The following is a 54,165-nucleotide window of genomic DNA, read 5'->3' as shown; positions in this document are numbered from 1 at the left end:
CTTGCACACGAAGGTCGATACGGGGAACGTCGCCTCGCCCGGATGCTCGAACACCATGTCGACGTTGTTGCCCTTGCCGGTGATCTCCCAGATCGCCTTGCCGAACTTGCGGACCTCAGCGAACCAGGCCTTGTACTCGTCGGTGTTGACCTTGGGCAGCTGTCCCCAGCAGTCGAAATCCTTGCGGTTGATGACACCCTTGGCGCCAAGGGACATCACGAACTCGCGCTTGTCCTCTTCGCTGATGACGCCGATGGCGTTGGCCCCGGCAGTGTTGATCAGCTGGATCGCGAAGGACCCCAGCCCGCCCGAGGCACCCCAGACCAGGACGTTCTGGCCCGGCTTCAGCTCATGCGGGTGATGACCGAAGAGCATCCGGTAGGCGGTGGCGAGGGTCAGGGTGTAGCAGGCCGATTCCTCCCACGTCAGATGGCGGGGGCGCGGCATCAGCTGCTGGGCCTGAACGCGGGTGAACTGGGCAAAGCTGCCGTCCGGCGTCTCGTAGCCCCAGATCCGCTGACTGTCCGAGAACATCGGATCGCCGCCGTTGCACTCTTCGTCGTCGCCATTGTCCTGATTGCAGTGGATCACCACCTCGTCGCCGACCTTCCAGCGGGTGACCTTGTCGCCCACCGCCCAGACGATGCCCGAGGCGTCGGACCCCGCGATGTGATAGGGGGCCTTGTGCACGTCGAAGGGGCTGATCGGAACGCCCAGCCCGGCCCAGACGCCGTTGTAATTGACGCCGGCGGCCATCACGAGAACCAGCACCTCGTTGCTGTCGATGGCGGGCGTCTCGACGGTTTCCAGCTGGAACGACTCGTCGGGCTCGCCGTGACGCTCGCGGCGGATGGCCCAGGCGTGCATCTTCGCGGGTACATGGCCCAGGGGCGGCATCTCGCCCAGGCCGTAGAGATCCTTCTCGGGGGCGTCATACGCCGCGATCGGGGGGTTGGTGTCCAGAGCCATCGAGCGCCTCCTTGCGTCGCGAGAAACCTAGCATATGCCGCAGCGCAGAGCAAATGCCGCGACTGCATCCTAGCCTGAGAGATAGGACGGCACGCGCAACATAGCAACCCAAAATAGCGTTAGCTTGTAATTTTATGTCTCACCGAATTCGACCACAGGCGCGATGTGGTGCTCAATGGAGGCCGCGTAAAACCGCAAAAGTGCCATTTCTTCCTGCCGGATCCGCAGCATCTTTCCATCCACGATCAACGCCCTCCGCAGGACCAGGGCACGCACGCCCACCTCGGCGGTATAGCCGTGATCGTCGCGCGGCACGTGGACATGGACGCCCCGGGCCGCCAGCGCGACGCAGCGCGCCTCGACCAGGCGGTCAAGCTCCTCGCGGGGAAGATCGCCGGTCTCCAGCAGGACCGAGGCCACCACCGGCACCGGCAGCACCGGCACCACGTCGCGCACCCGCTGCATCAGCGTCCGGCCCAGAGCCTCGTTCAGGGGCGCGGCGGCGGATTGCATGAAATCGCTCAGCGCCAGCGGCACGCCGAAGCTGACCGAGGCATAGCCAAAGCGATAGAGATCTCCGCGGCGGCGCCGGCGCAACTGCCGCGCCAGGTATTTCAGCAGGGCGAAGGGATGGAAGCGGAACTTGCGCTCACCGCGCTCGGCGGCGGACAGCAGCACCCGGTCCTCGAGCACCCGGTCGTAGTTGATGGCGATGGGCACGAAGACAACCTCGCGGCTGAGGCCCGGCTGAAAATCGGCCAGGATATAGCTGATCAGACCCAGTTTCGGCGGCCCAACTCGGCCATCAAGGCTGAGTCCACCTTCGGGGAAGACCGCCTGGGTCACCCCGTTTTCCGTGGCCAGTTGCACGTATCGCGCAAGCACCCTGCGATAGAGGGTGGAGCGCGAGCGGCGGCGGATGAAATACGCCCCCATCGACGAGATCAGCCGCGACAGGGGCCAGACCCGGGCCCATTCCCCGACAGCGTAGCTGAGGGCCGAGCGTTCGGCCGCGAGATAGGTCACCAGCACGTAGTCCATGTTGGAGCGGTGGTTCATCACGAAGATCACCGTGGCGTCCGACCGCACCGCCTCCAGCGCGGCTTCGTCGACGTATCCCAGCCGCACCCGGTAAAGCGCCGTCGACAGCCAGCGCGCCGCCCTCGTGGCAAATCCGAAATAGGCGCTGGCGCTGAAGGAGGGCACGATCTCGCGGGCGTATTTGCGCGCCTCCTCGAAGACGACGTTTTCGGGGATCCCCTCCTCGTGGGCGCGGGCGCTGACGGCCTCGGCGACCTTGGGGTCATACATCAGCCGCTGGATCATGTCGTGGCGGCGGGCCAGCTTGAAGGGCTGGATCGGGACCTTCAGACGGCGGTTCAGGCGCGCCACCACCCGCTCCATCCGGCGCCGGAAATACCAGCGCACCGAGGGCACGAGGACCCGGTCCAACGCCGCTACCGCCGCGAAGATCGCGGTCAGCCAGACCAGCCAGATGGGAACGTCCACCGTCTCGAACATGGGGCGACATTGGCAGGGATCGGCAGGGCGGGAAAGCGCGGGGCGCGCGGGCCGCCGCCTTTGCCCCGCCCCGTGTCCCGGGAACCGCAGGCGCCCCCTTGCCGGCCCGGGTCTTTTTGCAGTGCAGCATATGGACACGCAACATTGTTACCCGTATATCTCACCAAGCGCAGCTTTGTTAAAGGTGATCCGATGACCCAGCCGACGAAAGACCGCCCCTGGCTGTTCCGCACCTATGCCGGCCACTCGACCGCCGCCGCGTCGAACGCCCTTTACCGGGCGAACCTGTCGCGCGGGCAGACCGGCCTGTCGGTGGCCTTCGACCTGCCGACCCAGACCGGATACGACAGCGACCACGAGTTGGCGCGGGGCGAGGTCGGCAAGGTCGGCGTGCCGATCAACCATCTGGGGGACATGCGTGCGCTGTTCCGGGACATCCCGCTAGACCAGATGAACACCTCGATGACGATCAACGCGACGGCACCGTGGCTGCTGGCGCTTTACATCGCCGCCGCCGAAGAACAGGGCGCCGATATCGCGGCCCTTCAGGGCACGGTGCAGAACGACATCATCAAGGAATACCTCAGCCGCGGCACCTATATCTGCCCGCCCCGTCCCAGCCTGCGGATGATCACCGACGTGGCCGCCTACACCCGCGAGCATCTGCCCAAGTGGAACCCGATGAACGTGTGTTCGTACCACCTGCAAGAGGCCGGCGCGACGCCCGAGGAAGAGCTGGCCTTCGCGCTGGCCACGGCCATCGCGGTTCTGGACGATCTGCAAGGCAAGGTGGCGCCACAGGACTTCCCGGCGATGGTCGGGCGCATCAGCTTCTTCGTGAACGCCGGCATCCGCTTTGTCACCGAGATGTGCAAGATGCGCGCCTTCGTCGAATTGTGGGACGAGATCTGTCGCGAACGCTATGGCGTCGAGGATCCCAAGTTCCGCCGCTTCCGCTACGGGGTGCAGGTCAACTCCCTGGGCCTGACCGAACAGCAGCCCGAGAACAACGTCTACCGCATCCTGCTGGAGATGCTGGCCGTCACCCTGTCGAAGAACGCCCGCGCCCGCGCCGTGCAGCTTCCCGCCTGGAACGAGGCCCTTGGCCTGCCGCGCCCCTGGGACCAGCAATGGTCCCTGCGGATGCAGCAGATCCTGGCCTATGAGACCGACCTTCTGGAATACGAGGACCTCTTCGAGGGCAACCCGGCGGTCGAACGCAAGGTCGCGGCACTGAAGGACGGCGCTCGTGCCGAACTGGCCCAACTGGACGCGATGGGCGGCGTGGTCGAGGCAATCGAACATATGAAATCCCGGCTGGTCGAATCGAACGCCGCCCGCATCGGCCGCATTGAGGCCGGAGAGACAACCGTCGTCGGCGTCAACCGCTGGTCCGAGGCCGAGCCTTCGCCCCTGACCGCAGGCGATGACGCGATCATGGTGTCGGACGCCAAGGCCGAGGCCGACCAGATCGCCCGGCTGACCGCATGGCGGGCCGAGCGTGACGAGGCGGCCGTTGCCGCAGCACTTGACCAGCTGCGCCGCGATGCGGCCAGCGGGGTCAACATCATGCCCGCCTCGATCGCCGCGGCCCGCGCCGGGGCCACCACGGGCGAATGGGGCGACATGGTGCGTCAAGCCTTCGGTCAGTATCGCGCCCCCACCGGCGTGTCGCGCAACCCGTCGAACCGCACGGAAGGGCTGGAAGAGCTGCGCGCCCGCGTCGATCAGGTCTCGGACCGGTTGGGCCGGCGGCTGAGCTTTCTCGTCGGCAAGCCCGGGCTCGACGGCCATTCCAACGGCGCCGAACAGATCGCCGCTCGCGCCCGCGACTGCGGGATGGAGATCAGCTATGACGGCATCCGCCTGACCCCGGCCGAGATCGTCGCCGCTGCGGGCGAGGGCAAGGCCCATGTCGTCGGCCTGTCGATCCTGTCGGGATCGCACCTGCCGCTGATCGCCGAGCTGATGGAGCGGATGGGCGCGGCGGGCCTGGGCCACGTACCGGTGGTCGTGGGCGGCATCATCCCCGAGGAGGACGCCGATCGGCTGCGGGCCATGGGGGTGGCGCGGGTCTACACGCCCAAGGATTTCCAGCTCAACACCATCATGGCCGACATCGTGAGCCTGGCCGATCCCGAGGCGGTGGCTGCGGAGTAGGACGGCTGGCGGCGGGATCGGATATTTTCACGACAATGAAGCCGCGATCCGCGCCCTGACCCCGCGGCCGGGATGACAGGGGCGGCGGCATTCTGTATGCCCGGACCTCGATCCAGTCTTCACGAGGGGCCAGCCCATGACCGTCCATATCGGAGCCCAGCCGGGCGACATCGCCGAAACCGTTCTGATGCCGGGCGATCCCTACCGGGCCCGCTGGGCGGCGGAAACCTTCCTGGAGGCCCCGCGCCTGGTCAACGAGGTCCGGGGGATGCTGGGATATACCGGCCAGTGGCGCGGCAACCGGGTCACGATCCACGGCTCGGGCATGGGGATGCCGTCGCTGTCGATCTACGCCAACGAGCTGATCCGCGACTACGGCGCGCGCACGCTGATCCGCATCGGTTCGGCCGGGGGGATGCAGGAAGGGGTGGCGATCCGCGACCTGGTGCTGGCGATGACCGCCTCGAGCATCACCAACCCCTCGCGCGGGATCTTCCGCGAGGTGAACTTCGCCCCCGCCGCCGACTGGTCGCTCTTGCGTGAAGCCGCGCGCATCGCCGAAGCCCGGGGCGTGCCCTTCCACGTGGGCGGCATCCATTCCTCGGACATCTTCTACGAGGAGCGCGACGACCTGGTCGCCGCCCTGACCCGCCACGGCACCCTGGCGGTGGAGATGGAGGCGGCCGAGCTTTACACCGTGGCCGCACGTTACGGGGCGCGGGCCCTGGCGATCCTGACCATCAGCGATCACCTGGTGACCGGCGAAGCCCTGCCCAGCGAGGAGCGCGAGCGCAGCTTCGGAGACATGGTCGAGATCGCGCTGGAGACGGCCTTTTCCTGACGCCGGGGCGCGGGTCAGCCCCGGGTCTGCCCGGGGGCCAGGCAGTCGCGGGGCGGTGCGGGACTGTCGGTCTGCGCCTCGGCGCCGCAAGCGACGCAGCGCCACTCGGCACGGCCATTGACCAGCGCCCGGCGCCGCCAGCGGCAGGCGCGTGTCCGGCGGTTGGCCAGCAGCAGCACCAGCACGAAGGCCACAAGCACCCCCAGGACGATGATCATGCACCGGGCCCCGTGTGCCCTTCCCACGCGGCCCGGCGGGCCTGGGGACGGGCGGGTGCCGATCCGGGGATCAGACGATCCTCTCGACCAGGGCCTTCTTGATCTCGGCGATTGCCTTGGCGGGGTTCAGGCCCTTGGGGCAGGTCTTGGTGCAGTTCATGATCGTGTGGCAGCGGTAAAGCTTGAACGGATCTTCCAGATCGTCCAGCCGCTCGCCCGTCGCCTCGTCGCGGCTGTCGACGATCCACCGCTGGGCGTGCAGCAGGGCGGCGGGGCCGAGATAGCGGTCGCCGTTCCACCAGTAGGAGGGGCAGGCCGTCGAGCAGCTGGCGCACATGATGCACTCGTAGAGACCGTCGAGCTTCTTGCGGTCCTCGATCGACTGGCGCCATTCCTTCTGCGGCTCGTTGGTCTTGGTCTCGAGCCACGGCTTGATGCTGGCGTGCTGGGCGTAGAAATGGGTCAGATCGGGGATGAGGTCGCGCACCACCGGCATGTGCGGCAGCGGGTAGACGCGGACCTCCGAGGCGACCTCATCGAGGCCCCGGGTACAGGCCAGCGTGTTCACCCCGTCGATGTTCATGGCGCAGGAGCCGCAGATCCCCTCGCGGCAGGACCGGCGGAAGGCCAGGGTGGGGTCGATCTCGTTCTTGATCTTGATCAGCGCGTCCAGGATCATCGGGCCACAGCTGTCCATGTCGACGAAATAGGTGTCGACACGAGGGTTCTCGCCGTCCTCGGGGCTCCAGCGGTAGATGCGGAACTTGCGCAGGTTGGTGGCGCCGGCGGGCTTGGGCCAGGTGCGCCCGGTCTTGATGCGCGAATTCTTGGGGAGCGTCAGCTGAACCATCTCTCGCCTCCTATCGGATCATCGTGGGCAGAACGGAAACCGCCGCGCATTGCAGAACCTCGGGCCGCCGGGCCAGGCCCAGAACCACGGCGTAGGTGTCGGTGCCCGGGCCAATGGTGGCGGCCTTGGCAATCTCGATCAGCTCGTGGGTGGCGGCGTTGTCGATGATGCAGTCGGTCAGCGCCTGGGCGGGGGCCCCGGGGAAACGCTCTTCCACGATGGGCTTGATCACGCGGCGGGCGGCGTTGCGGGTGGCCTCCTCGACCGGGTTGGTGGCGCAGGCCGACAGGACAAGTGCGGCCGCGAGCGGCAGGAAGTAACCACGCATCAGTAAACCCTCGCCTTCGGTGCAATCTTCTTGAGCTGGATGCCGCCCTCGTCCTCGGTCGTCAGGGGATCGAGGTGGACGGGACGATAATCCAGCGTGACTTTTGAGCCGTCGACGGTCGCCAGCGTGTGCTTGCGCCAGTTGACGTCGTCGCGGTCTGGATAATCCTCATGGGCGTGGGCGCCGCGGCTTTCCTTGCGGGCCTCGGCGCTGACGATGGTAGCCAGGGCGTTGGGCATCAGGTTGGCCAGTTCCAGCGTCTCCATCAGGTCGGTGTTCCAGATCAGCGAGCGGTCGGTGACCTGAAGGTCATTCATCTTGCCGGCGATGTCGGTCATCTTATCGACGCCTTCGGCCAGGGTCTTGTCGGTGCGGAAGACGGCGGCGTCCGCCTGCATCGCGCGCTGCATCTCGAGGCGCAGGGCGGCGGTGGGGGTGGCGCCGCTGGCGTGGCGGAGCCCGTCGAAGCGCGACAGCGCCCCCTCGATCGCGCGGGGGGACGGGACCGGCGTGGGGCTGGCGGGGTCAACCACCTCGGCCGCGCGGATGGCGGCGGCCCGACCGAAGACCACCAGGTCGATCAGACTGTTCGAGCCCAGGCGATTGGCGCCGTGGACCGAGGCGCAGCCGGCCTCGCCCACGGCCATCAGGCCGGGGGTGACGGCATCGGGGGCCTCGGGCGTGGGGTTCAGCACCTCGCCCCAGTAGTTCGTGGGAATGCCGCCCATGTTGTAATGGACGGTGGGGATCACCGGGATCGGTTCCTTGGTCAGATCGACGCCCGCGAAGATACGCGCCGATTCCGAGATGCCGGGCAGACGCTCGGCCAGTGTCTCGGGCGGCAAGTGGTTGAGGTGCAGGTGGATGTGGTCGCCATCGGCGCCGACGCCCCGCCCCTCGCGGATCTCGATCGTCATGCAGCGCGAAACCACGTCGCGGCTGGCCAGATCCTTGTAGGTGGGGGCATAGCGTTCCATGAACCGCTCGCCCTCGGAATTGGTCAAGTAGCCGCCTTCGCCGCGGGCGCCCTCGGTGATCAGACAGCCGGCACCGAAGATGCCGGTGGGGTGGAACTGCACGAATTCCATGTCCTGAAGCGGCAGGCCGGCGCGGGCGACCATGCCGCCGCCGTCGCCGGTGACAGTATGGGCCGAGGTGGCGCTGAAATAGGCGCGGCCATAGCCGCCGGTGGCCAGCACGACCATCTTGGCGGCGAAGACGTGGATCGTGCCGTCATCCAGCTTCCAGCAGACGACCCCTTCGCATTTGCCGTCGTCGGACATCAGCAGGTCGATGGCGAAATACTCGACGAAGAACTCGGCCTTCTGCTTCAGGCTCTGACCGTACAGCGTGTGCAGGATGGCGTGGCCGGTGCGGTCGGCGGCGGCGCAGGTACGCTGCACCGGGGGGCCTTCGCCGAATTCGGTGGTGTGACCGCCGAAGGGTCGCTGGTAGATTTTGCCTTCCTCGGTGCGCGAGAAGGGCACGCCGTAATGCTCAAGCTCGTAGACCGCCTTGGGCGCCTCGCGCGCCAGGTATTCCATCGCGTCGGTGTCGCCCAGCCAGTCCGAGCCTTTGACCGTGTCGTACATATGCCACTGCCAGCTGTCGGGGCCCATGTTGCCAAGGCTTGCGGCGATGCCACCCTGGGCCGCCACGGTGTGCGAGCGGGTGGGGAAGACCTTGGTCACGCAGGCGGTGCGCAGACCGCGCTCGGCCATGCCGAGGGTCGCGCGCAGGCCGGCACCGCCGGCGCCGATCACCACCACGTCGTAGACATGGGTCTCATATTCATATGCGGCCATTGAACAGGCTCCTTATAGCGCCAGGCGGGCGATGGCGAAGACGCCGGTGGCGGCGGCGCCATAGCTCAGCAGCGTCATCGCGATCAGCAGGACCGTGCGGGTCAGCCCGTGGGTGTAATCCTCCAGCAGGACCTGGACCCCACCGAGAAAGTGCATGAAGCCGACGACGATCGTCAGCGCGGCGACGATGGCCGGGAACGGACGCGAGAAATAGGCGACCACCTCGGCATGTTCGCGCCCCAGCATGGGGCCGAAGGTGAAGACGAACAGCGGCACCAGCACCAGCAGCGCGGCCGAGCTTTTGGTCATGGACCAGAAATGATGGGTGCCGTCGCGGGCCGACCCCTGGCCCAGGGCGCGTTTATGATCGGTCAGATAGCGCATGCAGGCCTCCTCAGACGAAGAACAGGGTGACGAGGGTCAGAACGAAGCTGCCGGCGATCACCGCCCAGCCCAGGGTCTCGGCGGTCTCGAGCTCCAGCCCGCGGCCCGTGTCCCAGTAGAGGTGCCGCAGACCCGCGAGGCTGTGATACCACAGCGCCCAGAGCGACAGCGTCATCACCAGGTCGCCGAACCAGCTTGTGATGAGCCAGTCGGCAAAGGCGAAATACTCGGGCCCGATGGACGCGGCCAGGAACCACCACACGATCATGAGCGCGACCAACAGCAGCGCGTTGCCGGTCAGACGTGTGAGAATCGACGTCATCGAGGTAAGCTGTGGCCGGTAGATCGTCAGGTGCGGAGAAAGGGGCCGGTTGCCCCGGTTCACGTCTGGCATGGTCTTGGCCCTTTCGTTGCTGTCCGTCCCGGAGCCCGTCCGATATGGCCCGTATTCCATATAGTGTTCTGCGGCGAAGTCACGTGCCGCAAGCGCGAAATCGGCCCGAATCTGCCGCTTGGGCATCAAAAAAATCCATTAGTGATCACGAAATTGAGCAGTGTGATCACGTATTTGGAGCGCGTGATAACAAATCCCACCGCCCCGCACTGTGGCCGCTCACGCCCCGCGCCGCAGGGTGTTGCGCGGCGGGCGCGGGGCCATGGGTGCCGGCAGCCTTGCCCTAGACAGGCACCAGCGCCCAGTAATCCAGGTCCAGCAAAACGTGGGGAAGGTACTTGCCGTCCTCATCGCGCAGGGCGAACGCCTCCCCCCCGGATGTCGCGACAAGGCGCAGCCGCAGCGCGCCCACCCCGGGCCGGTCTGTCGGGGCCTTGTCCAGCACCTCGGACCAGGCGCGGATGGTGGTGCCCGCAAAACAGGGGTTGGCGTGGCTGCCCCCGTTCAGCGCCACGATCATCTGGGCGTTGGCCAGCCCGTTGAAGCTGAGCGCGCGGGCCATCGAGATGACGTGCCCGCCATAGATCAGGCGCCGCCCGTCGGGGCGCGAACTGGCGTCGAAATGCACCTTCGCCGTGTTTTGCCACAGGCGGGTGGCGAGCATGTGCTCGGCCTCCTCGACGGTCACGCCATCCACGTGGTCGATCTTTTCACCGACCTCGTAGTCGTCAAAGCGGTGCGGCTCGCCGGCGGCAGTGAAATCATAGGTGCTGAAATCCAGCCCCTCGGGCAGGGGAAGGTCGCTGGCGGCCACCGCGTGCGCCAGGTCGGGCACGACGGTTTCGGGCGCCGGGGCATCCTCGTCGCGCTTGCGCACCATCACCCAGCGCACGAATTCCATCACGCAGTCGCCGTTCTGGTCCAGCCCCCGCGTGCGCACCCAGACCACGCCGGTCCGCCCGTTGGAATTCTGCTTCAGCCCGATCACCTCGGAGGTGGCGCGCAATGTGTCGCCGGGCGTCACCGGGCGCAGGAACCGCCCCTCTGCATAGCCCAGGTTCGCCACCGCGTTGATCGAGATGTCGGGCACCGACTTGCCGAAGACCAGGTGAAACCCCGCCAGGTCATCCAACGGCGAGGCTGGCAGTCCGCATCCCCGGGCAAACTCGTCCGAGGAATAAAGCGCGTGCCGCGCCGGGTAGAGCGCATGGTAAAGCGCCCGCTCCCCGCCCGAGACGGTGCGCGGCACCGCGTGTTCGATCACCTGGGCCAGGCGGTAATCCTCGAAGAACCGGCCGGCGTCGGTCTTCTGGGCGGCCATCACTGCTGGCCCAGCTTCATGTCGGGATGATAGCTGCCCTCGATCTCCTTGGTCACGGCCTGTCCGCAACGCATGATGCCGGCGGCGGCGTCAAAGGTCTGGGTCGGCGAGCCGTAAAGCTCCCACCCTTTCGACAGGGCCTCGCTGACCTTGTGGCAGAAGGCGGACGTGTCCTCTTCGGACAGGAAACGATAGATCTTCATGGCTGTTCCTCAGGCGGAAAAAGTCGGAAAAGGGTCAGGAGAACGGGCTGGGCCCGATCCACACATGCAGCGCCGCGATGACGCCGTAAACCACCAGGGTGATGACCAAGGCGCGGATCTCGACGGCGACGGGGCGCGGCGGCGGCGGGGTCCAGTCCGGCGCGCGGCGGTTGATGACCACCATCTCGGCCAGCGCCCACAACCCGATGCCCCCGAAAAGCACGATCGAGGCCGCGTCACCGTTCACGATCAGATGCGCGACCGACCAGACCAGCGCCCCCGTCAGCATCGGGTGGCGCAAATGGCGGTGCAGCCGCGACTTGGCCCCGCTGACCGCGAAAAGATAGACGGCCACCAGCATCAGCAGATTGTTGAGATGGCGCGCCCAGCCGGGGGTGTCATAGACCTGATCGACCGGCGCCGCGCGATAGCCCAGCACCATCAGAACCAGGCCCCCAACGATCAGAAGCGCCGCAACACCCTTGCCGGCCCCGCCCATCCGGGCGCGCAGGTCGGGCAGCGCGGGTTTCAGGAAGTGCCCGGCACTCCATAGCACCAGTCCGAGGATCAGCCATGTCATTGGTCTTGTCCTTCCATTGCGGCAATCGCGTCGGCCGCGGCCAGGGTCTTGCGCGCGGTTTCCACGTGCAGGTTCTCGACGATCGAGCCGTCGACCACGGCCACCCCCTGCCCTTCGGCACAAGCGGCCTCGAACGCCGCGATCTGGCGGCGGGCCAGGTCAACCTCTGCCTCCGAGGGGGCGAAGACCTGATTGGTGATGGCAACCTGGCCGGGATGAATCAGCGTCTTGCCGTCAAAGCCCAGGTCGCGCCCCTGTTCGCATTCGGCGCGCAGGCCCTCCTCATCCCGGAAGGCGTTGTAGACCCCGTCGAGGGCGACCAGCCCGTGACAGCGCGCGGCCAGCAGGCTGTGCTGCAACGCGGTCATCAGGGGCAAGCGGTCGGCCCGGTTGCGGCAGCCCAGTTCCTTGGCCAGATCGTTGGTGCCCAGAACAAAACCCGCGATCCCCTCGGCCCCGGCGATGGCGGCGGCGTTCAGCACGCCTTCGCAGGTTTCGATCATGGCCCAGACCGGGGTGTCGGGATAGCCCGCCGCCGCCATCCGCTGGCGCAGGTCGGCGACATGCTCGGGCCGGCCCACCTTGGGCAACAGGATCCCGTCGGCGCCCACGTCGGCCATACGCGCCAGGTCGGCCTCACCCCACTCGGTGTCGAAGCCGTTTATCCGCACCAGACGAACCCGCGAGCCGTACCCACCCGCGACAAGCGCCTCGGCCAAAGTCTCCCGTGCCTGTGCCTTTTCATCGGGGGCGACTGCGTCCTCCAGGTCGAAGATGATCGCGTCCACCGGCAGGCCACGGGCCTTTTCCAGCGCGCGCGGCTTCGAACCGGGGATGTAGAGGACCGAGCGGTGGGGGTGGGACCGGTGGGACATGATTCTTCCTCTTCGCAACTTATGGAATGGGAGGGACCACGTTTGCGCAAGAAGTTGCAAGACCCTCGGGTGTTTTTCCGCGAATTCGCGGCTTCTCCTAAGGCATCGTTTACCAAGGGCCCGCACGCGACACGCGATCTAGGGCCTCCGGACCCCACCCTGCGCCAAGTCACAGCAGGAGTCCCCCATGCAACGCAGTCTTTTCACCATGTCCTTCGGCTTTGCCGCACTTCTTTACCTGACCCTTGCCTCGACAAGTTGGGGCCAGACCGGCGCGCGCAAGGTCTGCGCCCCGCGCGAGGTCGTCCTGAAGAAACTGAGGACAAGCTTTGGAGAGCGGCGACAAAGCATCGGCCTGAGCCGCGACGGCACCATCGTCGAGGTCTTTGCCTCTCCCGCCACGGGCACCTGGACCATCACCGCGACCTTCGTCAGCGGCACGACCTGCATCGTGACGTCGGGGCGCTATTTCGAAATGCCCAAGGAAAAGCCTGCGCCGTCCGGGGTGCCCGCCTGACGATCAGGGCCGCCCAGACGCGCGAGCGGCGTCGCAATCGTCAAGGAAAGACCCCTGATTCCGGCGGCTTGGGGCGCTGACAGACGTGGTTTGTCGGGGGCATCCCCGGGCCTGCGACAATGGTCGCCCGTGCGCCGGGGGATTCGTGTTGAACGCCTCGCGACCCGCTTTGGTTCCATTAAATTATTATACAATTTCAGGAACATGGCCGTCACATCCGACGTTACTCCATCATACTGCGGGCTGTAGGGGCCTGCCTGAAGGAAGAGCGAAGGAGACTACCAATGAAACGCTTTATGGCATCTGCTGCGACCGCCCTGGTCCTGTCGACCTCGGCCTATGCCGCACAGCATTCCGTTGCTTTCACGGATTACAATTTCGAAGCAACCAGCGACATTTACGCATCCGAGCTGATCGGTGCACGGATCTATGCCACCGAAGCAGAGGTCGAGGGCGAAGTCGCCGACGGTGCCGAGAAAGAGTGGGAAGACCTGGGCGAGGTCAACGACGTGATCCTCAGCCGTGATGGTCAGGTTCAGGCCGTGATCCTGGGCGTCGGCGGTTTCCTGGGCATTGGTGAGCGTGACGTCGCCGTTTCCATGGACCAGATCAAGATCGTCAAGGAAGAAGGCGACAGCGATGACTGGTTCCTGGTCGTCAACGCCAACCGCGCCATGGTCGAGGAAGCCCCCGAGTATGTCCGCTCCGACAAGATGACCGAAGAGAAGGCCGAAGGCGAAGCAAAGATGCCCGCCAACAACGCCGCTGCTCCGGTCGTGACCGAGCCCAAGTCGGACGCTGACCCCGACATGGAAACCGAGACCGAGATGGAGAAGGACGCCGAGGCGGCCGCCGCCGAGGTCGAGAAGGATGCGAAGAACATCGCAGCCGAAGCCGAAGCCGAAACCAAGGAGGCAACTGCCGAAGCATCCGCCGAGATGAACAAGGCAGAAGCCGAAATGAAGGACGAGCGCCCGATGCTGACCGCCCCCGATGTGGAGCGTGAAGGCTACAGTGCAGCAACTCCCGATGATCTGACCGCTGACGACCTCGAAGGCGAGAACGTCTACGGCGCCGACGACAAATCGGTTGGCGAGATCGACGAGCTGATCCTGACCGACGACGGCAAGATCGAGCGCGTTGTCATCAACGTCGGTGGTTTCCTGGGCATTGGCGAAAAGCCGGTTGCCGTCACCTTTGACGAGCTGACCATCCTGCGCAACGAAGGCGGCGACGACGTTCGCATCTACATCGACGCCACCAAGGAATCGCTGGAAGCACAGCCGAAGTACGAAAACTGATAGCTTTCCCGCGACACGGATCGGCCGGCTCCCGCAAGGGGGCCGGCCTTTTTTGTTGCAGACGCGGCGCTGCAAAAGTGAAGGTCGGTTGAATCGGGAACGTTTCCAGAGGGTTGCGCCCGCATGAACGGCGCCGGTCCGGGCGGACGGCGGGCCTCGCTCTTGCGGAGCTACCCAAGACTGGCTAACCAAAGCCGCGAAAAGTCAATGGATCGGAGACACTTTCATGGCCAGACCAAAGATCGCACTGATCGGTTCGGGACAGATCGGCGGCACGCTTGCGCATCTCGCTGCCATCAAGGAACTGGGCGATGTCGTCCTGTTCGATATTGCCGAGGGCACCCCGCAGGGCAAGGCCCTGGACATCGCGGAGTCCGGCCCCTCCGAGAAATTCGACGCCGCCCTCACCGGCACCAATGACTACGCCGACATCGCCGGTGCCGATGTCTGCATCGTCACCGCCGGCGTCCCGCGCAAGCCGGGCATGAGCCGCGACGACCTGCTGGGCATCAACCTCAAGGTCATGAAGTCGGTCGGCGAGGGCATCGCCAAGCACGCCCCCAACGCCTTCGTCATCTGCATCACCAACCCGCTGGACGCGATGGTCTGGGCGCTGCGCGAATTCTCGGGCCTGCCCCACGAGAAGGTCGTCGGCATGGCCGGCGTTCTGGACAGCGCGCGCTTCCGCCACTTCCTCAGCCTGGAGTTCGACGTCTCCATGCGCGACGTGACGGCCTTCGTGCTGGGCGGCCACGGCGACACGATGGTGCCGCTTGCCCGCTATTCGACCGTTGGCGGCATCCCCCTTCCCGACCTGGTGAAGATGGGCTGGACCACGCAGGAAAAGCTGGACGCGATCATCCAGCGCACCCGCGACGGCGGTGCCGAGATCGTCGGCCTGCTGAAGACCGGCTCGGCCTTCTACGCCCCCGCGACCAGCGCCATCGAGATGGCTGAGGCCTACCTGAAGGACCAGAAGCGCCTTCTGCCCTGCGCTGCCTGGGTCGACGGTGCCTTCGGCCTGAAGGGGATGTACGTGGGCGTGCCCACCGTGATCGGTGCAGGCGGCGTCGAGCGCGTGGTCGACATCAAGCTCAACAAGGACGAGCAGGCGATGTTCGACAAGTCCGTCGAATCCGTCCAGGGGCTGGTCAGCGCCTGCAAAGAAATCGACGAGACCCTCGCCTGATCCATGACATTGCTCCGGGGGCCCGCGTGGCCCCCGGACTTTTCCGGAGCCGGTCCGGCCCAAGTCTTCCGGCCTTACGTCCCGTCTCGTCCTGGCGCCCTGCCGCTGTCGCGGCCTACGCCCCCGGCCCGAGACTCATTCCAACAGCCTGATTTCCCTTGTTCGCCCCGGCATGACCATGCGCGGGGCAATTATGTGATCACGCTTTCACAAGCTGTGATCACATAACGCGCTATTTTCCGCCCGACAGAGGGAAACCACGCAAAATTCGTTTATTTCGCTCCCAGACCCATGTTTACACCGAGAGGGTCCCGCCGCGCGCGGGGCCGGGATCCAAATTCGCCTGACAGGGGCATCGCATGACCGATCAGAGCAACAATGACGCGTTCCACGCCTCGAGCTTTCTCCAAGGCCACAACGCCGAGTATATCGAACAGCTTCACGCCCGCTACGCCGAGGACCCGAACGCGGTCGACGAGGCCTGGCAGCAGTTCTTCCGCCAGATGGGCGACACCGAGGTGGACGCCAAGCGTGAGGCCGCCGGCCCCTCCTGGGCGCGCCGCGACTGGCCGCCCCAACCCGATGACGAGCTGACGCACGCCCTCGACGGCCAATGGGCCGGCGAAGAGCAGAAGCACGCGGGCGAGAAGATCCGCGCCAAGGCGCAGGCCGCCGGCGTCTCGGTCAGCGACGAGGCCGTGCGCCGCGCGGTGCTCGACTCGGTCCGTGCCATCATGATCATCCGCGCCTACCGGATCCGGGGCCACCTGGTCGCCGATCTTGATCCGCTGGGCATGCGCGACCAGACCCCCCACCCCGAGCTTGATCCCCGCTCCTACGGCTTCACCGAGGCCGACATGGACCGGCCGATCTTCATCGACAACGTGCTGGGGCTGGAAGTCGCATCGATGCGCGAGATCCTTGCGATCGTGAAGCGCACCTACTGCGGCACCTTCGCGCTGCAGTTCATGCACATCTCGGACCCCGAACAGTCCTCGTGGCTGAAAGAGCGGATCGAGGGCTTCAACAAGGAGATCCGCTTCACCCGCGAGGGACGGCGCGCGATCCTCAACAAGCTGGTCGAGGCCGAGGGCTTCGAGAAGTTCCTGCACGTCAAATACATGGGCACCAAGCGTTTCGGTCTGGACGGTGGCGAGGCGCTGATCCCCGCGATGGAACAGGTCATCAAGCGCGGCGGTGCCCTGGGCGTCGAAGAGATCGTCATCGGCATGCCCCACCGGGGCCGCCTGTCGGTGCTGGCCAACGTGATGGGCAAGCCCTACCGCGCCATCTTCAACGAATTTCAGGGCGGCAGCTTCAAGCCCGACGATGTCGACGGATCGGGCGACGTGAAATATCACCTCGGCGCCAGCTCGGACCGCGAGTTCGACGGCAACACCGTGCACCTGTCGCTGACCGCCAACCCCAGCCACCTTGAGGCCGCCAACCCCGTCGTGCTGGGTAAGGCACGCGCCAAGCAGAACCAGATCAACGACGCCGACCGCCGCCGGGTGCTGCCGCTGCTGCTGCACGGCGACGCGGCCTTCGCGGGTCAAGGCGTGGTTGCCGAATGTTTCGGCCTGTCGGGCCTGAAGGGCCACCGCACGGGCGGCACCATGCATATCGTGGTCAACAACCAGATCGGTTTCACCACCGCGCCGCATTTCAGCCGCTCGTCCCCCTACCCGACCGACATCGCGCTGATGGTCGAGGCCCCCATTTTCCACGTCAACGGCGACGACCCCGAGGCCGTGGTCCACGCCGCCAAGGTCGCGACCGAGTTCCGGCAGAAGTTCTGCAAGGACGTGGTGATCGACATCATCTGCTACCGCCGCTTCGGACATAACGAGGGGGATGAACCGATGTTCACCAACCCCGTCATGTACAAGCGCATCAAGCGACACAAGACGACGCTGCAGCTTTATACCGAGACGCTGGTTCGCGACGGCCTGATCCCCGAGGGCGAGATCGAGGACATGAAGGCCGCCTTCCAGTCGACCCTCAACACCGAGTTCGAGGCCGGCAAGGATTATCGCCCCAACAAGGCTGACTGGCTGGACGGGCGCTGGTCGCATCTCGATCCCAAGGGCAAGAAGTATCAGCGCGGCAAGACCGCCATCAAACCCGAGGTCTACGATGCTCTGGCCACGGCCCTGACCACCGCCCCCGACGGGTTCGAACTGCACCGCACGGTCGAGCGTCTGCTCGAGACCAAGGCGCGCATGTTCGAAACCGGTGAGGGCTTTGACTGGGCCACCGGCGAGGCGATGGCCTTCGGCTCGCTGATGCTGGAAGGCTACCCGGTTCGCCTGTCCGGCCAGGACAGCACGCGCGGCACCTTCTCACAGCGCCACTCGGCCCTTGTCGATCAGAAGACCGAGGAGCGTTACTACCCGCTCGACAACATCCGTGCGGGTCAGGCCCGGTTCGAGGTCATCGACTCGATGCTGTCGGAATACGCGGTGCTGGGCTTCGAATACGGCTACTCGCTGGCCGAGCCCAACGCTCTGGTCGGTTGGGAAGCCCAGTTCGGCGATTTCGCCAACGGCGCACAGATCATGTTCGACCAGTTCATCAGTTCGGGCGAGCGCAAGTGGCTGCGCATGTCGGGCCTGGTGATGCTGCTGCCCCACGGCTTCGAGGGTCAGGGCCCCGAGCACAGCTCGGCCCGGCTGGAGCGTTTCCTGCAGATGTCGGCCGAAGACAACTGGATCGTCGCCAACTGCACCACGCCGGCCAACTATTTCCACATCCTGCGCCGTCAGCTGCACCGGTCGTTCCGCAAGCCTCTGGTGCTGATGACCCCCAAGTCGCTGCTGCGCCACAAGCTGGCTGTGTCGCGCAAGGAGGATTTCGTCACCGGCTCCTCCTTCCACCGGGTGCTGTGGGACGATGCCCAGCAGGGCAATTCCGAAACCAAGCTGGTCGGCGACGACAAGATCCGCCGCGTGGTGATGTGTTCGGGCAAGGTCTACTACGACCTGCTGGAAGAGCGCGACGCACGCGGTATCGACGACGTCTACCTGCTGCGGATCGAACAGTTCTACCCCTTCCCGGCCCTGTCGCTGGTCAAGGAGTTGGAGCGGTTCAAGGATGCCGAGATGGTCTGGTGCCAGGAAGAGCCCAAGAACCAGGGCGCATGGACCTTCATCGAACCGAACATCGAATGGGTGCTGACCCGCATCAAGGCCCGCCTGCAACGGCCGGTCTATGTCGGGCGCAACGCCTCGGCCTCGCCCGCAACCGGCCTGGCCAGTCAGCACAAGGCACAACAGGAAGCGCTCGTCGACGAAGCGCTGACCATCGAAGGGTAAGTACACATGTCCACAGAAGTCCGCGTCCCCACCCTGGGCGAAAGCGTCACCGAGGCCACCGTGGCCACCTGGTTCAAGAAGAAGGGTGACAGCGTCGCCGTCGACGAGATGCTGTGCGAGCTCGAGACCGACAAGGTGACGGTCGAGGTTCCCTCGCCCGCAGCCGGCGTACTGACCGAAATCGTCGCCGCCGAAGGCGACACCGTCGGGGTGGACGCCCTGCTGGCCGCCATCGCCGAGAGCGGCGAGAAGGGTGCGTCCCCGGCCCCGGCCGCGGCGGAAAAGCCCGCCGACAGCGCCCCCAAGGCCAAGGCCGATGCAGCGCCCGCCCCATCGGGCGGCGCGGGCGGCTCGATCGACGTGATGGTGCCCACCCTGGGGGAAAGCGTGACCGAGGCGACCGTGTCGTCCTGGTTCAAGAAGCCCGGCGACCAGGTCGCCCAGGACGAGATGCTGTGCGAGCTTGAGACCGACAAGGTCTCGGTCGAGGTGCCGGCGCCCGCCGCTGGCATCCTGTCCGAGATCCTGGCCGCCGAGGGCAGCACCGTCGAAGCCGGCGGCAAGCTGGCGATCCTGACCGGCGCCGATGGCGCGGCCGCGGCGGCATCGACCGCCGGCCAGACCGCCCCTGCCCCCGCCGCCCAGCCCACGGGTACGGCCAGCAACGACGCCACCGCCCGCGGCGACGTCGAGGATGCGCCCAGCGCCCGCAAGCTGATGGCCGAGCACGGGCTGAGTCCCGAGCAGGTCCAGGGCAGCGGCCGCGACGGCCGCATCATGAAGGAAGACGTGCAGCGCGCCGTCTCGGAAGGGGCGCGGAAGCCCGCGCCCGCCGCCTCTGCCCCGGCGCCGGCGCCCCAGGCGCCCCGTGCCCCCGTCGCGGCCGAGGACAGCGCCCGCGAGGAGCGGGTCAAGATGACCCGCCTGCGCCAGACCATTGCCCGGCGCCTCAAGGACAGCCAGAACACCGCCGCCATGCTCACCACCTACAACGAGGTGGACATGACCTCGGTCATGGAGCTGCGCAACGAGTACAAGGACCTGTTCCTGAAAAAGCACGGCGTGAAGCTGGGCTTCATGTCCTTCTTCGTGAAGGCCTGCGTGCACGCCCTGGCCGAGGTGCCCGACGTCAACGCCGAGATCGACGGCAACGAGGTCATCTACAAGAACTACGTCCACATGGGCGTGGCCGTGGGCACGCCCAATGGCCTTGTGGTGCCGGTGGTGCGCAATGCCGACCAGATGTCCTTTGCCGCGATCGAGAAGAAGATCGCCGAGCTGGGCGTGCGCGCCCGCGACGGCAAGCTCAGCATGGCCGAGATGCAGGGCGGCAGCTTCACCATCTCGAACGGCGGCGTCTACGGCTCGCTCATGTCCTCGCCGATCCTGAACCCGCCGCAATCGGGCATCCTGGGCATGCACAAGATCCAGGACCGCCCTGTTGCCCTGGGCGGCCAGGTGGTGATCCGGCCGATGATGTATCTTGCCCTCAGCTACGATCACCGGATCGTGGACGGCAAGGGCGCGGTCACCTTCCTGGTCCGCGTCAAGGAGGCGCTGGAGGATCCGCGCCGCCTGCTGATGGACCTCTGATAACGCGGATCCGGGACGGGGCCCCTAGCGGCGCGTCGTCCCGGGCTTGCGATGGCAATGGTAGGTGCCGCGCTTGCGGTCGTTGTGACAGCCTTCGCGGTTCAGCCCTCCGCCGTGATACACCGGGCCGGCCGAGACAAAGGACCCAATCGGTGCCACGGCAGCCAGTGCCGGCGCACCATAGGAACCGATCAAAAGTGTCAAACCCGTCATCAGAATACGCATCTCAATCTCCATTAATGAAAGTTAATGGCGGAATGGAGCGCCTCTTTTGGATTTCTGTCGATACGCCAGGCGCGCAATTGCGCCTTTGCCAAGGGCGTTACCCAGCGGACACGGGTTCCACGTCCCCGTCGGCGCCCAAGGGGCGCAATTTGCGAAAATGTGCTAGGGTTCGGATATCAGTGAGGTTTCTCAAGGAATATTCCGATGACGAGCGAACTGTCGATCCTCATGCTTTACGGGCTGCTGGTGATCGCCACCATCCTGATACAGGTGCTTCTGGCCCTGCCGCAGGTGGGGCTGCCCTATCTTGCCTCTCCGCGCGACGAACAGCGCGAGCTTCCGGGCACCGCCGGCCGGGCCGAACGGGCGCTTGGCAACTCGGTCGTGGCGATGGCGCTGTTCGCGCCGGCCATCCTGGTCCTGCACATCAACGGGGCGACCGGCCCCGCCAGCCTGCTGGCGGCTCAGGTCTTCCTGATCGCGCGGCTGATCTACCTGCCGGTCTACTTGGCCGGGATCCCGTGGTTGCGCACCGCCGTCTGGATGGTGGGACTGCTGGCGACCGCCTGGCTGTATCTGCTGGCGATCTGAGCCTCTCTGTCCACGCCGGGGGCCGGGCATGAGCGCCGAGCTTCTTGTCTTGGCGCTGGCGCTGCTGTTGCAGGTCGCGCAGTTCGCCGCGATGGCCGTCTTTGCCAATCGCGACCTTGGCCCCGGCTACACCATGTCGGCCCGGGACCGCCCCCCCTCGCGCGAGATGTCGCCGCTGGCCGGGCGGCTCCACCGGGCCCTGACCAACCATTTCGAGGCGCTGGTGCTGCACACCGGCGCCACGGTGGTTGTCCTGTTCTCGGATCAGTCGACCGCGTTCACCGCCCTCTGCGCCTGGTTCTACCTCGGGGCGCGGGTGCTTTACGTGCCCGCCTATGCCTTCGGTTGGCGCCCGGGGCGCAGCCTGATCTGGTTCGCGGGTTTCCTGGCCACCATGGCCATGCTGCTGGCCGCCCTTCTCGGGGCGCTGGTGCCATGACCGCCCGTGCCCCCCATCCCATGCAGCCGGCCCCGACGCCCCGCGTCGCCGCCCGGCAACACCCTTTCTGAAGGAGGATATTCATGTCCAGCTATGACGTCATCGTAATCGGCAGCGGCCCCGGCGGCTATGTCTGCGCCATCCGCTGCGCCCAGCTGGGCCTGAAGACCGCCTGCGTCGAGGGGCGCGAGACCTTGGGCGGCACCTGCCTGAACGTGGGCTGCATCCCCTCGAAGGCCCTGCTGCACGCCAGCCACCAGCTGCACGAGGCCGAGCACAACTTCGCCAAGATGGGCCTGAAGGGCAAAACACCCTCGGTCGATTGGAAGCAGATGCTCGCCTACAAGCAGGAGACCATCGACACCAACACCAAGGGCATCGAGTTCCTGTTCAAGAAGAACAAGGTCGACTGGATCAAGGGCTGGGCAAGCATTCCCGGCGCCGGCAAGGTCCAGGTGGGCGACGAGGTGCACGAGGCAAAGCACATCGTCATCGCCTCGGGTTCGCAGGTATCGACCATCCCCGGCGTGACGGTGGACGAAAAGACGGTCGTCACCTCGACCGGCGCGCTGGAATTGCCGAAGGTGCCGAAGACCATGGCCGTGATCGGTGCGGGCGTGATCGGGCTTGAGCTCGGTTCGGTCTACGCGCGGCTCGGGGCCGAGGTGACGGTCCTGGAATACCTGGACGGCATCACCCCCGGCATGGACCTCGAGCTGGCCCGCGCCTTCCAGAAGACGCTGACCAAGCAGGGGCTGAAATTCGTGCTGGGCGCCGCCGTCCAGAAGGTCGCGCCGGGCAAGTCCAACGCGACCGTCACCTGGCGCGCCAAGGGCAGCGACAAGGACGAAACGCTGAAGACCGATGTCGTGCTGGTCGCCACGGGGCGCAAGCCCTTCACCGACGGGCTGGGGCTTGAGGCCCTGGGCGTCGAGATGACCGAGCGCGGCCAGATCCGTACCGGCGCCGAGTGGCAAACCAACGTCAAGGGCATCCACGCCATCGGCGACGCGATCGAAGGCCCCATGCTGGCCCACAAGGCCGAGGACGAGGGCATGGCCGTCGCCGAGGTGCTGGCCGGCAAGCACGGGCACGTCAACTACGGCGTCATCCCCGCCGTGGTCTACACCCACCCCGAGCTGTCCAGCGTCGGCGAGACCGAGGAACAGCTTAAGGCCGCGGGCCGTGACTACAAGGTCGGCAAGTTCTCCTTCATGGGCAACGGTCGTGCCAAGGCCAACTTTGCCGGCGACGGGTTCGTCAAGATCCTCGCCGACAAAGAAAGCGACCGGATCCTGGGCGCCCATATCATCGGCCCCATGGCGGGCGATCTGATCCACGAGATCTGCGTGGCGATGGAATTCGGCGCCTCGGCCCAGGATCTGGCGATGACCTGCCATGCCCACCCCACCTATTCCGAGGCGGTGCGCGAGGCGGCACTTGCCTGCGGCGACGGCGCGATCCACGCTTAACGCGACCGGTTCCGTCAAAGCAAAGCCCCCCGTGCGCCGTCTGGTGTTCGGGGGATCGGAGTGTGCGGGGGGTCGGTGTATGGGGAGGTAATGTAAACTGTGATAGGCTAGGCCGAACGCAGCGCCGCCCAAGAAAGACCATCCGATGACCACGCCGGAAACGCGAACCGCAAGATGCCTGTGCGGAGCCGTCACGATACGCGGCACCCTGACCCGGCCCGAGGTCTCTGCCTGTCATTGCAAGATGTGCCGCCGCTGGGCCTCGGGGCCGTTTTTCAGCGTCCCGTTCGACAACGCGGTGTTCGAGGGTCAGGACCGCATCGTTCGGTTCCGATCTTCAGACTGGGCGGAACGCGGGTTTTGCGGGACATGCGGCTCGAACGTGTTTTACCACATCCTTGGCAGCGACGAATACAAGATCGCGGCCGGGCTGCTGGACGATACCTCGGATCTTGCTCTGACCGTGCAGTTCTTCATCGACAGTAAACCGGACCACTACGCCCTGTCCGAGAAGACCAGAACACTGACCGGCGCCGAGGTCTTTGCGGCCTACGCCCCGCCCCCCGGCTGAGCGCCCCGCCCCCGGCTGAGCGCGCCGAGGCTGGCGACGAAATCGGTCATCGGATGCGTCAGGCTCCGTGGTTCAGTCGCGAGGGGTCCAGCGATCCAGCGCGGCCTCGTCCTCGTCCTTAGCAGCGACCCATTCGGCATCGTCACCGGTCACTTCCTTCTTCCAGAAGGGGGCGCGAGATTTGAGGTAGTCCATCAGGAATTCGGCCGCGGCAAACGCATCGGCCCGGTGGCGCGAGGCGGTGGCGACCATCATGATCGTGTCGCCGGGCCGCAGCCGGCCATAGCGGTGGATCACCAGTACGTCGGCCAGCGACCAGCGCTGCTGTGCCTCTTCGGCGATGGTGGTGATCGCGCGTTCGGTCATGCCGGGGTAATGCTCGATCTCCATGTGCTTCATGGGATCGGGGGCCAGGTCGCGCACGAGGCCCGTGAAGCTGACGACCGCGCCCACGTCGGGCCGGCCCTTGGCAAAGGCGTCAAGCTCCTCCCCCTGGGCGAAGGGACCCTCCTGGACGCGGATGTCCATGGCTCAGCCCCCTGTCATCGGCGGGAAGAAAGCGACCTCCCGGGCACGGGCCAGCGGGGCGTCGAAATCGGTCAGCTCCTGGTCGACGGCGACGCGCAGGGCCGAGATGTCGGAAAACGCCATTGCGTAGCGCTCTTCGCGGGCCTTCAGCTCCTCGACCAGTTCGGCGACGGTGGTGGCGGTGGTCTCGACCGTTTCGCGGGGCAGGCCGATCCGCTCGCGCACCCAGGCGAAATACATCACATCGATCATCTCATCTCTCCTCGCGCAGGAAGGGCAGCGCCTTGCGGAAATAATCCCAGCCGGTCAGCGCGGTCAGCACGGCGGCAAGCCAGATCAGGGCGATCCCCGCCAGGCCCGCGTACCATCCCCCCTCCATCGTCAGCCAAAGCGGGTTCCAGTCGCGCGGCCCCTGCTCGATGGCTGTGCGGTACTCCTCGGGGCTGGCCTCATAATACCCCTCGAGGTGCAGCTGCTCCAGCCCGGTGCCAAGGAATAGAACGGCAATGGCGATCATCTGCGCGGTGGTCTTCCACTTGGCCAGGTTCGTCACCTTAAGAAGGCCCGCCTGGGCGCCCAGAAACTCGCGCAGACCGCTGACGAAAACCTCGCGGAACAGGATCACCGTGACCGGCAGGATCAGCCAGGGGTTCATGCCGGAATTGCCCACGATCACCACCAGCGCCGTCACCACCATCACCTTGTCGGCGATCGGGTCCAGCATGGCACCGAACCGCGATTCCTGTTTCCAGGCGCGGGCAAGGTAGCCGTCGAACCAGTCGGTGACAGCCGCCCCCAGAAAAAGCGCCAGCGCGAACCAGTCGGCAAGCGGCCGGTCGAAATACAGGAACATCAGCGCGACGCCGGGGGCCGCAAGCAGCCGAAGCACGGTCAGGATGTTGGGCAGGTTCCAGTTCATTCGGTCTTCCTATCGCCTTAGCCGCGCTCATGGAAGAAGTCATAAACGGTTTCGGCCAGCGCACCAGAGATGCCGTCGACCGCCTTGAGGTCGGCAAGCCCGGCACGGCTGACCGCCTTGGCGCTGCCGAAATGGGCCAGCAGGGCGCGTTTGCGCGTGGCGCCGACGCCGGGGATCTCGTCCAGCGGGTTCTTCATGCTGGACTTGGCCCGCTTGGCGCGATGCGTGCCAATGGCAAAGCGGTGCGCCTCGTCGCGCATACGCTGCACGAAATAGAGCACGGGATCGTTGTGGCGCAGCGCGAAGGGCCGCTGGCCGAGGCGGTGGAACTCTTCCTTGCCGGCGTCGCGATCGACGCCCTTGGCGACCCCCACCATCGGGATGTCAGACACCCCAAGATCCGCCATGATGCCCGCCACGGCGCTGACCTGCCCCGCGCCGCCGTCGATGATCAGAAGGTCGGGCCAGTTGCCGCCCCGGCGGTCCGGATCCTCTTTCAGCAGGCGCTTGAAGCGGCGGGTCAGCACCTCTTTCATCATCCCGAAATCGTCGCCCGGGGTCAGGCTCTCGTCGCGGATGTTGAACTTGCGGTACTGGTTTTTCATGAAGCCCTCGGGCCCCGCCACGATCATGGCACCGACCGCATCCGTTCCCTGGATGTGCGAGTTGTCGTAGACCTCGATCCGCTCCAGCTTGCCCTCGATGCCCAGCGCCTCGGACAGGCCGGTCAGAAGGCGGCCCTGGGTCGCGGTCTCGGCCATGCGGCGGGCCAGGCTTTCGCGGGCGTTGCGGGCGGCGTTCTCGATCAGCTCGGCCTTCTCGCCCCGCTGCGGCACCGCCAGCTCGACCTTGCGCTCGGCCTTCTGCGAGAGGGCATCGGCCATCAGGTCGCCATCCTCGATCGGGTGGCTCAGTAGGATCAGCCGGGGCGGTGTCTTGGTGTCGTAGAACTGACCGACGAAGGCCTGGAGCACCTCGGCGCTGTCCATGTCGGCACCCACCTTGGGGAAATAGTCGTGGTTGCCCCAGTTCTGGTTGGCCCGGATGAAGAAGACCTGCACACAGGCCTGCCCCCCTTCCATGTGCAGGGCGATGACATCGGCCTCGGCCACGCCACGGGGGTTGATCCCTTGGGCCTGCTGCACCTGGGTCAGGGCCCGGATACGGTCGCGCAGGGCGGCCGCGCGCTCGAACTCCATGGCGGCCGAAGCCTCTTCCATCTCGCGCGCCAGGGTCGTCTGGATCGTGGTCGAGCGACCCGAAAGGAAATTCTCCGCGTCCTGGACCAGAGCGGAATATTCGTCCTCGGTCACGTAGTCGACGCAGGGCGCGCAGCACCGCTTGATCTGGTAAAGCAGGCAGGGCCGCGTGCGGCTGTTGAAGACGCTGTCGGTGCAGTTGCGCAGCAGGAAGACCCGCTGAAGCTGGTTCAGCGTGCGGTTGACCGCGCCGGCGCTGGCGAAGGGGCCGTAATAGGCGCCCTTGTCCTTGCGCGCACCCCGATGCTTGCGGATCTGCGGATAGGGGTGATCCTTGGCGACGAGGATATTCGGGAAGGACTTGTCGTCGCGCAGCAGGACGTTGTAGCGCGGCTTGAGCTGCTTGATGAGGTTCTGCTCCAGCAGCAGGGCCTCGGTCTCGGTCCGGGTGGTCAGGAACATCATGCTGGCGGTTTCGCGGATCATCCGCGAGATGCGGGCGCTGTGGCCGCTGGGCCGGGCATAGTTCGAGACACGCGCCTTGAGGTTTCGCGCCTTGCCGACGTAGAGGACCCGGCTTTCGGAATCGAGCATCCGGTAGACGCCCGGGGAGGAGTCCAGCGACCGCAGATAGGACTGGACGCAGCGATGACCGCGCGGCCGCTGCTCCCGTTCCTGTCCGTCGTCGTCGATCATCCTCGGCCCTCCTGATTCCCCGTCCGGCTGCAATCTAATGACGGCCGGAGCAATGACAAACTAGTCCACGGAATTTGTGGACAACCTTGGAGATAACTTTGGGTGAGAGATAAATTTCTATTAATTACTGGGCGCTTCCCTGATTTGCCTATTTTTTAGGCATCGAAATAAGGTGTTGTTATTATTGATATTTTCTTTTGCCTAGCATCAACCACCTGTAAACCCTAACAGAATCGTTACAGACCCTTCAGCCCGGCGTGACGAGTGGACAAGTCAAGGTCGCAAAGGAGAATTCAGCCTTCCCAGAGCGGGATTTCCACACCCAGCACGTCCGGTGTTTCCCAGCCCAGGTGTTGACCACCGTCGGTGCACAGAAGCTGCCCGGTTACCCCGGGCGCATGCAGCAGGTAGGTCATGGCGGCGGTCACGTCCTGCGGGTTGGAGCCCCGCCGCAGGATGGTCGCCGCCCGCTGGCGGTCGAAATGGTCCTGCGATTGGCGCTCCCCGCGCAGGGTGGGTCCGGGGCCGATCGCGTTGACACGGATGTGGGGGGCGAGTGCCTGCGCCGCCGTCCGCGTCAGGGTCCAGAGGGCGGATTTGGCCAGGGTGTAGGTCATGAACTCGGGGCCGAGGTTGCGCACCCGCTGGTCCAGCATGTTGATGACGCAGGCCTGCGCGCGCGCCTCGCCATTCTCGTCGGTGGCGGCCTGAGGCGCCTGTTCCGCGAAGCGCTGCATCAGCACGAAGGGCGCCCGCAGGTTCGAGCCGAGGTGCCGGTCCCAGCTTTCGCGCGTGGCGCTGGCCAGCGTGTCGTATTCAAAGATCGAGGCGTTGTTGACCAGCACGTCGAGGGGCGCGTCCAGCGCCTCGGCCGCCCGCCCGACCAGGGCCTGCGCGGCTTCCTCCTCCAACAGGTCGGCCTGAAGCGTCACCGCGCGGCGTCCCATGGCGCGGATGGCGGCGACCGTCTCCTCGGCCCCGTCCTTCGAGCCCGCGTAATGCACCGCGACGTTGAGGCCCTGTTCGGCCAGGCTCAGCGCCATGGCGCGGCCCAGCCGCTTCCCCGCCCCGGTGACAAGTGCGTTTTTCATGTAGGCTCCCGGATGTTCGCCGGGGCGCGCGCCCCGGTCAGTTCAGCAGCACGAGAACATAGGCAATATAAAGGCCCGTCAAGCCAATGCCCCAGCTGCGCCCGATGTCGCGTCCCCAGAAGACGAAGGGGATCAGCACCAGCGACGAGGCCAGCATCACCCAGATGTCGAAATTCAGGATCTCATCGTCGACGGGGATCGGCCCCACCAGCGTGGCGATACCCAGGATGGCCAGCAGGTTGAAGATGTTCGATCCGATCACGTTGCCCAGGGCCACGTCCGCCTGCCGGCGCAGGGCCGCCATCACCGTTGTCGCCAGTTCGGGCATCGAGGTGCCGAAGGCCACCAGTGTCAGGCCGATCACCGACTCGGACATGCCGAAGCTGCGGGCGATGTTGCTGGCCGCGTCGATCAGGATATCGGCGCCCAGCGGCAGACCGATCAGGCCCGCGACAAGGAACATTCCGATGCGCCAGCCGGGCATCTCGGGGTCCAGCCCGTCGAGGTCCAGCTCCTCGTCGTCGGCGCCGGCGCAATCCCCCTCGGCCCGGTGCGCCCGCGCCTTGGCGAAAGCCCGGTAGAGGAAGACGCCCAGCATCGCCAGCAGGATCAACCCGTGCGGCCAGGCCAGCGGCGCGAAGTAGGCCAGCACCATGAAAAGCGCGGTGGCGGCCAGCATGAAGACGAAGTCCTTCTTCGTCTCGCAGCCGCTGGTGTGCAGCCGCGACAGTATCGCAGGGATGCCCAGGACAAGCAGCACGTTGGCGATATTGGAGCCGACGACATTGCCCAGCGCAATGCCGGGCGCATGGTCCAGCACCGCCTGAATCGAGATCAGAAGCTCGGGCGCCGAGGTGCCGAAGGCCACGATGGTCAAAGAGACGACCAGCGCCGGCACACCAATGCGCAGCGACAGGTTGACCGCCCCGCGCACCAGCGCGTCGCCGGCCAGAAGAAGAATGGCAAGCCCCAGCAGGGCCAACAGGAAATCCATCAGACGTCCTTTGTCTTGCGGCAGTCACAGGGACCCTTGCCGATCTGGTAGCGCCCGCAGTGGTCGCAGGCCTTGGGGGTCTTGCCGCCCAGCCGGTTGCCCAGCCCGCCGCCGATCCGGCGCAGCGTGTCGGCGCCCGGCACCCGCCATTTGCCGAACATTGCCAGCACAGCCATGAAGATCAGGAAAAGCGATACGATCTTGAAAATCATGTCAGAGCCCGTAGCGGGACCACAGGTCCCGCGCCTCGGCGCTTTCCAGCGCGCTGCCGACAGCGCCCCGGGCCAGCGAGGCCCCAAGGAAAGCCAACGGGTTGCGGCGGATGCCATAGCGGCGGAACCGGACCTTGTCGCCGAACAGCTTGCGCATGGTCGGGACCAGGTGGCCCACCTCGTCGGCAAGCCCGGCCTCGACCGCGTTGCGGCCGACGAAGATCTCGCCGCCGAACATCTTGACCTCGGGGTTCAGCCGGTCGCCGCGGCGGGCGCGGACCTGTGCCACGAAATTCTCGTGGATGGCTTCCTGGAGCTGCTTGAGGCGCTCCACATCCTCGGTCTTCTCGGGCTGGAAGGGGTCCATGAAGCTCTTGGCGCCGCCCACCGTGTGGACCCGCCGCTCCACCCCGAAACGGTCCAGCAGCTTGTCAAAGCCGAATGAGGCCGAGATCACGCCGATGGAGCCGGTGATCGAGTTGGGATCGACGACGATGTTGCCCGCCGAGCACGCCAGCCAGTAGCCGCCCGATGCGGCGACATCCTCGACAAAGGCGTGGACGGGCACGTCATGCTCTTCCGACAGGCGCCGGATGCGGGCGGCAATGAGGGAGGATTGCGCCGGCGAGCCGCCGGGCGAATTGATGACCAGCGCCACCGCCGCGGGCTTGCCGCGCCGGAACGCCTTTTCCAGGACCGGCGCGATGACCGCGTCGTTCAGCCCCGCGCGCCCGGTAGAGATGACCCCCGACAAGCGCACGACGGCGACCACGGGGTCCGCCTTCAAAAAGGGCACGAAACGTTTCATATTGCCCATGTAAAGCGCCGCCCGGCCCGGAACAAGGGCGCCCGGCGCGATGAGTCGGACAAACGCAGCGCAACTCGCGCCGCAGGCGGAAATCCCGCAAGGCCGGCGCGGCTCAGCGGCCAGCCCCGGCCCCTGCCCCGGCACCTGCTCCGGAACCGGCGCCCACCCCGCCCTCGGACCCGTCCGAGGCGCCTTCCTCGACCGGATTGATCGAGTTCAGAACCAGCTCGACCACCAGCCCGCTTTCCGAGCGGACGTCGATGGTGCCGCCGTATTTCTGGGTGGTGGAGCGGATCATCCGCCAGCCCAGCGAGGCCGAGCGTTCGGGCTTTTCCATGCCGTCGGGCAGGCCGTGGCCATCGTCGGCCACGATCAGCTTGAGGCCCGTGTCGCGGGCTGAAACCTCGATGGTGATGCGCCCGGACTCGCGGCCGCTGAAGGCATGTTTCAGGGCGTTGGTGATCAGTTCGCCCACCACCAGCGCCACGTCGATCGCGGCCGAGCTGCTGAGCACGGCGGCGTCGCCGTCCACGCTGACCCGCACCGTGCGGCCGGGCATGCTGAAGGCCGCCGTCGCGTGGTCCGACACGTCGCGCAGAAGCGGCAGCACCTCCAGCGTGTCGCCGGCGTCGCGCCGTTGCAGCTGTTCGTGAACCTTCATGATCGCGTGGATGCGGTTCTCCAGGTCGGCCAGCGCCTCGCGCGTTTCCGAGGACTGGGCCGAGGCGCGGCTGAGGCGGATCAGCCCGTTGACCAGCGCCAGGTTGTTGCGGGTGCGGTGATGGATCTCGGCCATCATCAGGTCCCGCTCGGCCAGGGCCTGCATCAGCTCGCGGTTCTGCTGGGCCAGCATGGCGGCCGGATCCGCGCGTTCCAGGCTGACGACGTCGTCGGTAACCCGGCGGGCGGCCTCGCTCAGCTTGGCGGCGGCGAGCGCGGTCAGGAAGCCGACCTCGATCCGGGTGCCGGCGGGGCCGGTCTCGGCGTCGAAGACATCGGCGATGCGGTGCACGCCGCGCAGGCCAAGCCCCAGGCCGGGCCCGGCGCTGGCAATCGCCCCTTCTCCGTGCAGCAAGGTCTTGAGGTCCTTGATCCCCGGGCCCTGGTCCACGGCCTGCACCATCAGCGTGACGAGGCCGTTGCGCCCTGCGAGAGACAGGATCATCTGACCCCCGCCCCCGTGCTGCAACGTGTTGCGCGCAAGTTCCATCAGCGCGGTGACGATCCGGGTTTGTGCGAATGTCTCGAAGCCCAGGGCCTTGGCAACGGACTGTCCCACCTGCCGCAGGCGGACGATGTCCTTGTCGTCGGTTATCCGAAGCGTCGCGATCCGCATGGTTACACCTCCGGCCGCGCGATCCGGGCGACAACGACACAGGCGTCGTCGCGGCCCCGGTTATGGTCGCGCATGAGGGACGCCGCGATCAACCCCGGCGAATGTCGCAGCAACCCGGTCATCCGGTCAATCCCGCGCAGGGTCGCTATACCATCGGAGTGCAGGATCAGCGTATCGCCCGGGCGCAGGTCCAGTTCCTCGGTCTGAAGACTTCGGGCCGGACCGCCCAGCCGCCCGTCGCGCGAGATAAGCCGTCGTGTCGCGCTGCCCGGCGCCGCCACCATCGCGGTGATGTTGCCGATCCCGCCGTAATAGGCCCGGTTGTTCGCGGCCTCGATCTGCAGCAGCCCGGCCACGCTGCCGCGGGTGGCGCGCACGTCTTCCGACAGGTTCTCCATCAGTGTGACAAGGTCCTTGTCGCGACGCAGGGCAAACGCCTTCAGCGTCTCCTCGGCGGCGGCGGCCGCGCGGGGGCCGTGGCCCAGCCCGTCGATGACCAGGATCTCGACCACCCCGTCGCGGACCCGCGCCGTCCAGTTGTCGCCACACTCGATCTCGCCGGGGTAGTTCATGCGGAACCCCGCAAGGTCCACGCCCGCAAGCTGTGGGTTGGCGGCCCCGAAGGAACAGCAGACGACCGTGCCCCCGCCCGGTTCGGAATGAATGTCGAACGTGTCGGCCAGCCGCTGCATGGCCCCAAGACCGACGCCGCCCGACCCGCCGATGCCGGGTGCAAGGGTGGAATAGCCGTCCTGAAGCGCGCGGCCGATGTCGGGAATGCCGGGGCCCGTGTCGACCGCCGCAACCATCAACCGGCGCGCGCCCTCAGCCGCGGCGCCCGCGCGCTGAACGGGGATTTCCTGAAGCAGGATCCGGCCGCCGGCGGCATGGCGCAGCAGGTTGGTCGCCATTTCGGTCACGACGATGGCCAGACGATCCTCGCGCTCGGCGCCGAGGGAAAGGTCCGAGGCATATCTCTGTGCCATGCGGCGTGCTTCCGCGACGCCGCTTCTTTCTGAGATCTCTACGGACTGCTTCATAGGGCGGCTGATATCTCCACGGTGGTTCCGCCGCCGACGCGGCTTGTGATTTCGAACGAGTCCACCAGCCGCTTCGCGCCGCCCAGCCCCTTGCCCATACTCCGGGCGGTCGAGAACCCGTCCTGCAATGCCTCGTCGATATCCGCGATCCCCGGCCCGGTATCGGTGCAGCGGACCCAGATCTCGAGCGGGCGCTCCTTGACGAAGACGGACATCTCGCCACCGCCGCCGTGATCGACCGCATTGCGGACGATCTCGCTGACGGCGGTGACGAAACGCACCTTGCGCAGGGCGCGGGCGCCCCGCTTGTCCAGTTCGCGTGACACGGCCGACCGGGCGGCCGCGATGTCACGCTCGTCCCTCAGGGGAACGGTCAGGACAGGACACGCATCCGCCCCGATCATGCCAGCCTGCTGGCCCTCAAGCTGCGCAGGGCGTGGGACAGGCTGAGCGCCGTGCGGCTGCCCGACAGGTCCATGCCAAGCTCGACCAGGGTCATTGCCACGGCCGGGCGCATGCCGACGATGTAGGTCTCGGCCGCCAGCAGCCGCGCGATCGACGACAGCTGGGCAAGGATGCGACCGACGAAAGTGTCGACGATCTCGAGAGCCGAGATGTCGATCACCACCCCGCGCGCGCCGTCCGAGACGATCCTGTGGGACAGCTCTTCCTGCAGGGTGATGATGTCGGTATCCGTGATGTTATCGCGGATCGCCACCAACAACACGTTCTCGACGTGATAGATGGAGGCGGCGTCAGTCACGGGCGCTTTCCTTGTTGGCCCGGATCTCGAAGCCAACGCGGTTCATCGCCAGCGCCAGGGCGGCGCGGATGGTGGGACGGGTGGTGATCTCGCCCACGTCGACGCCCAGCTCGACCATGGTCTGGGCGATCTTGGGGCTGATGCCGCTGATGATCGACTCGGCGCCCATCAGGCGGACGGCGGCGGCAGTGCGCAGCAGGTGTTGCGCGACCTGCGTGTCGACCACGCGAACGCCGGTGATGTCCACGATCACGACCTCGGCGCGGTGCTCGACGATCGAGTTCAGCAGGTTTTCCATCACCTCCTGGGCGCGGACCGAATCCAGCGTGCCGATCAGCGGGATCGTCAGGATACGCTCCCACAGCTGCACGACGGGGGTCGAAAGCTCCATCATCTCGTCGCGCTGGCGCTGGATGATCTGCTCGCGCTCCTCGATGAACACCTCGTTGGTGCGCATGGCAAAGGCGTCGATCATGCGCGACAGACGGCTGATCTCGCTGACCAGCGCATCGGGGCTGTCCTTGAGATTGTTGCGCAGGCGCATGAAAAGCGGCGTCTTGAGCGCCAGCACGAAGGTCGCCATCTCGCCGGCGGAAACGCCGCGCTCGACACGCTCATGGGTGATCTCTTCCAGCACGGCGCGCAGGTCCGCCCAGCTGGGATCGTCCAGATTGGGACGCCCTTCCTGGGAAGCTGAGGTCATGCCAGAGGCGAAGGCGGTCAGGAGGTTCTTGGCCTGCCGGTAGCTTTCGCTGTCCGAGAAAAGATCGGGTCGACGAATTCCTTCTTCGCGCTGGGTTTCCAGCCACTGTTGCAGGATGTCGTCAAAGTCCTCGCGGAGGATCTTCAAAACCTCTTCCAAGCTTGTGATAGACATTTCAGAGCTAGCGCCTTTCCGTGACAAGGGTGGGTGTGCGGAGTGTCTTTTTTTTTGTCTTCATACATTCAAACCGTCGGAACACCACTGCCGCACCTCAAATTTACAGCGGAAAATCGCCCAGTCACACTGGTAAAACTCGATCGACCCCATGAATTTCTGCCTCGCCGCTTTTCCTCGGGCATGTCATCCGATGTATCTCTCACCCGTTCTTCGGCGAGATAGGGCGCCAGCCTGCGCTGTCGCGGTTTTACGTCACGAGAAGTGAAAAAAATTTCGCCGGCTGCCCCATTCTGGGCAAGCCGCCCCGCGAGGCCTAGAGTCCGACCACTGCCCGCGAGGGGCGACAAGCCGGCACAGACCGGCGCGACACGGGCGTCAAAGGCATGCAGGATCCTGAATTCGACAGCTACGCGGCCGATTACCATCGGCAGCACCTGGACAATATTCGCCTGACTGGCGAGGACCCCGCCTATTTCGCCGACTACAAGATCGCGCAGCTTCGCCGCTTGGCGGACGGGGCCGGGCTCGACTGCCCTGCGATGCTGGATTTCGGCAGCGGCATCGGAAATTCCCTGCCCGGCTTCCGCCGCCACTTCCCAGACAATGCCCCGGTCTGCGCCGATGTCTCCCCCGCCAGCCTCGCGCTGGCGCAGGAGCGGTCTCCGGGCCCTGAGCGCCATGTGGCGATCACCGAAAACCGCCTGCCCTTCGAGGACGGCAGCTTCGATCTGGTTTTCAGTGCCTGCGTCTTCCACCACATCCCCTGGGAAGAGCATGACCATTGGCTGCACGAGTTGCGCCGCGTCACGCGCCCCGGCGGCCGGCTGGCCATATTCGAGCATAACCCCCTTAACCCGCTGACCGTGCGTGCCGTGCGCACCTGCCCCTTCGATGCCAACGCGCGGCTCCTGTCGGGCCGGCGCCTGCGCCGCCACGTGGCCGCGGCGGGCTGGGTCGCGGTGGGCACCGAGTATCACGTCTTCTTCCCGGCCGCCCTGGCCACACTGCGGCGGCTGGACCCGGCGCTGCGCCGCTGCCCGCTGGGGGCACAGCACATGTGCGTCGCCACCGCCCCGGGCGAGGGGGCACCATGAGACAGATCGCGCGACAGGCCCTGCGTTTCGCCACGGTTGGCGTATTGGCCACCCTGCTGGGCGGCGCCGTCATCTTCTGGGCGCGGCTTGGGATGGGGGCCGGCCTGCTGGCAGCGAATGTCCTGGGCTACGGCGCCGGATTGGTCCTGACGTTCCTGGGCAGCCGCCTTTGGGTCTTTCGCGAACCGGGGGCCGAACCCGCCCCCTGGGCCGGTTCGGCGGTGGGGTTCGCAGCACTTTTTGCAGCGGCCTTCGCCAGCAACCTGGCGGTGACCGCCGGCCTGTTGCAGACGGGCCTGGCCTATGTGCCGGCACAGCTTGCGGGCATGGCGATCTACAGCGTGACCATGTTCGCAGGGGGCAGGCTGCTGGTCTTTGCGCGTCCCCTGCGGGAAGGACCAAGCGATGAGCGACCCTGACACCCCCCGCCTGCCCCTCGGCAGGTTGAGTTTCGTCATCCCCTGCTACAACGAGGCCGAGGGCCTGCCCGAGCTGTTGCGCCGCCTGGGGGATCTATCGGACGAGCTTCTGTCCAAGGGCCTGATCGCCGCCCCGCCGCTGCTGGTGCTGGTCGACGACGGCTCGACCGACGCGACATGGGAGATCATCGAGAAGGCCGCCCAAGCCCCGGCATCCGAGGCGGGGGCCGGGACCCCGAGGGTGCGCGGCGTGCGCCTGTCGCGCAACCACGGGCACCAGGCGGCACTTCTGGCCGGCCTCCTCTCGGCCCCGGGGGACGTGCTGATCAGCATGGATGCCGACCTGCAGGACGATCCGGCCGCCATCCCCCGCATGATCGAGGCCCATGGACGTGGCGCCGAGATCGTCTTCGGCGTGCGCTCCTCCCGGCAGGCGGATACGGCGTTCAAGCGCCGCTCGGCCCGGATGTATTACGAGACCCTGCGCTCCATGGGCGTCGATATCGTGGCCGATCACGCCGACTACCGGCTGATGAGCCGCCGGGCGATCGAGACGCTGCGCCGCTATGACGAGGTGAACCTGTTCCTGCGCGGCATCGTGCGCCAGATCGGCTTTGACACCGAGATTGTCGAATACGAGCGCCCTGAGCGTTTCGCGGGCGAAAGCAAGTATCCCCTGGGCAAGATGCTGGCGCTGGCGCTCGACGGGGTGACCTCCTTCTCGATCCGGCCGCTGCGATACGCCACCTGGATCGGCCTCGCGGCGGCGGGCATGTCCTTCTTGATGGTGCTCTACTCGGTCGTGGGATGGGCCATGGGACGCACTGTGGAAGGCTGGGCCTCGATCGTGGTGGCGGTCTTCATGCTGGGGGGCTTCCAGCTGATCGCGCTGGGGATCATCGGCGAATACGTCGGCAAGATCTACATGGAGACCAAGCGCCGCCCGCGTTTCATCGTCGACGAAATCGTAGGCCCGGATCCGGAGGACGGGCCGTGACCGCCTCGGCCCAGGTCCCGACGGCGGCCCGCGCCGAGGTGCCGGCTGACACGCGCCTGCGCGATGCGGGCGCCCAATCGCGCCTTGGCGCCGCCCTGCGGATCCTGGTGATCGCCCTCGCGGCCCTTGCCGCGGCCTGGCCGATCCTGGCCCATCCCTACCTGCCGCTGGTCGACCTGCCCAATCACATCGCCCGGCTTTACGTGGCAGCCAACCCGGGGACCGAACTTGCGCGCTATTACGACTACGTCTTCCGCGCCGTGCCGAACGCGGCGGCCGACATCCTGTGGGCCGCCCTTGGGCACCCGGCCAGCGCGATCTTCTTCTCCCGCATGACGATGGTGCTTTACGCGCTGAACGCCGTGGCGGCGACGGCGGTGCTGTCGCGGGTGATCTGGGGACGCTGGAGCTACTGGTCCGCGGCTTCCGGGCTGCTGGTCTACTCGGCCCCGTTCTTCTGGGGGTTCCAGAACTACCTGATCGGTTTTCCCTTCGCGCTTCATGCCTTTTCGCTTTGGCTGGTGACGGAGGGGCGGCGCCCCTGGGCGCGGGCGTTGATCTTCACGCCGCTGGCCTTCGCGCTTCTCTATCTGCACCTCTTTGCCTTCGCGGTGCTGGCGGTGGGCGCAGCGGGGCGCGAGATCCAGCGCCTGGCCGAGGCACCGGCGGGCCCGAAAGCCCGGCATCTGACATCCCATCTGTGGCTGGTGCTTCCCTTCATGCTGCCGCTGGCGGCGCTGGTGGCCGAGATGACGCGCGCCGGGCCCAACCCCGCCGGCAGCCTGACCACCTTCGGCAGCCTGGCGGACCGGTTCCGCGCGCTTCTGACACCCTTCTGGGACGCGGGGCTTGCCCGTTCGGCCCCCGACCTGAACCAGGCGGGGCTTCTGGTGCTGGCCTTCTTCGTCACAATCGTTCCCTTCGCCCTGCGCAAGTCGGGCGCAAGGCTGACCGTCGCCGAGCCGATGCGGGGGCCGCTGCTGGCGATGGCGGCCTTGTCGCTGCTGGCGCCCAGCTGGGTGAACGGGGTCGCGGCGGTGGACATGCGCTTTCCGGTGGTGTTTTGCCTGATGTTCGTCGCGGCCACTCGCTGGCAGGACGTGAGGCTACTTGCCGGGGTCGCCATCGGCACGGTCGCGGCCCTTATCCTGGGGCTGCGCGTGGCGCTGATGGACGGGTTTACGGCCGAGTACAACCAGCGCCTGATCCCCGTTTTCCAGATGCTGGGGCACGTGCCGCCGGGCGCGCGCGTGCTGCCCCTGCGCGCCCCGGGACAGGAAGGCGAGCCCGTGTTCTGGCATGTCCAGGCCTACGCGGTGCCGCTGTCGCATGCTTTCGTGCCGACCCTGTTCCAGGGGGTCCACGCCCTGCGCCTGCGCCCGGAATGGCGTGACCGTGCCCATCCCGCCGCCCATGCCATCAGCAGCCAGCGCCTGTTCGAGGCCGAGCGCTATGCCCGCACCCAGCAGGCCGCCGCCGCGCGCGGCGAAGGACCTTTCTGGCTGGGCTGGGAGCGCAAGTTCACCCATCTGCTGATGCTGGACGCGGGTCCCGACCTGTCCGAGGATCCGCGCCTGCGCCTCGTCGCCCGAAGCGGTGGCGCCGCCCTTTACAAGGTCGTGGCCGGCAGCCGGTGATCCCTGCCCTCGCCCCTCAGCGGGGCACCACCCCCGGCCCGCGCGCGACCGGCAGCTTCTGCGGCGGAAGCGAGGCGAAATAGGCCGACAGCGCCGAGATGTCGGCATCGGTCAGATCGCGCGCGGCCTGCCACATCAGCTCGGCCGCCTTGCCGCCACCGCGCAGCGACTTGCGCCAGAGGATCAGCTGGCTTTCCAGGAATGTCCGGTGCTGACCGGCCAGCGCGGGAAAGTCTGCCTCAAGCTCGGCGGGCGGTTCCTGGCCCGTTTCCACGGGGCCATGACAGGCGGTACATGCCGGCACCCGCGTATCCCCCGCACGGCCCTCGGCCAGGGCGCGACCGCGCGCGATCAGCTCCTCGCCCTTCCGCTTTTCCTTCGGCTCGGGCCCGGCCATGAGCGAGGGTTCGACATCCTTCTTGGCAAAGCCCGGATCGCGACGCTCGGGCTCCCCGCCCTTTCCATCGCCATGGCCGCCCTCGGGGGCGACGGCACCGTAATGGGCGGCCAATTCGGCCAGCGCAGCGGGAGAAACCATCGAGACGGCCTGGAGCATGAAGCCGCTGCCCCGGCTCTCATCGGCGTAGGTTTCCAGAGCGTGCAGCAGGTATTCCGGCGTCTGGATGTCGAGGCGCGGGATGAAAGGATTGTCAGACCGCCCATCGCGCCCGTGGCAGGTTGCGCAATATGCCAGCCCCTCGGGCCCGCCGGCGGCCACGGGCAGCGCCTGGGCGGGGGGCGCCCCGGGTGCCGCCGCCTGCAACGCCGCGGCCTCGGACGGGCGGGCTGCGGCCTCCGGTGCCTTTTCTGCAACCTGCGCCTCCTGCCCCGGCGCTTCATCCGCCTCCGGCGCATCGCGGCCCAGCAGGGCCTCGTATTCCTCGCCGCTCATCTCCGGCAAAGCTTCAAGGAAGGCCACCAGCGCCCAGACCTCGTCATCGCGGGCGGCGGGCCAGGCGGGCATGCCCGTCATCTTGGCGCCCTCGCGCACGATCCAGTGCAACTCTTCGGGCGACCATTTTTTGGCAACGGTCGAGATATGCGGCGGGCGCGGCACCATGCTGCGGATCGTGGCGCTGCGCTTTTCATCGGGTCGGGCGTGGCAGATGCGGCAGGCGGTGTCGAAATGGCGCGCGCCCAGGGCCACCCGCTCGGGGCCGAGGTCGGCCGGCACCCAGGCGGGCGGGCCCGAACGCAGCTCGACCGAGTTGCGGAAGGTGGTGTGCAGGACCCAGCTGACCCCGGGCCAATGCCCGGCCTTGGCCGAGACGTTGTAAAGCCCCAGAAAGACCACCAGCGCGGCGGCCGATGCCCCCAGCAGGGCAAGGGTGACGAGTGTCAGAATTACCTGTCGCATCCTTAACCTTTCATTGCCTGCCATCGGTGCCGGCCAGATCGCCACTTGCCAGTTCGCCACTCGCCAGTTCGCTACCGGCCGCGCCATGGCCCAGCGCGCGCGCCGACAGGATCAACCCGCCCACCAGGTAGACCGGCGTGCCTATCCCCAGCATCAGCATGCCTCCCAGTTGCAGCCCCTCGAGGCTGCTGCCGTAGAGGGGCGCGCGGGCCAGGATGAAAAGCGCGCCCAGCAGGGTCATGTGCATCGAGGTCAGCAACAGCCCCCCCGCCCCCGCCAGCGCGGCACCGCCCCGGCCCGTGGGCGCCTTGTCCTCAAGCCCGGCCAGGGCGCCAGCCCAGACCAGCACCCCGGCCCCGAGGAACATTGCCTGTTCCAGCAGCATCCAGCCGTGGGAGTCCCGCGCCAGCGCGTGCAGCCCCGGCAGGTGCCAGCCCCAGACGACCACGAACTCGATCACTGCCCCGGCCAGGACCGGCGGCGCATGGTGCGCCAGCGCCCTGGGCATCGCCAGCACCAGCAGGGGTGCTGCCAGCGCCACCAGCGTCATGTGCCGCAGCATGTGGGCCGCGAAGGGTTCGGCGACCAACCGGTCCACCGGCCCCGCCCAGACGGCCGCCAGCAGCAGTGCCGCCGCGACGCCCGCTGCCATGTTCAAGGGGGCGGTCACAGGCAGCTCCCGATCAACAGCACCGGAAGGACCGTGTAGATCACGCCGATGAATGAGACGATGGACAACAGGAAGGCGGCGTGGCCCAGGAACCGGTGCCGGTCGCGGCTGGTGGGCTGGTCATCCAGCCGCCGCCCCTCGTCAGAGGCGTCCCATTGCTGCCAGGATCGCCAGCCCAGCCAGACGATCAGGCCCAACGCCACCAGGGTACCCGCGCCGATCACCAGGCGCATCAGGACCACGTCGGGCCCGTCGTCGGCAAGCCGGGCACAGGTCAGGCCCGCCACCGCGTAGCTGGCCGCGAAATGCAGCGCCCAGATCGTCGGCGCTACCGTGATCCGAAAGAGCGAGCGGCGCTCTTCGCGGAACTCGGCGCGGTCGGCTTCGCCGGATGTCCATTGCCGCCGGGCCATCACAGCACCCTCGGAAGCAGAGCGGTCATCGCCACCGCGACCAGCACCTGCAACGCCAGGAAATGCCAATAGAGGCAGGTGTTCCACAGCGGCGCGTCATAGCGGGCCGTGATCCGACCGAAGGCGAACCCCGCCAGGCAGTATCCCTGCATGATGACGCCCAGGCTGACATGCGCCACGATCCAGACGATCAGGGCCCACATGATCGCGGGGTAGACATGGGCCGTCGGGTCCAGCCCCGGCAGCGCCGCCGAGGCGATCAGCGCCGCGGCCCCGCCGATGGCCAGCAGCATGGCAAGCGCCAGCGCCTGCATCGCGCTTTGGCGCCTGGCGGTGCCGCGCACCCAAAGGTTCACCGCCCAGGAGGCCGACAGCAGGACCGCCCCGCCCAGCGCCAGCCCCATGTCGACGAAGGGATAGCCCTCGGGCGGGAAGCTGCGGTCGGCGGTCCAGTAGAAGAACACGCCGAAGACCAGACTGGCGAAGGCCGTGGAATCGCCCAGCATGGTGATCCAGACACCCCACCAGCCCGGCGCCTCGGGCCCCGAGACATAGATCGGCAGCTTCAGGCCCAGGCCCACATCCTTGTGCTCGGCCTCGGGTATCTGTGCGGTCGAAGTCCAGAGCCACCAGATGATGCAGGCCACCGCCAGGATCGCCGACAGGATGGCGGGCCAGTAGATGTGGAAGGTCGGCACGATGAAGGCCCCGCCGGTGAAGGCGGCGGCCCAGAGCGTGATCCAGCTTGGCCCCGTCACCCGCAGCACCTGCAAGGGGCGGGCGTCGATGACGGAGGTGATCATCGTCTCGCGCAGGCCCTCGGCGGCGTCGGGCAGGTAATAGCGCCCGGCGTCCAGCCGTTCCTGAAGCTTCGGCTGATCCCACAGCGGATATCGGGAAGTGACATAGGGGATCGAACGCGTCCCCCAGTTCTCGGCGGGAACGTCATGGGTCCATTCCAGTGTGCCGGCATCCCAAGGGTTGCGCGGCGGCGTCGGCTGGTGCCCCTTGGGCCGGATCAGATCCCAGGCAAAGACCAGGATACCGGCGGCCACGATGAACGAGCCGATGGTCGAGATCATGTTCAGCCAGTCCCAGCCGATGTCGCCGGGATAGGTGAAGACCCGGCGCGGCATCCCCTTCAGGCCGGTCAGATGCATCGGCAGGAAGGTCACGTTGAAGCCGACGAAGGTCAGCCAGAACGACCAGCGGCCCAGACGCTCGGACATGGTCTGCTTGCGGATGAACGGGTAGAAATAATAGACCCCCGCCATCACCGGAAAGACCATGCCGCCGAACAGCGTGTAGTGCAGATGCGCCACGATGAAATAGGTGTCGTGCACCTGCCAGTCGAAGGGCGCGATGGCGACCATGATGCCGGTCAGACCGCCCGCCGTGAAGATGGCAAGCGCGCCCGCGATCCACAGCATCGGCAGCGACATCCGCACCCGGCCCACCATCAGCGTGGCCACGAAGGCGAAGATCTGGATGCCGGTGGGGATCACCACGGCCTCGGACGCCGCCGAGAAGAAGCCAAGACTGATGTTGGGCAAGCCGGTGGTGAACATGTGGTGCACCCACAGCCCGAAGCTCAGGAACCCGGTCCCCACCGCCGACAACACGATCCACGAATAGCCCACCATCGGTCGGCGCGCAGCCGTGGGCACGATCATGGCGGCAATGGCGATCGAGGGCAGGAAGATGATGTAGACCTCCGGGTGCCCGAAGATCCAGAAGAGGTGCTGCCACAGCATCGGGTCGCCGCCGCGTTCCGGGTCGAAGAAGGGCCAGTCGAACGACCGCTCCATCTCGAACAGGAAATCGCCCGCGATCAGGGGCGGGAAGGCGAACAGGATCATTCCGCCGACCACAAGCACATACCACGCGTAAAGCGGCATCACGTTGATGCGCATGCCGGGGGGGCGGCATTTCAGGACGCCGACGATCAGCTCGACCGCGGCGGCGATCGAGGCCACCTCGATGAACGACAGACCCAGCAGCCAGATGTCCGATCCCAGCCCCTCGGCCTTGGTCGCCAAGGGCGGATACATGAACCAGCCCGAGTTGGGGGCGACCCCGAACAGGACCGAGCCCATGACGAAGACGCCGCCGATCACGAAGCACCAGAACCCGAAGGCCGAGAGCCGGGGGAAAGGCATGTCCCGCGCCGCCAGGAAGGCCGGCAGGATCAGGATCGCCACCGCCTCGAACATCGGCACGGCGAAAAGGAACATCATCGCCGAGCCGTGCATCGTGAAGAACTGGTTGAAGGTCTCGGCCGACAGGAAATCATTGTCCGGCACGGCCAGTTGCACCCGCATCAGCAGCGCCAGAACCCCGGCCAGCAGCATGAAGCCGAACGCGGTCAGCGAATACCAGACCCCCACTTCCGAGTTGTTGACGGCCGTCCAGTAACGCCAGCCCTTCGGTGTCTCCCAGGTCTTGCGCAGACGCTCTTCCTGGGCGCGGGCCAGTTCCTCGGGGACGGGTTCGGACAGCATCTCCTCGGTCGGGGGGAAGGTGCCGATGGGCTCGGGATTGCCCCGGCCCGCGCGGGAGGGATGGGTGGCGTCGGACGTCATTTCAATCCCTCCAGATAGGTGGCCAGGGCGCTCAGGTCCTCGCGCTCCAGGTGGTCATAGCCGGGCATACGCGCCCCGGGTTTCAGCGATGCGGGCGACAGGATCCATTTCATCAGTGCCTCGCGGTCCATGGGCAGGATCCCCGCCGCCAGCGAGGTGCGCCCGCCCAGATGGGTCAGGTCCGGCCCGACGCCGCCGCGTGCCGGGGTGCCGCGTACCGCGTGGCAGGCGCCGCACCCCTGCTGCGCGAAGATCTCGGCACCGCGCGTGGCGGCATACCCCTTGGGGGGCGCCGCATCCTGCGCCTCGGCCTTGAGCCACGCGTCGAAATCGCCGGGCTCCATCACCACGGCGTTCAGCGCCATCAGCGCGTGGGACTGGCCGCAGAACTCGGCGCATTGGCCGCGATAGACGCCGACCGAAAGGGGCTTGAGGGACATCCGCGTGACGCGGCCGGGGAACATGTCCAGCTTGCCGCCCAGCGCGGGGATCCAGAAGGAATGGATGACCTTGGCGGCCGTCAGCTCGATCTCGGCACGGCTGCCGGCGGGAAGGCGGATCTCGTTGGCCGAAACAGCCACCGGCGGGTTGGCCGGGTCGGCCCCTTCGGGCCAGTATTCCACCCGCCACCACCATTGCTCGCCGGTGATGCGAAGCTTGACGCCGTCGCCCATCGCCCGCTGCTCCGGCATCGCCGACAGGCCGTAGACCAGCAGCGACGTCACCACCACGAGGGGAAAGATGATGCCGCCACCCACGATCAGCCCGTGGGCCAGCCGGGGCGAAAGGCTGCCGGTGTAGACACGGGTGACATAGTAGATGAGGCCGTTGATGAGGATCCAGATCAGGGTGGCGCCGATCAGCATCACCCAGAAAAGCCCCTCCATCGCGATGGCGTCGGCCCCGGTGGCTGACAGGGCGGACTGGGGCCCGTCGCAGGCCGAGAGCAACACGCCCGGTCCCAGGATCATGGCAAAGGTGCGCAGCCCTCGTGATTTCCCCATCAGTCCCCCGCAACGCCGCCCGTTTGGGGCGGATCTTTTCGCTGGCGCTGCCCGGTTAAAATCGCCGCGCGCCGCGTATTCGCGGCCGCGCGGCCCCGGGCGGCCACACATTGTTCTTAGAGGCGCAACGCGAGGGTTCCCGTTCGGTTTCCCGTTTCGCGAAAATTGTTCAGGGCGCGGCCAGGTCCCCGCGCGGCCGCCACTGGCCCTACCGCTCTTTAACAGCTCTCTGAAGACGGCTTGGGTGCCTGGTTTGGGCGTCCTTTGTGCGGGTGCGGCATCACGCGGCGCAATCACTCACAGGCCCAAGACGCGACCCGGACGCAACCCAAGGGAGAGTTGCGCAACTATTTGGCGAACAATCGTTTTCCCGCCGCGCGGAATTCCGCCCAGAACCCGGCCCGGCGCCTCGATTGCGGGTTTCGGGACGGAACAATCCGACCTGGCTGCGGTTGTCACCCCATCAAGCCGGTGCGGTCTGCCCGCCCGGCGAAAAAATGGAAGACGAAGGAGAGCACAATGTTCAAGAAATCCGTATTCGGCGCTTCGGTTGCTGCCCTGCTGGCCGCAACTTCGGCACATGCAGCAACCACCGCGATGGCCACCACGGATCTCAACGTGCGCAGCGGCCCCGGCCCCCAGTTCGAGATTGTCGGCGTGATCGACGGCAATGCCGACGTGACGGTCGAAGGCTGCCTGGAAACCGCCAACTGGTGCAAGGTGAGCTACGAAGGCACCGACGGCTGGTCCTACGGTCAGTATCTGACCGCCATGGTCGAATCCGAGCCGGTCATCGTGGTCGAGAACCGCGACCGCGTTAAGGTCCAGACGATGACCTACGACACCACCGGTGCCACCGCTGCCGCTTCGGGCACCGCTGCTGCCGTCATCGGCGGCCTGATTGCCGGTCCCGCCGGCGCCGTTGCCGGTGCCGCCATCGGTGCAGGCCTTGGTGTTGCTGCGGACCCCGGTCCCCAGACCATCACCTACGTGACCGAGAACCCCGTCGATCCGATCTACCTCGACGGCGAAGTCGTGGTCGGCGCCCAGTTCCCCGAGGACATCGACGTGGCGTTCTACGACATCCCCGACGCCGAGCTTCAGTATGCCTACGTGAACGGCGTGCCGGTGCTGATCGACCCCGAAGAGCGTCGCATCGTCTACATCGTGCGCTAATCGGCCCTCAATTCGGTGGTGCCTGCCCCTCGGGGCAGGTCCCATCGGACAAGGAAAGGCGATCGGGTCCCCGGTCGCCTTTCTCGTTTTCCTGTAGTATTCCAAATGCTATCGCCATTATCGGGACCGGCGGGGACGAAGTTCGCCCCGGGCCGCATCCCGCGTTGACTTACCCGGATCGACCCCCTAAAGACCGGGCTTCAAGATTCCCGACCCGCCCGGACCGACGGTCCTGCCGGGCAACTGATACGGAGCCGGAGCGATGAAACGCACCTTTCAACCGAGCAACCTGGTTCGCAAGCGCCGCCACGGTTTTCGCGCACGCATGGCCACCAAGGCCGGCCGCAAGATCCTCAACGCACGCCGCGCCCGCGGCCGGAAGTCGCTGAGCGCCTGATAGCCAACGGGGCGACCCGAGGGCTGTTTGCCGCAGGCAGACGCGTATGACACCGCCGGTGACACCAGAGGCAGGCCGTTGGCCGGATGCCGATCGGGTCGCGCCGGCGGTTTTTGCGTGGGCGGATGTCACCTCGACTGGTGACGCGGTCTGCGCGACCGCGCCTTCCGCGGGCGGGTCGGACGCAACCACGCCCGCCGCAGGCCCTGGCGGCGATTCTCCGGATCCGGTATCTGGCGATGGGCCCGACGCCCCCCCTCCCGAACGACCGCGACTGGAGACCCTGCGCAAGCGGGCCGATTTCCTGCGCGCCGCGCGTGCGGGTCGCGCCCGCGTCGATGCCTTCACCCTTCAGGCCCGTCGCCGCGACCCTGAGGAACTGTCGAAATCGGCCCCCGCTGAACAAGCCGCCGAGGAAGCGCCGGGCGGATTGATCCGCGTCGGCTATACCTGTTCCAAGAAGGTCGGCAACGCCGTGGCCCGCAACCGCGCCAAACGCCGCCTGCGCGAAGCCGCCCGCAAGGTGCTGCCCGTTCTGGGACGCCCTGGATGGGACTATGTGCTGATCGGCCGACGCGACGAGACCGCCGCCCTGCCCTTCGAGCGACTGGTCGAAGAGCTGGAGCGCGCGCTGCACCGCGCCCATCGCGCCGGCCCGCCCGCCCCCGGTGCGCGTGGCCCCCGTCGCGGCGCAGGGGGTCGCAAATGACACCCCTGGCCCGGATCCTGGCGCTGCCGGTGCGCGGGTATCGCGCCGTCTTCTCCCCTTGGGTCGGCTTCAACTGCCGCTACCAGCCAACCTGCTCGGCCTATGCGCTGGAGGCGCTGGAGCGTCACGGCGCCCTGCGCGGCGGCTGGCTTACCTTGCGCCGGATCGGGCGTTGCCACCCGCTGGGCGGCTCGGGCATAGACAACGTCCCCGACTGATCCCGGGCCCGGGCGTCCCGGCCCCTGCCCCTTTTCCAACCCGCCCGCCGATGGCATAAGCGCCCTGCGCCCAAGGAGATGGTTCATGCTGGATGATGCCGAGAATATTCACCCGCTGTTCGACGGCGCCCCCTCGAGCACCGAGTTCCGCAAGCTGCGCAAGCGCGTGGTCCGCCAGACCCGCGAGGCGATCGAGCAATACGGCATGATCGAGCGCGGCGCCCGCTGGCTGGTGTGCCTGTCGGGCGGCAAGGACAGCTATACCCTGCTGGCGGTGCTGCATGAGCTGCAGTGGCGCGGCCTGCTGCCGGTGGAAATTCTCGCCTGCAACCTGGACCAGGGCCAGCCCGGTTTTCCGGCAACCGTCCTGCCCGAGTTCCTGGAGCGCATGAAGGTGCCCCACCGGATCGAGTACCAGGACACCTATTCGGTGGTGAAGGAGAAGGTGCCGGCTGGGCGGACCTATTGCGCGCTCTGCTCGCGGCTGCGGCGCGGCAACCTCTACCGCATCGCCCGCGAGGAGGGCTGCTCGGCCGTGGTTCTGGGCCACCACCGCGATGACATCCTCGAGACGTTCTTCATGAACCTCTTCCACGGCGGGCGGCTGGCGACCATGCCGCCCAAACTGGTCAACGAGGAGGGGGATCTTTTCGTCTATCGCCCGCTGGCCCATGTCGCCGAGGTCGATTGCGAGAAATTCGCCCGCGCCATGAACTACCCCATCATCCCCTGCGACCTGTGCGGCAGCCAGGACGGGCTGCAGCGCCAGCAGGTCAAACAGATCCTCGACGGCTGGGAGCGCAACAGCCCCGGCCGGCGCCAGGTGATGTTCCGCGCCCTGATGAACGCCCGCCCCTCGCACCTGCTGGACCCGGGACTGTTCGATTTCGCGGGGCTTCAGCGGGGCAAGGCGCGCGACGCAAACGACGCGGCCCTGGCGGACGGGTCGCCCGTGAGCGTGCCGGATCTGAGGGGCGGCTCCGACTGATCGCTTGCCCCCCGGGCGCGGCGTGGGGTGAGGGGCGGGATGCCTCCGGCGGGGATATTTTTGCGACAATGAAGCGGGGCCGCACCGGACAGGTGGGGGCGCGATCGGTTGCGAGGTGGTCTGGGCTGCGCGCGGTTGACGCGCGAAGCGCCGTGCAAGGGCTGTGCGGGGGGCGTGCGGGGGAGGCAAAGGGCTGCACAGGCGGGCGTTCGCGGCAAAATGGCTTGACCTTTCCAGCCTCAGCCGTTTGAACCGGGGCAACTCCCCCTTCGGACAGGTTTCATTTCCGCATGGACGATCAGAACAAGAACCTTCTTCTTGCCACGGTACTCAGCTTCCTGGTGATCCTTGGCTGGTTTCTGCTGTTTCCACCGGAGGAGCAGGCCGTCGCCCCCTCCAATCCCCCGGTGGTGACATCGGAGGCGCCCAAGGCCGGTGCCGACACCGCGCCGCCGCCGCCCGCCGTGGCGGCAGACGGCGAGACCGTCGCGGCCACCCCGCCCGAGGGCGAGGCCCCCACCTCGATCGACGCGACCGCAGCGCGGATCCGCATCGACACGCCGCGGCTGTCGGGTTCGATCGCACTGACCGGCGGCCGGATCGACGATCTGTTCCTGCGTGACTACCGCGTAAGCCTGGACAAGGGGGCCGAGAACATCCGGCTGCTGTCGCCCGTGGGCGGGCCCAACGCCTATTACGCGCTTTACGGCTGGGCCCCCGGGGGCGACCTGGGGTTCGAGGACGTGCCGGGCGCCAACACGCCCTGGACCGTCGAGAGCGGCGACGTGCTGTCGCCCGATCAGCCCGTCACCCTGGTGTGGGAGAACGGCAAGGGTCAGACTTTCCGCCGTCTGGTCCAGATCGACGACGATTACCTCTTCACCGTCACCCAGACGGTCGAGAACAACGCCGAGCAGCCGGTGCGCATGGCCCCCTATGGCCTGGTCGCGCGCCATGGCGAGCCCGATGTCGCGGGCTTTTTCATCCTGCATGAAGGCGTCGTGCGCCTGACCGACGGCGAGCTGCAGGAAATCGACTATGGCGACATGCCCGAGATGGACTACCAGGATCGCGAGGCCGCCCGCGCCGACGTGACCGAGGCGGGCCAGAGCGGCTGGATCGGCTTTACCGACAAATACTGGATGACGACGCTGATCCCGACGCCGGGCCAGCCATTCAAGTCGGTCGCCAAATACGTCGACAACGCCGACATCTACCAGACCGAGACCCGCCTGCCGACGGTCACCGTGGCCGCCGGCGAGAGCGCCACCAGCCAGACCATGCTGTTTGCCGGTGCCAAGGAATGGGAAACGATCCGCGACTATGAAAAGAGCCGCGGCATCGCCAATTTCATCGATTCGATCGACTGGGGCTGGTTCTTCTTCCTGACCAAGCCGATCTTTGCCGTGCTGCACTGGCTGAACAGCATCATCGGCAACATGGGCTGGTCGATCATCGCCCTGACCCTGCTGATCAAGGCCGTGCTGTTCCCGCTGGCCTACAAGTCCTACGTCTCGATGGCCAAGATGAAAGAGCTTCAGCCCGAGATGGAGAAGCTGAAGGAGAAGGCCGGCGACGACCGCCAGAAGCTTCAGCAGGGCATGATGGAGCTTTACAAGAAGAACAAGGTGAACCCCGCCTCGGGCTGTCTGCCGATCCTGTTGCAGATCCCGATCTTCTTCTCGCTCTACAAGGTGATCTTCGTCACGATCGAACTGTATCACGCCCCCTGGCTGGGCTGGATCCAGGACCTTTCGGCGCCTGATCCCAGCTCGATCCTGAACCTCTTCGGCCTGCTGCCCTACGCGCCGCCCGATCCCGGTTCGCTGTTCGCGATCGCCTCGCTGGGCATCCTGCCGATCCTGCTGGGCATCTCAATGTGGCTGCAGCAAAAGCTGAACCCGGCGCCCACCGATGCGACCCAGGCAATGATCTTTGCCTGGATGCCTTGGGTCTTCATGTTCATGCTGGGTCAGTTTGCCAGCGGCCTGGTGCTGTACTGGATCGCGAACAACACGATCACCTTCACCCAGCAGTACCTGATCATGCGCAGCCAGGGCTACAAGCCGGACCTGCTGGGCAACATCCGCAACGGCTTTGGCCGCCGCAAGAAGGCCGAGGCCGAGGCCGCCGCCAATACGTCGAAGGCGCCCAAGGGGAAATGAGCTTTCGCCTGGCAGAGATACGGCGCCACCCGGTCAAGTCCCACGGGTCCGAGGGGCTGACACGAGTGGCGCTGGAGGCCGGGCGCACCCTTCCCTGGGACCGCACCTGGGCCGTAGCCCACGAGGCGGCACGCACCGACGGGCGCGACTGGGCGCCTTGCGTCAATTTCAGCCGGGGCGCCAAGGCGCCGGGGTTGATGGCCGTCACCTCTACGCTTGATGAGGCGACCGAGACGGTCCGCTTTTCCCACCCCGATCTGCCCGACGTGACGCTGCACCCCGAACGGGACGCGGCTACACTTCTGGACTGGGCCCGGCCGCTGATGCCCGAGGCGCGCGCGGCCTCGGCCCGGGTGGTGCGGGTCGCCGGGCGCGGCATGACGGATACTGAATTTCCCTCGGTCAGCCTGATCAACCTGGCCTCGCACCGGCAGGTCGAGGAGCGGATGGGCCAGGATCTGGACCCGCGCCGCTGGCGCTGCAACCTGTGGCTTGATGGGCCTGCCCCCTGGGAGGAGCTCGACTGGATCGGTCGGACGATCCGCATCGGCGCCGCCCGGCTTCGGGTGCGCGAGCGGATCGAACGCTGCCTGGCCACCGCCGCCAACCCCGCCACCGGGATCCGCGATGCCGACACGCTGGGCACGTTGCAGGCCGGCTGGAACCACCGCGACTTCGGCATCTATGCCGAGGTCGTCACCCCCGGCGAGATTGCCGTTAACGATGTGGTCGAGGTGACCGGATGAAACTGCCCTTCCCCCAGGCCCCCGCCCCCACCCCCGAAGAGGAAGAGGCCGGGCGGATGCTGTTCGCCCAGGGCGCCGAGTTCCTCAAGGGCGTCGTCGCGATGGACGGGCTGCCCCCCGCCGACCGGATCGAGACCTGCTTTGCCGGCCGGTCGAACGTGGGGAAATCCTCGCTCATCAACGCGCTGACGGGGCGCAAGGGGCTGGCGCGGGCGTCGAACACGCCGGGTCGCACCCAGGAGATCAACTATTTCACCCTGACCGACGATCATTACCTGGTCGACCTTCCGGGGTATGGCTTTGCCAATGCGCCGGTTGCCGTGGTCGAGAAATGGCAAAAGCTTCTGAAAAGCTATCTTTCCGGCCGGCCGACCCTGCGACGGGCCTTCGTGCTGGTGGATCACCGTCACGGGGTGAAGCCGGTGGACGACCAGATCATGACCCTGCTGGACCGCTCTGCGGTGCCGTTTCAGGTGGTGATGACCAAGGCTGACAAGGTCAAGGCGGCCGAGCGCGAGAAGATCCTGGACCAGGTGCGCGCGGCGTTGCAGACCCACCCCGCCGCCTTCCCCGAGCTGGTTGTGACCTCCTCGGAAAAGGGCGACGGGATCGCCACGCTGCGGGCGATCATCAACTCGCTGGTCTGAAGGGTCGCGGGGCGCCCCCCCGTGACGTCTCAGACGTGCTGGCCGCCGTTCACCTCGATCTCGGTCCCCGAGACATAGGCGCTTTGGTTCGAGCAGAGGAAATGGATGACGCTTGCCACCTCCTCGGGCTGACCGAGGCGGCGCAGGGGCAGCTGTTCGACGATCTTCTCGGTTCCCGGCGACAGGATGGCGGTATCGACCTCCCCCGGGGCGATGGCGTTCACCCGCACGCCGAGGGGGCCGAAATCATGAGCCATCTCGCGGGTCAGGGCCTTCAGCGCGGCCTTCGAGGTCGCATAGGCCGCCCCCGCAAACGGATGCACCCGCCCGCCGGCGATCGAGGTCACATTGACGACCGATCCCTTTGCCGCCGCCAATTCGTCCTTCAGCCCGCGCGCCAGCACCACCGAGGCGAAGAAGTTGACGTGGAACACGTGGCCCCAGGTCCGCAGGTCGGTGTCCAGCGTGTTCAGGCGCCCGCCCCCTTCGGCCTTGGGCGAGATGCCAGCATTGTTGACCAGCGCGTCCAGCTTGCCGTCTTCCAGCTTCTCGCGGATGCGCTCGATCCCGGCGATGGTGTCGTTGGGGTCGGCCAGGTTGATCTGGACATGGTTGTCCTCGCCGCCCGGCCAGGGACAGCGCGCATCGAAGGCGTGGCGCGAACAGGTCAGCACCCGCCAGCCCTCGGCCGAGAACCGCTTGACCGTGGCATGACCGATGCCCCGGCTGGCCCCCGTCAGCACGAGGGTTTTCTGACGCGGGATCTCATTCATCACTGTTCCTCCGGGGCTACCTCGTCCTAGATAACCCCATGCCCGATGCGGGCAATGGAAATCGCACCGCCAGACGCGGACTTGGCAGGGACCGGCCAAGGCTCTAACACGGGAGGCCCGTAGCAGCCTGATGAAGACACAGACCATGATGAACCGCGACTGGATCGCCACCGCCCGCACCCTGTCCCAGGCCCTGCCCTACCTGCAACGCTATGACGGGGCCCGCGTGGTCATCAAGCTGGGCGGCCACGCCATGGGCTCGCAGGAGGCGATGGAAAGCTTCGCCCGCGACGTGGTGCTGATGCAGCAGGTCGGCGTGAACCCCGTGATCGTCCACGGCGGCGGCCCGATGATCAACGAGATGCTGGCCAAGCTGGACATCACGTCCGAGTTCGTCAACGGCAAGCGCGTCACCGATGAGGCCACCATCGAGGTGGTCGAGATGGTGCTGTCGGGCCGGGTCAACAAGCGCATCGCCCAGGCGATCAACGACCAGGGTGGCCGCGCCGTGGGCCTGTCGGGCAAGGACGCCAACCTGATGGTCTGCGACTATGCCTCGCCCGAGCTGGGCTTTGTCGGCGACCCGAACTCGGTCAACCCGGACGTTCTGCACCGGATGCACGACGCCGAGATCATTCCCGTCGTCGCCCCCATCGGGGCCGGTCGCAATGGCGAGACATTCAACATCAACGGCGACACTGCCGCCGGGGCCATTGCGGCGGCGCTGAAGGCCGACCGCCTGCTGCTTCTGACGGATGTGGCCGGGGTGAAGGGCAGCGACGGCGAGGTCCTGACCGAGATGACGCCCCAGCAGATCCGCGACCTGACCCGCGACGGTGTCATCGCGGGCGGCATGATCCCCAAGACCGAGACGGCCCTTGCCGCGATCGAGGGCGGCGTCCGCGCCGTCGTCATCCTGGACGGCCGCGCCCCCAATGCCTGCCTGCTCGAGCTTTTTACCGATCACGGCGCGGGCTCGCTGATCCGCGCGGGCTAGGCCATGCGCGGGGTCGCCTCTGGGGATCGTCCGGGCCGCCGGCCCGCCGGCGATCCGGCCCCGGAGCTGGCGACCGAGGCCGAGGTCGCCCACCTTGCCGCCGGGTTCCATCTGGACCTGCTGGGCGGCTTTGCCACCGAACCCGCGGACGGCCTGCCCGAAGAGGTCGCGACCGTTCTGCTTTTCGGGGCCCTGGAGCCGGGGTTCTGGGACTACCTTGCCACCTGCCCCGAGGGGCGCGACCGACAGCCCGATCCCGTCGATCGCTGGTCGCGCCGCGCCCTGGACGGGTTGGCCCGGGCCATCCATCCCGGCGCCCGGCCCCGCTTTCCCTTCGGCGGCCCGCCCCACGACCCCTTTCCCGCCTGGGCCCTGCGCAGTGGCCGCTGCCGCATCTCGCCCGTGGGCCTTCTGGTGCACGAGAGCTGCGGCCTCATGGTCTCGTTCAGGGGGGCGCTGTGGCTTCCGGGGGCAGTGGCCCTGTCACCCCCCTTCCCGCCCCCCTGCGAGGGCTGTGCGGCGCCCTGCAAGGACGCCTGCCCCATTGGTGCACTGACGCCCGCGGGCTATGATGTGCCGGCCTGCCGATCCTGGTTGGCCGGGGCCGAGGGGCATGCGTGCATGTCCGAAGGCTGTGCGGTGCGCCGGGCCTGTCCGGTGGGGCGCGACCGGTCTCCATCCGCCGCACGGGCGCGGCATCATATGCGGAGCTTCCTGTGACCCAGACACTGATCCTGACCCGTCACGCCAAGTCCGACTGGACCGATGGCCTGGCCGACCACGAACGCCCGCTAAGCGCGCGCGGTCGCACCGAGGCCCAGGCCCTCGGGCGCCACCTGGCGGCACAGGGCTGGATGCCCGATCTGACCCTCTCATCGTCGGCCCGCCGCGCGCAGGAGACCGCGGCCCTGGCACATGAGGCGCTGCCCGAGCATCCGCAGCAGGACCTTTTCGACCTCTACCAGGCCGGGCCGCTGGCGATGCTTCTGGCGCTGCGGCGCGCGGGGCCTTCCCGGGTGGTGATGATGGTGGGCCACAACCCCGGCATC

58 protein-coding genes (2 of these 58 only partly in view) are annotated in these 54,165 nt (G+C 66.9%); 26 read left to right on the top strand and 32 right to left on the bottom strand.

The genetic code is table 11. The features are described from left to right. Together ccrA and CLV77_RS14335 are read right to left on the bottom strand one after the other, a co-directional pair. On the bottom strand, positions 1–969 hold the 5' portion of the coding sequence (gene ccrA, locus CLV77_RS14340) for a crotonyl-CoA carboxylase/reductase (RefSeq protein ID WP_076980241.1). 327 nt of this gene lie to the left of the window's left edge; the window shows 969 of its 1,296 coding nt (coding positions 1–969); the start codon lies at positions 967–969; its stop codon lies beyond the left edge, outside the window. 132 nt (positions 970–1,101) lie between these two features. Beyond that, positions 1,102–2,490: a 1-acyl-sn-glycerol-3-phosphate acyltransferase gene (locus tag CLV77_RS14335; RefSeq protein WP_076980240.1), complete on the bottom strand. Its 1,389-nt coding sequence runs from the start codon at positions 2,488–2,490 to the stop codon at positions 1,102–1,104. Between the two features lie 72 nt (positions 2,491–2,562). On the opposite strand from CLV77_RS14335, the gene CLV77_RS14330 reads away from it, so the two are divergent. Together CLV77_RS14330 and deoD are read left to right on the top strand one after the other, a co-directional pair. Then, entirely contained in the window at positions 2,563–4,650 is a 2,088-nt protein-coding gene (locus tag CLV77_RS14330) for a protein meaA (protein WP_269843290.1), read from the top strand. Between the two features lie 136 nt (positions 4,651–4,786). Continuing rightward, positions 4,787–5,491, top strand: coding sequence for a purine-nucleoside phosphorylase (deoD, locus tag CLV77_RS14325; protein ID WP_076980238.1), 705 nt, complete (start codon positions 4,787–4,789; stop codon positions 5,489–5,491). Positions 5,492–5,505: 14 nt separating this feature from the next. Here the strand turns inward: deoD and CLV77_RS14320 are convergent, their stop codons facing one another. From CLV77_RS14320 to CLV77_RS14275, 10 genes are all read right to left on the bottom strand, one after another. Continuing rightward, the gene (locus CLV77_RS14320; protein WP_076980237.1) at positions 5,506–5,709 is read right to left on the bottom strand and encodes a hypothetical protein; all 204 of its coding nucleotides are present in this window, start codon (positions 5,707–5,709) and stop codon (positions 5,506–5,508) included. 70 nt (positions 5,710–5,779) lie between these two features. Continuing rightward, a complete protein-coding gene (locus CLV77_RS14315) occupies positions 5,780–6,559 on the bottom strand; it encodes a succinate dehydrogenase iron-sulfur subunit (RefSeq protein WP_076980236.1) in 780 nt (259 codons plus the stop codon). 10 nt (positions 6,560–6,569) lie between these two features. Beyond that, complete coding sequence (locus tag CLV77_RS14310) at positions 6,570–6,887, bottom strand: putative periplasmic lipoprotein (protein WP_076980235.1); 318 nt, start codon at positions 6,885–6,887, stop codon at positions 6,570–6,572. Beyond that, positions 6,887–8,692 (bottom strand): succinate dehydrogenase flavoprotein subunit, encoded by a 1,806-nt coding sequence (sdhA, locus tag CLV77_RS14305; RefSeq protein WP_076980234.1) that lies wholly within the window; start codon positions 8,690–8,692, stop codon positions 6,887–6,889. Before sdhA ends, CLV77_RS14310 begins: the two co-directional genes overlap by 1 nt. Before the next feature lie 12 nt (positions 8,693–8,704). Continuing rightward, positions 8,705–9,076, bottom strand: coding sequence for a succinate dehydrogenase, hydrophobic membrane anchor protein (gene sdhD, locus CLV77_RS14300; protein ID WP_076980233.1), 372 nt, complete (start codon positions 9,074–9,076; stop codon positions 8,705–8,707). Between the two features lie 10 nt (positions 9,077–9,086). Then, complete coding sequence (sdhC, locus tag CLV77_RS14295) at positions 9,087–9,470, bottom strand: succinate dehydrogenase, cytochrome b556 subunit (protein WP_076981130.1); 384 nt, start codon at positions 9,468–9,470, stop codon at positions 9,087–9,089. 283 nt (positions 9,471–9,753) lie between these two features. Next, positions 9,754–10,791 (bottom strand): MaoC family dehydratase, encoded by a 1,038-nt coding sequence (locus tag CLV77_RS14290; RefSeq protein WP_076980232.1) that lies wholly within the window; start codon positions 10,789–10,791, stop codon positions 9,754–9,756. After that, positions 10,791–10,994, bottom strand: a complete 204-nt coding sequence (locus CLV77_RS14285; protein ID WP_076980231.1) for a DUF1737 domain-containing protein — start codon at positions 10,992–10,994, stop codon at positions 10,791–10,793. The genes CLV77_RS14290 and CLV77_RS14285 overlap by 1 nt, the downstream gene beginning before the upstream one ends. 34 nt (positions 10,995–11,028) lie before the next feature. Further along, the gene (locus tag CLV77_RS14280; RefSeq protein WP_076980230.1) at positions 11,029–11,574 is read right to left on the bottom strand and encodes an NnrU family protein; all 546 of its coding nucleotides are present in this window, start codon (positions 11,572–11,574) and stop codon (positions 11,029–11,031) included. After that, entirely contained in the window at positions 11,571–12,449 is an 879-nt protein-coding gene (locus CLV77_RS14275) for an HpcH/HpaI aldolase/citrate lyase family protein (RefSeq protein WP_076980229.1), read from the bottom strand. The genes CLV77_RS14280 and CLV77_RS14275 overlap by 4 nt, the downstream gene beginning before the upstream one ends. A 187-nt stretch (positions 12,450–12,636) precedes the next feature. Here CLV77_RS14275 and CLV77_RS14270 point away from each other — a divergent pair, with 187 nt between their 5' ends. The 5 genes from CLV77_RS14270 to odhB all read left to right on the top strand — a co-directional run bounded on the left by CLV77_RS14270 (position 12,637) and on the right by odhB (position 20,363). Beyond that, on the top strand, positions 12,637–12,966 hold the full coding sequence (locus tag CLV77_RS14270; RefSeq protein ID WP_076980228.1) for a hypothetical protein: 330 nt from the start codon (positions 12,637–12,639) through the stop codon (positions 12,964–12,966). A 284-nt stretch (positions 12,967–13,250) separates the two neighbouring features. Then, a complete protein-coding gene (locus CLV77_RS14265; RefSeq protein WP_076980227.1) occupies positions 13,251–14,267 on the top strand; it encodes a PRC-barrel domain-containing protein in 1,017 nt (338 codons plus the stop codon). A gap of 226 nt (positions 14,268–14,493) precedes the next feature. Continuing rightward, a complete protein-coding gene (mdh, locus tag CLV77_RS14260; RefSeq protein WP_076980226.1) occupies positions 14,494–15,456 on the top strand; it encodes a malate dehydrogenase in 963 nt (320 codons plus the stop codon). A 359-nt stretch (positions 15,457–15,815) separates the two neighbouring features. Then, on the top strand, positions 15,816–18,770 hold the full coding sequence (locus tag CLV77_RS14255) for a 2-oxoglutarate dehydrogenase E1 component (RefSeq protein ID WP_076980225.1): 2,955 nt from the start codon (positions 15,816–15,818) through the stop codon (positions 18,768–18,770). Positions 18,771–18,776: 6 nt separating this feature from the next. After that, positions 18,777–20,363, top strand: coding sequence for a 2-oxoglutarate dehydrogenase complex dihydrolipoyllysine-residue succinyltransferase (gene odhB / locus CLV77_RS14250; RefSeq protein ID WP_076980224.1), 1,587 nt, complete (start codon positions 18,777–18,779; stop codon positions 20,361–20,363). 24 nt (positions 20,364–20,387) lie between these two features. On the opposite strand, the gene CLV77_RS16430 is transcribed toward odhB, so the two are convergent. Then, a complete protein-coding gene (locus CLV77_RS16430; RefSeq protein WP_197685741.1) occupies positions 20,388–20,588 on the bottom strand; it encodes a YHYH domain-containing protein in 201 nt (66 codons plus the stop codon). Between the two features lie 204 nt (positions 20,589–20,792). Between CLV77_RS16430 and CLV77_RS14240 the strand changes: the two genes are divergently transcribed. From CLV77_RS14240 to CLV77_RS14225, 4 genes are all read left to right on the top strand, one after another. Beyond that, positions 20,793–21,179 (top strand): MAPEG family protein, encoded by a 387-nt coding sequence (locus CLV77_RS14240; RefSeq protein WP_076980222.1) that lies wholly within the window; start codon positions 20,793–20,795, stop codon positions 21,177–21,179. Between the two features lie 28 nt (positions 21,180–21,207). Beyond that, the gene (locus CLV77_RS14235) at positions 21,208–21,618 is read left to right on the top strand and encodes an MAPEG family protein (protein WP_076980221.1); all 411 of its coding nucleotides are present in this window, start codon (positions 21,208–21,210) and stop codon (positions 21,616–21,618) included. A gap of 83 nt (positions 21,619–21,701) precedes the next feature. Further along, positions 21,702–23,090 (top strand): dihydrolipoyl dehydrogenase, encoded by a 1,389-nt coding sequence (lpdA, locus tag CLV77_RS14230; protein ID WP_076980220.1) that lies wholly within the window; start codon positions 21,702–21,704, stop codon positions 23,088–23,090. 145 nt (positions 23,091–23,235) lie between these two features. After that, the gene (locus CLV77_RS14225; RefSeq protein ID WP_076980219.1) at positions 23,236–23,661 is read left to right on the top strand and encodes a GFA family protein; all 426 of its coding nucleotides are present in this window, start codon (positions 23,236–23,238) and stop codon (positions 23,659–23,661) included. A 72-nt stretch (positions 23,662–23,733) separates the two neighbouring features. Here the strand turns inward: CLV77_RS14225 and CLV77_RS14220 are convergent, their stop codons facing one another. The 13 genes from CLV77_RS14220 to CLV77_RS14160 form a co-directional block, all read right to left on the bottom strand. After that, entirely contained in the window at positions 23,734–24,189 is a 456-nt protein-coding gene (locus CLV77_RS14220; protein WP_076980218.1) for a molybdenum cofactor biosynthesis protein MoaE, read from the bottom strand. Between the two features lie 3 nt (positions 24,190–24,192). Further along, positions 24,193–24,441: a molybdopterin converting factor subunit 1 gene (gene moaD, locus CLV77_RS14215; protein ID WP_083707799.1), complete on the bottom strand. Its 249-nt coding sequence runs from the start codon at positions 24,439–24,441 to the stop codon at positions 24,193–24,195. A 1-nt stretch (position 24,442) separates the two neighbouring features. After that, positions 24,443–25,108 (bottom strand): CDP-diacylglycerol--glycerol-3-phosphate 3-phosphatidyltransferase, encoded by a 666-nt coding sequence (gene pgsA / locus CLV77_RS14210; RefSeq protein ID WP_076980217.1) that lies wholly within the window; start codon positions 25,106–25,108, stop codon positions 24,443–24,445. Positions 25,109–25,125: 17 nt separating this feature from the next. Further along, positions 25,126–27,003 (bottom strand): excinuclease ABC subunit UvrC, encoded by a 1,878-nt coding sequence (uvrC, locus tag CLV77_RS14205; protein ID WP_076980216.1) that lies wholly within the window; start codon positions 27,001–27,003, stop codon positions 25,126–25,128. A gap of 293 nt (positions 27,004–27,296) precedes the next feature. Continuing rightward, positions 27,297–28,094: an SDR family oxidoreductase gene (locus CLV77_RS14200; protein WP_076980215.1), complete on the bottom strand. Its 798-nt coding sequence runs from the start codon at positions 28,092–28,094 to the stop codon at positions 27,297–27,299. Positions 28,095–28,131: 37 nt separating this feature from the next. Then, complete coding sequence (locus CLV77_RS14195) at positions 28,132–29,088, bottom strand: calcium/sodium antiporter (RefSeq protein ID WP_076980214.1); 957 nt, start codon at positions 29,086–29,088, stop codon at positions 28,132–28,134. Then, positions 29,088–29,300: a hypothetical protein gene (locus CLV77_RS14190; RefSeq protein ID WP_076980213.1), complete on the bottom strand. Its 213-nt coding sequence runs from the start codon at positions 29,298–29,300 to the stop codon at positions 29,088–29,090. The genes CLV77_RS14195 and CLV77_RS14190 overlap by 1 nt, the downstream gene beginning before the upstream one ends. 1 nt (position 29,301) lies before the next feature. Beyond that, on the bottom strand, positions 29,302–30,108 hold the full coding sequence (locus tag CLV77_RS14185; RefSeq protein ID WP_076981128.1) for a S49 family peptidase: 807 nt from the start codon (positions 30,106–30,108) through the stop codon (positions 29,302–29,304). A 112-nt stretch (positions 30,109–30,220) separates the two neighbouring features. Further along, complete coding sequence (locus CLV77_RS14180) at positions 30,221–31,444, bottom strand: sensor histidine kinase (RefSeq protein WP_076980212.1); 1,224 nt, start codon at positions 31,442–31,444, stop codon at positions 30,221–30,223. Between the two features lie 2 nt (positions 31,445–31,446). Continuing rightward, complete coding sequence (locus CLV77_RS14175) at positions 31,447–32,484, bottom strand: ATP-binding protein (RefSeq protein WP_076980211.1); 1,038 nt, start codon at positions 32,482–32,484, stop codon at positions 31,447–31,449. After that, positions 32,481–32,888 carry an ATP-binding protein gene (locus tag CLV77_RS14170; protein WP_076980210.1) on the bottom strand — a complete coding sequence of 136 codons (408 nt, stop codon included), beginning with the start codon at positions 32,886–32,888 and terminating at the stop codon, positions 32,481–32,483. The genes CLV77_RS14175 and CLV77_RS14170 overlap by 4 nt, the downstream gene beginning before the upstream one ends. Beyond that, on the bottom strand, positions 32,885–33,247 hold the full coding sequence (locus tag CLV77_RS14165) for an STAS domain-containing protein (protein ID WP_076980209.1): 363 nt from the start codon (positions 33,245–33,247) through the stop codon (positions 32,885–32,887). Before CLV77_RS14165 ends, CLV77_RS14170 begins: the two co-directional genes overlap by 4 nt. Beyond that, positions 33,240–34,124: an STAS domain-containing protein gene (locus CLV77_RS14160; protein WP_076980208.1), complete on the bottom strand. Its 885-nt coding sequence runs from the start codon at positions 34,122–34,124 to the stop codon at positions 33,240–33,242. The genes CLV77_RS14165 and CLV77_RS14160 overlap by 8 nt, the downstream gene beginning before the upstream one ends. 386 nt (positions 34,125–34,510) lie before the next feature. Here CLV77_RS14160 and CLV77_RS14155 point away from each other — a divergent pair, with 386 nt between their 5' ends. Genes CLV77_RS14155 through CLV77_RS14140 form a run of 4 tightly spaced genes read left to right on the top strand, consistent with a single transcriptional unit; the run spans position 34,511 to position 38,274 of the window. After that, entirely contained in the window at positions 34,511–35,221 is a 711-nt protein-coding gene (locus CLV77_RS14155; protein WP_076980207.1) for a class I SAM-dependent methyltransferase, read from the top strand. Beyond that, positions 35,218–35,640, top strand: coding sequence for a GtrA family protein (locus CLV77_RS14150; RefSeq protein ID WP_076980206.1), 423 nt, complete (start codon positions 35,218–35,220; stop codon positions 35,638–35,640). Before CLV77_RS14155 ends, CLV77_RS14150 begins: the two co-directional genes overlap by 4 nt. Continuing rightward, positions 35,627–36,637: a glycosyltransferase family 2 protein gene (locus CLV77_RS14145; protein ID WP_076980205.1), complete on the top strand. Its 1,011-nt coding sequence runs from the start codon at positions 35,627–35,629 to the stop codon at positions 36,635–36,637. The genes CLV77_RS14150 and CLV77_RS14145 overlap by 14 nt, the downstream gene beginning before the upstream one ends. Beyond that, positions 36,634–38,274, top strand: coding sequence for a hypothetical protein (locus tag CLV77_RS14140; RefSeq protein ID WP_076980204.1), 1,641 nt, complete (start codon positions 36,634–36,636; stop codon positions 38,272–38,274). The genes CLV77_RS14145 and CLV77_RS14140 overlap by 4 nt, the downstream gene beginning before the upstream one ends. Before the next feature lie 16 nt (positions 38,275–38,290). Here the strand turns inward: CLV77_RS14140 and CLV77_RS14135 are convergent, their stop codons facing one another. The 5 genes from CLV77_RS14135 to CLV77_RS14115 are packed head-to-tail and all read right to left on the bottom strand — an operon-like array spanning position 38,291 to position 44,300. After that, positions 38,291–39,631 (bottom strand): c-type cytochrome, encoded by a 1,341-nt coding sequence (locus CLV77_RS14135; RefSeq protein WP_076980203.1) that lies wholly within the window; start codon positions 39,629–39,631, stop codon positions 38,291–38,293. 10 nt (positions 39,632–39,641) lie between these two features. Then, on the bottom strand, positions 39,642–40,301 hold the full coding sequence (locus CLV77_RS14130) for a cytochrome c oxidase assembly protein (RefSeq protein ID WP_076980202.1): 660 nt from the start codon (positions 40,299–40,301) through the stop codon (positions 39,642–39,644). Further along, the gene (locus tag CLV77_RS14125; RefSeq protein ID WP_076980201.1) at positions 40,298–40,714 is read right to left on the bottom strand and encodes a hypothetical protein; all 417 of its coding nucleotides are present in this window, start codon (positions 40,712–40,714) and stop codon (positions 40,298–40,300) included. Before CLV77_RS14125 ends, CLV77_RS14130 begins: the two co-directional genes overlap by 4 nt. After that, entirely contained in the window at positions 40,714–43,296 is a 2,583-nt protein-coding gene (gene ctaD / locus CLV77_RS14120; RefSeq protein ID WP_076980200.1) for a cytochrome c oxidase subunit I, read from the bottom strand. Before ctaD ends, CLV77_RS14125 begins: the two co-directional genes overlap by 1 nt. Then, complete coding sequence (locus tag CLV77_RS14115; protein ID WP_083707798.1) at positions 43,293–44,300, bottom strand: cytochrome c oxidase subunit II; 1,008 nt, start codon at positions 44,298–44,300, stop codon at positions 43,293–43,295. Before CLV77_RS14115 ends, ctaD begins: the two co-directional genes overlap by 4 nt. Before the next feature lie 519 nt (positions 44,301–44,819). On the opposite strand from CLV77_RS14115, the gene CLV77_RS14110 reads away from it, so the two are divergent. From CLV77_RS14110 to yihA, 8 genes are all read left to right on the top strand, one after another. Continuing rightward, entirely contained in the window at positions 44,820–45,476 is a 657-nt protein-coding gene (locus CLV77_RS14110; protein WP_076980199.1) for a DUF1236 domain-containing protein, read from the top strand. Positions 45,477–45,738: 262 nt separating this feature from the next. Next, positions 45,739–45,873: a 50S ribosomal protein L34 gene (rpmH, locus tag CLV77_RS14105; protein WP_012177012.1), complete on the top strand. Its 135-nt coding sequence runs from the start codon at positions 45,739–45,741 to the stop codon at positions 45,871–45,873. Between the two features lie 274 nt (positions 45,874–46,147). Next, entirely contained in the window at positions 46,148–46,582 is a 435-nt protein-coding gene (rnpA, locus tag CLV77_RS14100) for a ribonuclease P protein component (protein WP_076981126.1), read from the top strand. Continuing rightward, on the top strand, positions 46,579–46,800 hold the full coding sequence (yidD, locus tag CLV77_RS14095) for a membrane protein insertion efficiency factor YidD (RefSeq protein ID WP_076980198.1): 222 nt from the start codon (positions 46,579–46,581) through the stop codon (positions 46,798–46,800). The genes rnpA and yidD overlap by 4 nt, the downstream gene beginning before the upstream one ends. Before the next feature lie 85 nt (positions 46,801–46,885). Continuing rightward, a complete protein-coding gene (gene ttcA, locus CLV77_RS14090) occupies positions 46,886–47,788 on the top strand; it encodes a tRNA 2-thiocytidine(32) synthetase TtcA (protein WP_076980197.1) in 903 nt (300 codons plus the stop codon). Between the two features lie 290 nt (positions 47,789–48,078). Further along, complete coding sequence (gene yidC, locus CLV77_RS14085) at positions 48,079–49,953, top strand: membrane protein insertase YidC (RefSeq protein ID WP_076980196.1); 1,875 nt, start codon at positions 48,079–48,081, stop codon at positions 49,951–49,953. After that, positions 49,950–50,699 carry an MOSC domain-containing protein gene (locus CLV77_RS14080; RefSeq protein WP_076980195.1) on the top strand — a complete coding sequence of 250 codons (750 nt, stop codon included), beginning with the start codon at positions 49,950–49,952 and terminating at the stop codon, positions 50,697–50,699. Before yidC ends, CLV77_RS14080 begins: the two co-directional genes overlap by 4 nt. Continuing rightward, positions 50,696–51,346, top strand: coding sequence for a ribosome biogenesis GTP-binding protein YihA/YsxC (gene yihA / locus CLV77_RS14075; RefSeq protein ID WP_076980194.1), 651 nt, complete (start codon positions 50,696–50,698; stop codon positions 51,344–51,346). The genes CLV77_RS14080 and yihA overlap by 4 nt, the downstream gene beginning before the upstream one ends. Positions 51,347–51,375: 29 nt before the next feature. On the opposite strand, the gene CLV77_RS14070 is transcribed toward yihA, so the two are convergent. Beyond that, a complete protein-coding gene (locus CLV77_RS14070) occupies positions 51,376–52,119 on the bottom strand; it encodes an SDR family NAD(P)-dependent oxidoreductase (RefSeq protein WP_076980193.1) in 744 nt (247 codons plus the stop codon). 130 nt (positions 52,120–52,249) lie between these two features. Between CLV77_RS14070 and argB the strand changes: the two genes are divergently transcribed. The 3 genes in view from argB to CLV77_RS14055 are tightly spaced (at most 3 nt apart) and all read left to right on the top strand, a layout consistent with a single transcriptional unit that may run on beyond the window. Continuing rightward, positions 52,250–53,116: an acetylglutamate kinase gene (gene argB / locus CLV77_RS14065; protein ID WP_076980192.1), complete on the top strand. Its 867-nt coding sequence runs from the start codon at positions 52,250–52,252 to the stop codon at positions 53,114–53,116. A 3-nt stretch (positions 53,117–53,119) separates the two neighbouring features. Further along, the gene (locus tag CLV77_RS14060) at positions 53,120–53,836 is read left to right on the top strand and encodes a ferredoxin (RefSeq protein WP_233128125.1); all 717 of its coding nucleotides are present in this window, start codon (positions 53,120–53,122) and stop codon (positions 53,834–53,836) included. Next, on the top strand, positions 53,833–54,165 hold the 5' portion of the coding sequence (locus CLV77_RS14055; RefSeq protein WP_076980191.1) for a SixA phosphatase family protein. Its footprint extends 168 nt past the window's final position; the window shows 333 of its 501 coding nt (coding positions 1–333); its start codon is at positions 53,833–53,835; its stop codon lies off the right edge, out of view. The genes CLV77_RS14060 and CLV77_RS14055 overlap by 4 nt, the downstream gene beginning before the upstream one ends.

Origin of the sequence: Brevirhabdus pacifica (genome assembly GCF_002797755.1) — a bacterium.
Lineage (GTDB): Bacteria > Pseudomonadota > Alphaproteobacteria > Rhodobacterales > Rhodobacteraceae > Brevirhabdus > Brevirhabdus pacifica.
The sequence above is the reverse complement of the archived record's forward strand: the minus strand, read 5'-3'. Positions and strand labels throughout refer to the sequence as shown.

What these genes read in the sequence shown, in the direction of transcription:
- odhB (WP_076980224.1), top strand. Translation starts at nt 18,777, where the DNA reads ATGTCCACAGAAGTCCGCGTCCCCACCCTGGGCGAAAGCGTCACCGAG.
- CLV77_RS14150 (WP_076980206.1), top strand. Translation starts at nt 35,218, where the DNA reads ATGAGACAGATCGCGCGACAGGCCCTGCGTTTCGCCACGGTTGGCGTA.
- CLV77_RS14110 (WP_076980199.1), top strand. Translation starts at nt 44,820, where the DNA reads ATGTTCAAGAAATCCGTATTCGGCGCTTCGGTTGCTGCCCTGCTGGCC.
- CLV77_RS14240 (WP_076980222.1), top strand. Translation starts at nt 20,793, where the DNA reads ATGACGAGCGAACTGTCGATCCTCATGCTTTACGGGCTGCTGGTGATC.
- rpmH (WP_012177012.1), top strand. Translation starts at nt 45,739, where the DNA reads ATGAAACGCACCTTTCAACCGAGCAACCTGGTTCGCAAGCGCCGCCAC.
- CLV77_RS14270 (WP_076980228.1), top strand. Translation starts at nt 12,637, where the DNA reads ATGCAACGCAGTCTTTTCACCATGTCCTTCGGCTTTGCCGCACTTCTT.
- mdh (WP_076980226.1), top strand. Translation starts at nt 14,494, where the DNA reads ATGGCCAGACCAAAGATCGCACTGATCGGTTCGGGACAGATCGGCGGC.
- CLV77_RS14290 (WP_076980232.1), bottom strand. Translation starts at nt 10,791, where the DNA reads ATGGCCGCCCAGAAGACCGACGCCGGCCGGTTCTTCGAGGATTACCGC.
- sdhD (WP_076980233.1), bottom strand. Translation starts at nt 9,076, where the DNA reads ATGCGCTATCTGACCGATCATAAACGCGCCCTGGGCCAGGGGTCGGCC.
- uvrC (WP_076980216.1), bottom strand. Translation starts at nt 27,003, where the DNA reads ATGATCGACGACGACGGACAGGAACGGGAGCAGCGGCCGCGCGGTCAT.
- pgsA (WP_076980217.1), bottom strand. Translation starts at nt 25,108, where the DNA reads ATGAACTGGAACCTGCCCAACATCCTGACCGTGCTTCGGCTGCTTGCG.
- CLV77_RS14125 (WP_076980201.1), bottom strand. Translation starts at nt 40,714, where the DNA reads ATGGCCCGGCGGCAATGGACATCCGGCGAAGCCGACCGCGCCGAGTTC.
- CLV77_RS14200 (WP_076980215.1), bottom strand. Translation starts at nt 28,094, where the DNA reads ATGAAAAACGCACTTGTCACCGGGGCGGGGAAGCGGCTGGGCCGCGCC.
- CLV77_RS14170 (WP_076980210.1), bottom strand. Translation starts at nt 32,888, where the DNA reads ATGATCGGGGCGGATGCGTGTCCTGTCCTGACCGTTCCCCTGAGGGAC.
- CLV77_RS14195 (WP_076980214.1), bottom strand. Translation starts at nt 29,088, where the DNA reads ATGGATTTCCTGTTGGCCCTGCTGGGGCTTGCCATTCTTCTTCTGGCC.
- sdhA (WP_076980234.1), bottom strand. Translation starts at nt 8,692, where the DNA reads ATGGCCGCATATGAATATGAGACCCATGTCTACGACGTGGTGGTGATC.
- CLV77_RS14275 (WP_076980229.1), bottom strand. Translation starts at nt 12,449, where the DNA reads ATGTCCCACCGGTCCCACCCCCACCGCTCGGTCCTCTACATCCCCGGT.
- CLV77_RS14185 (WP_076981128.1), bottom strand. Translation starts at nt 30,108, where the DNA reads ATGAAACGTTTCGTGCCCTTTTTGAAGGCGGACCCCGTGGTCGCCGTC.
- CLV77_RS14155 (WP_076980207.1), top strand. Translation starts at nt 34,511, where the DNA reads ATGCAGGATCCTGAATTCGACAGCTACGCGGCCGATTACCATCGGCAG.
- CLV77_RS14280 (WP_076980230.1), bottom strand. Translation starts at nt 11,574, where the DNA reads ATGACATGGCTGATCCTCGGACTGGTGCTATGGAGTGCCGGGCACTTC.
- sdhC (WP_076981130.1), bottom strand. Translation starts at nt 9,470, where the DNA reads ATGCCAGACGTGAACCGGGGCAACCGGCCCCTTTCTCCGCACCTGACG.
- CLV77_RS16430 (WP_197685741.1), bottom strand. Translation starts at nt 20,588, where the DNA reads ATGCGTATTCTGATGACGGGTTTGACACTTTTGATCGGTTCCTATGGT.
- CLV77_RS14320 (WP_076980237.1), bottom strand. Translation starts at nt 5,709, where the DNA reads ATGATCATCGTCCTGGGGGTGCTTGTGGCCTTCGTGCTGGTGCTGCTG.
- CLV77_RS14070 (WP_076980193.1), bottom strand. Translation starts at nt 52,119, where the DNA reads ATGAATGAGATCCCGCGTCAGAAAACCCTCGTGCTGACGGGGGCCAGC.
- ctaD (WP_076980200.1), bottom strand. Translation starts at nt 43,296, where the DNA reads ATGACGTCCGACGCCACCCATCCCTCCCGCGCGGGCCGGGGCAATCCC.
- CLV77_RS14225 (WP_076980219.1), top strand. Translation starts at nt 23,236, where the DNA reads ATGACCACGCCGGAAACGCGAACCGCAAGATGCCTGTGCGGAGCCGTC.
- deoD (WP_076980238.1), top strand. Translation starts at nt 4,787, where the DNA reads ATGACCGTCCATATCGGAGCCCAGCCGGGCGACATCGCCGAAACCGTT.
- yidD (WP_076980198.1), top strand. Translation starts at nt 46,579, where the DNA reads ATGACACCCCTGGCCCGGATCCTGGCGCTGCCGGTGCGCGGGTATCGC.
- CLV77_RS14265 (WP_076980227.1), top strand. Translation starts at nt 13,251, where the DNA reads ATGAAACGCTTTATGGCATCTGCTGCGACCGCCCTGGTCCTGTCGACC.
- CLV77_RS14060 (WP_233128125.1), top strand. Translation starts at nt 53,120, where the DNA reads ATGCGCGGGGTCGCCTCTGGGGATCGTCCGGGCCGCCGGCCCGCCGGC.
- CLV77_RS14160 (WP_076980208.1), bottom strand. Translation starts at nt 34,124, where the DNA reads ATGTCTATCACAAGCTTGGAAGAGGTTTTGAAGATCCTCCGCGAGGAC.
- CLV77_RS14255 (WP_076980225.1), top strand. Translation starts at nt 15,816, where the DNA reads ATGACCGATCAGAGCAACAATGACGCGTTCCACGCCTCGAGCTTTCTC.
- moaD (WP_083707799.1), bottom strand. Translation starts at nt 24,441, where the DNA reads ATGATCGATGTGATGTATTTCGCCTGGGTGCGCGAGCGGATCGGCCTG.
- CLV77_RS14080 (WP_076980195.1), top strand. Translation starts at nt 49,950, where the DNA reads ATGAGCTTTCGCCTGGCAGAGATACGGCGCCACCCGGTCAAGTCCCAC.
- ttcA (WP_076980197.1), top strand. Translation starts at nt 46,886, where the DNA reads ATGCTGGATGATGCCGAGAATATTCACCCGCTGTTCGACGGCGCCCCC.
- CLV77_RS14115 (WP_083707798.1), bottom strand. Translation starts at nt 44,300, where the DNA reads ATGGGGAAATCACGAGGGCTGCGCACCTTTGCCATGATCCTGGGACCG.
- yihA (WP_076980194.1), top strand. Translation starts at nt 50,696, where the DNA reads ATGAAACTGCCCTTCCCCCAGGCCCCCGCCCCCACCCCCGAAGAGGAA.
- CLV77_RS14285 (WP_076980231.1), bottom strand. Translation starts at nt 10,994, where the DNA reads ATGAAGATCTATCGTTTCCTGTCCGAAGAGGACACGTCCGCCTTCTGC.
- CLV77_RS14235 (WP_076980221.1), top strand. Translation starts at nt 21,208, where the DNA reads ATGAGCGCCGAGCTTCTTGTCTTGGCGCTGGCGCTGCTGTTGCAGGTC.
- argB (WP_076980192.1), top strand. Translation starts at nt 52,250, where the DNA reads ATGAAGACACAGACCATGATGAACCGCGACTGGATCGCCACCGCCCGC.
- CLV77_RS14335 (WP_076980240.1), bottom strand. Translation starts at nt 2,490, where the DNA reads ATGTTCGAGACGGTGGACGTTCCCATCTGGCTGGTCTGGCTGACCGCG.
- CLV77_RS14180 (WP_076980212.1), bottom strand. Translation starts at nt 31,444, where the DNA reads ATGCGGATCGCGACGCTTCGGATAACCGACGACAAGGACATCGTCCGC.
- yidC (WP_076980196.1), top strand. Translation starts at nt 48,079, where the DNA reads ATGGACGATCAGAACAAGAACCTTCTTCTTGCCACGGTACTCAGCTTC.
- CLV77_RS14135 (WP_076980203.1), bottom strand. Translation starts at nt 39,631, where the DNA reads ATGCGACAGGTAATTCTGACACTCGTCACCCTTGCCCTGCTGGGGGCA.
- lpdA (WP_076980220.1), top strand. Translation starts at nt 21,702, where the DNA reads ATGTCCAGCTATGACGTCATCGTAATCGGCAGCGGCCCCGGCGGCTAT.
- CLV77_RS14175 (WP_076980211.1), bottom strand. Translation starts at nt 32,484, where the DNA reads ATGAAGCAGTCCGTAGAGATCTCAGAAAGAAGCGGCGTCGCGGAAGCA.
- CLV77_RS14310 (WP_076980235.1), bottom strand. Translation starts at nt 6,887, where the DNA reads ATGCGTGGTTACTTCCTGCCGCTCGCGGCCGCACTTGTCCTGTCGGCC.
- CLV77_RS14190 (WP_076980213.1), bottom strand. Translation starts at nt 29,300, where the DNA reads ATGATTTTCAAGATCGTATCGCTTTTCCTGATCTTCATGGCTGTGCTG.
- CLV77_RS14220 (WP_076980218.1), bottom strand. Translation starts at nt 24,189, where the DNA reads ATGGACATCCGCGTCCAGGAGGGTCCCTTCGCCCAGGGGGAGGAGCTT.
- CLV77_RS14315 (WP_076980236.1), bottom strand. Translation starts at nt 6,559, where the DNA reads ATGGTTCAGCTGACGCTCCCCAAGAATTCGCGCATCAAGACCGGGCGC.
- CLV77_RS14145 (WP_076980205.1), top strand. Translation starts at nt 35,627, where the DNA reads ATGAGCGACCCTGACACCCCCCGCCTGCCCCTCGGCAGGTTGAGTTTC.